The organism is Pseudomonas sp. PLMAX, assembly GCF_046042685.1.
GTDB classification, from domain to species: domain Bacteria; phylum Pseudomonadota; class Gammaproteobacteria; order Pseudomonadales; family Pseudomonadaceae; genus Aquipseudomonas; species Aquipseudomonas putida_AE.
Genome location: NZ_CP064949.1, coordinates 55,987 through 113,657 on the forward strand (window position 1 = coordinate 55,987; position 57,671 = coordinate 113,657).

Here is a 57,671-nt window from a genome sequence, read left to right on the forward strand (position 1 = left end):
TCTTCGACTTTCAGCGTCGAGATCGGGTCGAGTGCCGAGCAGGGTTCGTCGAGCAACAGCACTTCCGGTTCCACGGCGATGGTGCGGGCGATCACCAAACGTTGTTGCTGACCACCGGACAGGCCCAGTGCCGACTCGTGCAGACGATCTTTGACTTCGTCCCACAAGGCCGCGCCTTTCAATGCCCACTCAACGGCTTCGTCCAGTACGCGCTTCTTGTTGATGCCCTGGATGCGCAGGCCGTAGACCACGTTTTCGTAGATGGTTTTCGGGAACGGGTTCGGCTTCTGGAACACCATGCCGACGCGACGACGCAGCTCGGCCACGTCTTCGCCCTTGCGGTAGATGTTGTTGCCGTACAGGTTGATCGCGCCTTCGACACGGCAACCGTCCACCAGGTCGTTCATGCGGTTGAAGGTGCGCAGCAGCGTCGACTTGCCGCAGCCGGACGGGCCGATGAAGGCGGTCACGCGCTGTTTCGGGATGTTCATGCTGACGTCGTACAGCGCTTGTTTGTCGCCGTAGAACAGGCTCAGGCCCGGCACTTCGATGGCTACGGTTTCCTGCTCGAGGCTCAGGCTCTGTTTGTCGCGACCCAGGGCCGACATGTTGATGCCGTGGGTATGTGCTTCGTGCTGCATGGGAGGCTCCCTGTGCTAACAAATTCGGTTCGGGGCCGCAGGCCGGGCCTGCGGGTTACTCAAATTCTGTGTGTTGCGCCGGTCCCCTGTAGGAGCTGGTTTGCCAGCGAAGGCGTACTCACTGACGCCAAAAGCTTCGCTGGCAAGCCAGCTCCTACGGGGCCGCGGTGATTAGCTATCCAGCGCCTTGTACTTCTCGCGCAGGTGGTTACGGATGTACACCGCCGACAGGTTCAACGTGGCGATCACCAGCACCAGCAGCAGCGCCGTGGCATACACCAGCGGCCGCGCGGCTTCGACGTTCGGGCTCTGGAAGCCGACGTCATAGATGTGGAAGCCCAGGTGCATGATCTTCTGGTCCAGGTGCAGGTACGGGTAGTTGCCATCCACCGGCAGCGACGGCGCCAGTTTCACCACACCCACCAGCATCAGCGGCGCCACTTCACCGGCGGCGCGGGCCACGGCGAGGATCATGCCGGTCATCATGGCCGGGCTGGCCATTGGCAGCACGATCTTCCACAAGGTTTCCGCCTTGGTCGCGCCGAGGGCCAACGAGCCTTCGCGCACGGTGCGAGGAATCCGCGCCAGGCCTTCTTCGGTGGCCACGATCACCACAGGCACCGCCAGCAGCGCCAGGGTCAACGAAGCCCACATCAAGCCCGGTGTACCGAAGGTCGGCGCCGGCAAGGCTTCAGGGAAGAACAACCGGTCGAGCGAGCCACCCAGCACATAGACGAAGAAGCCCAGGCCGAACACGCCGTAGACGATCGCCGGAACACCCGCCAGGTTGTTCACCGCGATGCGGATCACCCGGGTCAGCGTGTTCTGCTTGGCGTATTCGCGCAGGTACACCGCCGCCAGCACGCCGAACGGGGTCACGATCATCGCCATGATCAGGGTCATCATCACGGTGCCGAAGATCGCCGGGAAAATCCCGCCTTCGGTGTTGGCTTCACGGGGGTCGTCGCTCAGGAATTCCCAGACCTTGCTGAAGTAGAAACCGATCTTGGTGAAGGTGCCCATGGCGTTCGGCTGGTAGGCGTGAACCACTTTACCCAGGCCGATTTCGATTTCCTTGCCGTTGGCATCGCGGGCGGTGAGGCTGTCGCGGTTGAACTGCGCGTGCAGGTCACCCAGGCGTGCTTCGATGTCCTGATAACGGGCATTGAGTTCGGCGCGATCGGATTCCATGTCCGCTTGCGCGGCCGCGTCGAGCTTGCCGTCCAGCTCCAGTTTGCGACCGTGCAAGCGGATCCGCTCGAGACCGGCGTTGATCGCGCCGATATCGCTTTTTTCCAGGGTCTTGAGTTGCGCGGCCAGTTGATTCACGCGGTTGATCCGCGCCTGCAGCTCAGGCCATGCAGCCTCGCCCTCGGCAATGACCTTGCCGTCCTGCTTGACGTTGACCAGGTAGCCGTAGAAATTGCCCCACTCGCGACGCTCGATCGCCATCAGCTCTGGCGGTGTCTTCTGGTTGGTCAGCCACTCGCCGACGATCCACGTGAAGTCGTTGCCGTTCAGGTCACGGTTGCCGACCTTGATCAGCTCGCGGGTCATGAACTCCGGGCCATCCTCAGGCACCGGCAGGCCGGCGCTCTTCAGACGTGCACGCGGCACTTCTTCCTTCTGCACCACTTCGCCGACGACCAGGTGATTGGCCTGGCCCGGCACGTCGTAGCTGGCGTGGATCAGGTCCGCCGGCCAGAAGTGACCCAGGCCGCGCACGGCAATCACCGCCAGCAGGCCAATGGTCATGATGACCGCGATGGACACCGCGCCACCGCTGATCCAGACGCCCGGGGCGCCGCTCTTGAACCATCCTTTCAGGGAGTTCTGTTTCACAGACTTCTACCTTTCTTAAAGCGACGAGTATTTCTTGCGCAGACGCTGACGAATCAGTTCTGCGAGGGTGTTCATGACGAAGGTGAACAGCAACAGCACCAACGCCGAGAGGAACAGCACGCGGTAGTGGCTGCCGCCGACTTCCGACTCCGGCATTTCCACCGCGACGTTGGCGGCGAGGGTACGCAGGCCTTCGAACAGGTTCATTTCCATGACCGGGGTGTTACCGGTGGCCATCAACACGATCATGGTTTCACCGACCGCACGGCCCATGCCGATCATCAGTGCCGAGAAGATGCCCGGGCTGGCGGTGAGAATCACTACGCGGGTCATGGTCTGCCACGGCGTTGCACCAAGGGCCAGGGAGCCCAGGGTCAGGCCACGGGGCACGCTGAACACGGCGTCTTCGGCGATGGAGTAGATGTTCGGGATGACCGCGAAGCCCATGGCCAGGCCGACCACCAGTGCGTTGCGCTGGTCGTAGGTAATACCCAGGTCGTGGGAGATCCACATGCGCATGTCGCCGCCGAAGAACCAGTTCTCCATGAACGGGCTCATGTACAGCGACAACCAGCCCACGAACAGGATCACCGGAATCAGCAGCGCACTTTCCCAGCCATCCGGGACTTTCAGGCGGATCGACTCAGGCAGGCGGCTGAAGGTAAATCCGGCCACCAGGATGCCGATCGGTAGCAACATCAGCAGGCTGAAGATGCCCGGCAAGTGCCCTTCTACATATGGCGCGAGGAACAGGCCGGCGAAGAAACCGAGGATCACCGTCGGCATCGCTTCCATCAGCTCGATCACCGGCTTGACCTTGCGGCGCATGCCCGGGGCCATGAAGTACGCGGTGTAGATCGCAGCGGCGACGGCCAGTGGCGCGGCCAGCAGCATGGCGTAGAACGCGGCTTTGAGGGTACCGAAGGTCAGTGGCGACAGGCTCAGTTTCGGTTCGAAGTCGGTGTTGGCGGCGGTCGATTGCCAGACGTATTTAGGCTCGTCGTAGTTTTCGTACCAGACCTTGCTCCACAACGCGCTCCACGACACTTCCGGGTGCGGGTTGTCGAGCAGCAACGGTTGCAGCTTGCCGCCGGCTTCGACGATCACGCGGTTGGCCCGTGGCGACAGACCGAAAACGCCCTGGCCCTCGACCACCTGGTCGACCAGCAAGGTACGGTGCGCGGTGCTGTGGAACACGCCGAGCTTGCCGGCGGCATCGAGGGCAACGAAGCCCTTGCGGCGCTCTTCAGCGGTGATTTCAACGATAGGCGTGGTGCCCATCTGGAAGGTACGGATCTGCTTCAGGCGCTGCTCGCCATCCGGGTCGCGGGCCATGAACCACTGGGCCAGGCCACCCTTGGAATCGCCGAGGATCAGCGAGATGCCACCCACCAGTTGGGTACTGGCGGTGATTTGCGCTTCGCCGTCTTCCAGCAGTTTGTAGCGACCGTTGAGGCTCTTGTCGCGCAGGCTGAACACATCGGCCTGGGCGCGACCGTTGATCACGTACAACCATTGCTGGCGCGGGTCGACGAAGATGTTCTTCACCGGCTCGGTCATCTGCGGCAGGTCGATGCGCTTCTGCTCGCTGGTGATCTCGCCGGTCATCATGTTTTCTTCGCTGGTCAGCGACAGAACATTGAGTTGCGAACCGGTGGAACCGACCAGCATCAGGGTCGAATCGTTGGCGTTGAGGCTGACGTGCTCCAGGGCACCGCCGGCTTCATTCAGCGCGATTGGCGTTTCGCCGTAAGGATACTCGATGGCCGGCGTAATGGTTTTCTTGCCGTCCGGGTAGCTGACTTTGTAGGTGTGACGGAATACCAGTGCCTGGCCGTTGGAGAAACCCACCGCCACCAGCGGTTGACCTGGCTGGTCGTCACCAATCGACGTCACAGTGGCACCCACCGGGACCGGCAGATCGACGCGTTTGAGTTCAGCGCCATTGTCGATATCGAAAAACAGTGCCTGGCCCTTGTCGGAAACCCGCATGGCGACCTGGTTCTGCTCTTCCAGGGAGATCATCAACGGCTTGCCGGCGTCTTGCATCCACGCCGGCGTGATGGCGTCGCTGGAAGTCAGGCTGGCACCCTGGAACCGGGGCGCAACGACGTAGGCGAGGAAGAAAAAGATCAGGGTGATCGCACCGAGAACGGCAAGGCCGCCCACGAGGACGTACCAGCGAGTCAGGCGATCCTTGAGCGCGCGGATGCGGCGCTTGCGTTGCAGCTCAGGCGTATTGAAATCAATTCGCTTGGGGGGATTTGTAGTCATTGTGGAATTGGCCAGATCATTCATTCGCACACCCTAGCGATCCTGTATGACAGAAAGATGACAGTGCAGTGACGCAACAAATCCGCCGCCTGGTGAAACCGGCAGCGGAGCGAGAATTTGGGGGGTGTAGGAGCCGGCTTGCTGGCGAAAAATGGTACATCCGACACATTTTCTGCGGATGGATGACCATCGCCAGCAAGCCGGCTCCTACAGAGTCCGAGGTTACCTCGGGCTCAGGGTTTTACTTTTTTGCGACTTCTGCGCCGCCTTCCTGCAGACCCAGGTCAGCCAGTGCTTTTGCTGCAACCTTGGCTGGCAGCGGGATGTAGCCGTCTTTCACCACGACTTCCTGGCCCTGCTTGGACAGAACCAGCTTCACGAACTCGGCTTCCAGCGGGGCCAGAGGCTTGTTCGGGGCCTTGTTGACGTAGACGTACAGGAAGCGCGACAGCGGGTACTTGCCGTTCAGGGCGTTTTCTTCGGTGTCTTCGATGAACTCGCCGCCTTCTTTCTTGGACAGGGCAACGGTTTTCACGCTGGCAGTCTTGTAGCCGATGCCCGAGTAGCCGACGCCGTTAAGTGAGCTGCTGATCGACTGCACAACCGAAGCCGAACCTGGCTGTTCGTTGACGTTTGGCTTGAAGTCGCCTTTGCACAGGGCTTCTTCCTTGAAGTAGCCGTAAGTACCGGATACCGAGTTACGACCGAACAGTTGAAGGGGCTTGTTGGCCAGGTCACCGGTCACGCCCAGGTCACCCCAGGTCTTGACGTCGGTCTTGGCGCCGCACAGGCGAGTCGAGGAGAAAATCGCGTCGACCTGAGCCATGGTCAGGCCCTTGATCGGGTTGTCCTTGTGCACGAATACAGCCAAGGCGTCCACGGCAACCGGGATAGCGGTTGGCTTGTAGCCATACTTGGTTTCGAAGGCTTGCAGCTCGTTGTCCTTCATCTTGCGGCTCATCGGGCCCAGGTTAGCGGTGCCTTCGGTCAGCGCAGGTGGTGCGGTAGACGAACCGGCGGCCTGAATCTGGATGTTGACGTTCGGGTATTCTTTTTTGTAGTTCTCGGCCCAGAGGGTCATGAGGTTGGCCAGGGTATCGGAACCGACGCTGGACAGGTTGCCCGACACACCAGTGGTCTTGGTGTAGCTCGGGATAGCAGGGTCAACAGCGGCAACCGCGTTGGCAGTCGCAACGCCAGCAGCGACAAAAGTCATTGCCGCCATCAAACGCTTCAGTTTCATGCCTTACTCCTAGCAGATAGGGTGTGTTATTCGGGGCCAAGTATCAGCAGGCCGTGTGAACACTCTATGGCTGAAATATGACAATTGGATGAAAGGCCAGTATTCCGATTTTTCAGATGGACCGTGTCATCGTTCTTCGCGAGCAAGCCCGCTCCCACATTCGACCGCATTCCTCTGAGAGAACCCGGTTAAATGTGGGAGCGGGCTTGCTCCGGGCGGCGTTCCGTCGGTCGGCTTAGCGACCCTTCTTCCACAGATAAGCACCCACCAGAATCCCGACTCCACACAGCACCGCCACATAATAGGCAGGCCCCATCGGGCTTTCCTTGAGCAACAGGCTGACGATCATCGGCGTCAAGCCACCGAAAATCGCATAGGCCACGTTGTAGGAGAACGACAGGCCGCTGAAACGCACCACCGGCGGGAACGCCTTGACCATCACGTACGGCACCGCACCGATGGTGCCCACCAGCAGACCAGTCAGGGCGTACAGCGGGAACAACCAGTCAGGATGGTCGGCCAGGCTGTGGTAGAAGGTCCAGGAACTGGCCAGCAGTGCCGTGCAACCGACCACGAACACGCGCCCCGCGCCAAAGCGATCCGCCAGGGCACCGGCAATGATGCAGCCAATGCTCAGGAACACGATGGCCACACTGTTGGATTGCAACGAAATGGTCGGCGAGAAGTGGTAGACCGTCTGCAGCACGGTCGGGGTCATCAGGATCAACACCACGATGGCGGCGGACAACAGCCAGGTCAGCAGCATCGAAATGGCAATCGCGCCACGATGGTCACGCAGCACCGCACGCAATGGCACTTCTTCGGCCAGGGCCTTGCGCTGTTGCAGCTCTGCAAACACCGGAGTTTCGTGCAGCCAGCGGCGCAGGTACACCGAGAACAGGCCAAACACGCCACCCAACAGGAACGGGATCCGCCAGGCGTAATCCGCCACTTCAACCGGGGTATAGACGCTGTTGATCGCCGTGGCGACCAGCGAACCCAGGAGGATGCCCGCCGTCAGGCCGCTGGTCAGGGTGCCGCAGGCATAACCGACATGCCGCTGCGGTACGTGTTCAGACACGAAAACCCAGGCACCCGGCACCTCACCGCCAATCGCCGCGCCCTGGATCACCCGCATCAGCAGCAACAGGATCGGGGCCCACATGCCGATCTGCGCATAAGTCGGCAGCAGGCCCATGATCAGGGTCGGCACCGCCATCATGAAGATGCTAAGGGTGAACATCTTCTTGCGCCCCAGCAGGTCGCCGAAGTGCGCCATCACGATGCCGCCCAGCGGTCGCGCCAGGTAACCGGCGGCGAAGATGCCGAAGGTCTGCATCAGGCGCAGCCACTCGGGCATGTCCGCCGGGAAGAACAGCTTGCCCACCACCGTGGCGAAGAACACGAAGATGATGAAATCGTAGAATTCCAGCGCGCCGCCCAAGGCCGACAGCGATAGCGTCTTGTAATCGTTGCGGGTCAGCGGACGTGCGGATTGGGAAGGCTGCGCGATACTCGAGGGCGCTGTGGTCATGGCAAGGGCTTCTCTTATAGTCAGGTCTGCCGCCCCAACAACGCTGGCAAGGGCTCGGGCAGGACCGGCACGATAGCAAATTGTTCGAAAAAGCACATAGAGGCGCGTATTTGATGGTCAAAATGAGAACCCGACGGTCGTATCGGAGTCTACCGACCGATATACTCGCAAGTGAGCGATAGCTAACAAGGGTTGCTGTGCGAAAACGCCTCAGGTTCACAGGCGATTTCGCAGAGTTTCCCTTTAGGCGCCTTACGAAAAACGTGACGAACGCAGTATGTTCGGGGATGAATCGTTTTTCCGAGACGGCTATTCACCCGCTATACCTACGAAGAGTCACGGGTCAGAGGCACCCCCGGCATGATAGAGCTCGAACAAGAAGATCCGATCCCGCAAGGCGACCTGGCCCTGCAAATCACCGCGCTTCCTCGCGAAACCAACGGCTTTGGCGATATTTTCGGCGGCTGGCTGGTGGCGCAGATGGATTTGGCCGGTACCGCGATGGCCAGCAAGGTGGCAGGCGGTCGCGTGGCCACTGTCGCGATCGACCGCATGGCCTTCCTGGTTCCGGTCGCCGTGGGCGCTCAGCTCTCCTTTTATACCCAGGCCCTGGAAATCGGCCGCAGCTCGATCCAGATGATGGTCGAGGTCTGGAGCGACGATCCACTGTCCAGCGAATGGCGCAAAGTCACTGAAGCGGTGTTCGTGTTTGTCGCCATCGATGGCAGCGGCCGTACCCGTTCTGTTCCGCCCCGGGCTCGTTAAACCCGGCTGCGTTAAACCCGCCAGGCGTTTTGCGGTCCATTGCAGTCATTGTTACTGATCGAGAGCTGTCCCATGAGCACGCCCAACGTTGAAGCCGTCAAACTGGATGAACTGAACTGCTGGCGCATCCGCCACGGTCAGGCCGAATTGCTGGTGGCCCAGCAAGGTGCGCACATCCTCAGCTATCAATTGGCTGGGCAACCGCCGCTGATCTGGCTCAACGACGAGGCCGTGTTCAAGGCCGGCAAAAGCATCCGCGCCGGCGTGCCGGTGTGCTGGCCGTGGTTCGGCAACCTGGCGCGCAACCCGCAGAGCGTCCAGGCGATGCGCGTCAGCAACGAACCCGCCACTGCCCATGGGCTGGTGCGGACGATGGACTGGGAGTTGGGCGGCATCGAGTCCGAGGGTGAAAGCCTGAAGATCGAATTCCTCTTGCCCTGCCCCGAAGACGGCTTGCCAGGCTGGCCGCACCAGGTCGACCTGAAGTTGAGCATTCGTCTGGATGAGCAGCTGCATATCAGCCTGACCAGCCACAACCAGGGCTCCGACACCGTAACGATCAGCCAGGCGCTGCACAGCTATTTCGCGGTCAGCGATGTGCGCGAAGTGCATGTCGAAGGGCTGGACGGCTTGAGCTATATCGAGACCCTGGACGACTGGAAAACCGTGACCCAGTCCGGTGACTTGCGCTTTACCGGCGAAACCGATCGCATCTACCTCGATACACCGAGCCGGCTGAGCATTGTCGACCCGGCCTGGGAGCGGCGAATCGAGCTGACCAGTACCGGCTCACGTTCAGCAGTAATCTGGAACCCGTGGACCGAACGCGCCGCGGCATTCAGCGACATGGCCGACGATGGCTGGCAGCGCATGCTGTGCATTGAAACGGCGAATGTCTTGGGGGATGTGGTGACTTTGGCACCGGGTGCCAGCCACACCTTGGGCGTAAGCATCGGTAGCAAATCTCTGTAACACTACAAAACCAATGTGGGAGCGGGCTTGCTCGCGAAGAGGGAGTGTCAGTTGACATAAATGTTGCCTGACACATCGCCTTCGCGAGCAAGCCCGCTCCCACATTTGGTTGTGCCATGCCAACCGGCGAGTTACAAATCCGCCTCCTGCACCACCCTCACCTTCGCCGCATCCAGCGCATAAGCCGCGTCCGCCAGGTCATTGCTGACCTTCTCGATCTTCAGCGTGCCGGTCACCCACAGCGGCGTGTAGATATCATCGAGCTTCAAGCCCTTGGGATAACGCACCAGCACCAGTTGATTGGGTGGCGGAGGTGGAACGTGGATGCAGGCGCCCGGGTAAGGCACCAGGAAAAACAAGGTGCTACGTCCCTTGGCGTCAGACTCCAGCGGTACCGGGTAACCACCGATACGGATGTCCTTGTCATTCATCGACGCTACGGTCCTGGTCGAATACATCACCGCGGGCAAACCCTTGCTCTGCTTCATGCCACCTTTTTCAGTGAAGGTGCCATTGGCTTCCGGGGAGTCGTGGTCGATTTCGGGCATGGCCTCGAGGGCTTTCTGGTCCGACTTGGGCATCAGTTCGAGCCAGTCGGTTTCCGGCAGCTCGCCGGCATGGGCAAGGCCCGTACTCAGTAAAACAAGAGTCAGCAGAAGACGGCGCATGAAAATGCTCGGTAGGGATAAGGAAATCGCCGGGCATTCTAGTCCTCCCGGGCTGCGCCGCCGAGAGGACTTTGTCGCTTGAATCAGTTCTTTTTGATCAGGCCGTAGATCACCAGCAAGATCACAGCGCCCACCAGCGCCCCGAGGAAGCCTGCACCTTCGCCCGCCTGGTAGAAACCCAGGGCCTGGCCGCCATAAGTAGCCGCCAGCGAACCGCCAATACCGAGCAGGATGGTCATGATCCAGCCCATGCTGTCATCGCCCGGTTTGAGGAACCGTGCCAGCAGGCCGACGATCAAGCCGATAAAGATGGTTCCGATAATTCCCATGGCATTTCCCTCTGATTTGGTTGGTTATGCGAAAGCCTAGTCAGACTTTGGCATCCTGCCATGAGAGAACGGCGGCCCCTGAATGGTTCCGCCGCTGCCACATGAAACTGTTTTACTCGGCGATGAGCGCTTCGACCTTGAGGATCTGCGCGGCGAGGGTTTCGCGATCTGCACAACGCAGGTTGGCGTGACCGACCTTGCGGCCGACCTTGAACGCCTTGCCGTAGTGGTGCAGATGGCAATCAGCAATGGCCAGGACTTTTTCAGTCTCCGGCACTTTACCGATGAAGTTGAGCATCGCGCTTTCGCCGACCTTGGCGGTCGAACCCAGCGGCAGGCCGGCGACCGCCCGCAGGTGGTTTTCGAACTGGCTGCACTCGGCGCCTTCAGTGGTCCAGTGCCCGGAGTTGTGCACGCGCGGGGCGATTTCGTTGGCTTTCAGGCCGCCGTCGACTTCAAAGAACTCGAACGCCATCACGCCCACATAATTCAGCTGCTTGAGCACTCGGCTGGAGTAATCCTCGGCCAAGGCCTGCAACGGGTGGTCGGTGCTGGCCACGGACAGCTTGAGGATGCCGCTGTCGTGGGTGTTGTGCACCAGCGGGTAGAACCTGGTTTCGCCATCGCGGGCACGCACGGCGATCAGCGAGACTTCGCCGGTGAAGGGTACGAAGCCTTCCAGCAGGCAGGCCACACTGCCCAGTTCGGCGAAGGTACCCACGACATCTTCCGGTGTGCGCAGGACCTTCTGGCCCTTGCCGTCGTAACCCAGGGTGCGGGTTTTCAGTACGGCGGGCAGGCCGATGGAGGCCACGGCGGCGTCGAGGTCAGCCTGAGACTGGATGTCGGCAAATGCCGGGGTCGGAATCCCCAGGTCCTTGAACATGCTCTTTTCGAACCAGCGATCACGGGCGATGCGCAGGGCTTCGGCGCTCGGGTAAACCGGCACGAACTGCGACAGGAACGCCACGGTTTCCGCCGGGACGCTCTCGAATTCGAAGGTCACCAGATCGACCTCATCAGCCAGCTGACGCAGGTGATCCTGATCGCCGTAATCGGCCCGCAGGTGTTCGCCCAACGCGGCGGCGCAAGCGTCCGGCGCCGGGTCGAGGAAAGCGAAGTTCATGCCCAGCGGAGTGCCCGCCAGCGCCAACATGCGACCCAACTGGCCGCCACCGATTACACCGATCTTCATCGTCAACAACCTCAGGCGATGCGTGGGTCTGGATTTTCCAGGACGCTGTCTGTCTGCTCAGCACGGAAGGTTTTCAGTACTTCGTGGAACTGCGGGTGCTTGGCGCCCAGGATACTCGCCGACAGCAGGGCTGCGTTGATCGCACCGGCCTTGCCGATGGCCAGGGTGGCGACCGGAATACCTGCTGGCATCTGCACGATCGAGAGCAGCGAATCGACGCCCGAGAGCATCGCCGACTGCACCGGCACGCCCAGCACCGGAAGGTGGGTCTTGGCCGCACACATGCCAGGCAAGTGGGCTGCGCCACCGGCACCGGCGATGATCACCTCGATGCCACGCGCCTCGGCTTCTTCAGCGTACTGGAAGAGCAGGTCCGGGGTGCGGTGGGCAGAGACCACTTTCACCTCGTAGGGGATGCCGAGCTTTTCCAGCATATCGGCGGTGTGGCTAAGGGTGGACCAATCGGACTTGGAGCCCATGATCACGCCAACCAATGCACTCATCGTCGTGCCTCTTCTCTCTGGGCGCCCGCAGGCGCATCAAAAAACAACAAGCCACGCAAAATGCGTGGCTTGATTGTACGAATTATGGCCGGTCGTAACCGGCCGAAGGCCGCGCAGTATACCTCAATACAGCAGATAAACAGCCCCTGTTGCGACCATCTGTCATACGGCGCAAAGTCCCGGTTTTATTGACTCCCAGGTCAATGGAATACAGCACAAATCTCCTGTGGGAGCGGGCTTGCTCGCGAAAGCGGTGGGTCAGTCAACATCAATGCTGCCTGACATACCGCATTCGCGAGCAAACCCGCTCCCACATTTGAGTTTCCGCGGTCTCAGGTACTTTGGGCAGCGCCACCTTCCAGCTTGCGCCACAACAACCGCACATTCGCCTTGCGCACCAACGCGCAGCGGTACAAACGGATCTCCAACGGCACATGCCATTGCGGGCCACCGCACACCACCAGTTCACCGCGCGCCAGCTCGGCGCGCACACTCAGTTGCGGCACCCAGGCAATCCCCAGCCCTTCCAGCGCCATGCTCTTGAGGCTATCGGCCATGGCGGTTTCATACACCGTGGTAAAGCGCAGCGCGCGTTGGCGCAGCAAGCCATTGACCGAACGCCCGAGAAACGCTCCCGCGCTGTAGGCCAGCAACGGCACGCTGGCCTCGCCCTCCAGATCGAACAGGGGCTTGCCCTGCTCATCTGCCGCGCACACCGGGAGCATTTCGGTATGCCCAAGGTGCAGGGAAGGAAAGATCTCAGGGTCCATCTGCATGGCGGCATCCGGATCGTAGAACGCCAGCATCAGGTCGCATCCACCTTCCCGCAGCGCGTGCACGGCGTCGCCGACGTTGGTCGCCACCAGCCGTGTAGCGATGTTCAACCCTTCATTGCGCAGTTGCGCGATCCAGCGCGGGAAAAAACCCAGTGCCAATGAGTGCGCCGCCGCGACCTGCATCACTTCGCCCTGGCCGCCTTCCAGATGATGCAGGTGTCGCAGCACTTCACCGAGCTGCTCGACCACGGTGCGCGCGGTGACCAGAAACAGCTGGCCCGCCGCCGTCAGCTCCACCGGCGTGCGCGAGCGGTTGACCAAGGTGAGCCCCAGCGCGGCTTCAAGGCTACGGATCCGGCGGCTAAAGGCCGGTTGAGTCACGAAACGGCGTTCCGCTGCCTGGGAGAAACTGCGGGTGGCGGCCAGGGCACTGAAGTCCTCCAGCCATTTACTTTCCAGATTCATCACGTCCTCCCGGAACGCACCAATTTAGGTCACACGCTCACCGCGAACACGGCGTCACATCGACATTATGCCGAATATGCATAGGCCAGTGTTTAATAGCATTGGCCCAAAATTCTCCACAAGCCTAGCATTTGCAGTGTTCCGGCACAGCCCGGGTCCATATTGAGATGATTTCTATCATGTCCTCCGCTGCATCATTCCGCACAGAAAAAGACCTGCTTGGCGTACTCGAAGTACCGGCTCAAGCATATTACGGCATCCAGACCCTGCGAGCGGTGAACAACTTCCGTCTCTCGGGCGTTCCGATTTCGCATTACCCGAAGCTGGTAGTCGGCCTGGCCATGGTCAAGCAAGCTGCCGCTGACGCCAACCGCGAGCTGGGTCACCTGAGCGAAGCCAAGCACGCTGCCATCAGCGAAGCCTGTGCCCGTCTGATCCGCGGCGATTTCCACGAAGAATTCGTGGTGGACATGATTCAAGGCGGCGCCGGTACTTCCACCAACATGAACGCCAACGAAGTGATTGCCAACATTGCTCTCGAAGCAATGGGTCACGAGAAAGGCGAGTACCAGTACCTGCACCCGAACAACGACGTGAACATGGCGCAGTCGACCAACGACGCCTACCCGACGGCAATTCGCCTGGGTCTGCTCTTGGGTCACGACGCGCTGCTGGCCAGCCTCGACAGCCTGATCCAGTCGTTCGCCGCCAAAGGTGAAGAATTCAGCCACGTCCTGAAGATGGGTCGTACCCAGCTGCAAGACGCCGTGCCGATGACCCTTGGCCAGGAATTCCGCGCCTTCGCCACCACCTTGGGCGAAGACCTGGCACGCCTGAAGACGCTGGCACCCGAACTGCTGACCGAAGTGAACCTGGGCGGCACCGCGATCGGCACCGGCATCAACGCCGACCCGCGTTACCAGCACCTGGCCGTTCAGCGCCTGGCCACCATCAGCGGTCACCCGCTGGTACCGGCGGCCGACCTGATCGAAGCCACCTCGGACATGGGCGCCTTCGTGCTGTTCTCCGGCATGCTCAAGCGTACCGCGGTCAAGCTGTCGAAGATCTGCAACGACCTGCGCCTGCTGTCCAGCGGCCCACGCACCGGCATCAACGAAATCAACCTGCCAGCGCGTCAGCCAGGCAGCTCGATCATGCCAGGCAAGGTCAACCCGGTTATCCCGGAAGCCGTGAACCAGGTGGCATTCCAGATCATCGGCAACGACCTGGCCCTGACCATCGCGGCCGAAGGCGGCCAGCTGCAATTGAACGTGATGGAGCCGCTGATCGCCTTCAAGATCTTCGACTCGATCCGCCTGCTGCAACGCGCCATGGACATGCTGCGCGAGCATTGCATCACCGGCATCACCGCCAACGAAGAACGCTGCCGTGAACTGGTCGAGCACTCGATCGGCCTGGTCACCGCGCTGAACCCGTACATCGGTTATGAAAACGCCACCCGCATCGCCCGTATCGCCCTCGAAAGCGGCCGCGGCGTGCTGGAACTGGTGCGTGAAGAAGGCCTGCTCGACGACGCCATGCTCGCCGACATCCTGCGCCCGGAAAACATGATTGCCCCGCGTCTGGTCCCGCTTAAAGCCTGACCATCGTTGTAATACCGCTCACCAGGTCGAGGGACTAGACACCTCTCACCTTTTGAGGGCTTGGAGATCATTCTCCAGGCCCTTTTTTTTACTCGGAACTTGTGGTGCTTTTGCTGGCCTTTTCGCTGGCAAGCCAGCGCCTACAAGGACAGGGTGAACACCAACCACCTGTAGGAGCTGGCTTGCCAGCGAAGAGGCCCTCAAGACCCTTCGAAATCCCCTTCGTTTCACCGCATGCACCACAACCGTGCAGACGGACGGCACTCTCATCGGTATAGTGCCGCCCCTCTTCGCGTAGGCGGTCGTCGGTAGCGAGACCACAACCCATGCGAAACCCGAACTAATAACAAACCCGCGATATGAAACCGGGACGAACATCGACCCACCTGTTGTGCCGTGCGCCCGCGGGTGTAACGCGATGTTTCTGTCCGGCCAGCATCTGCCCCCACAAAAAACAGCGAGGAATATCCATGCTCGAAGTCATCAACGACTTCCTCTCCGGCAAAGTACTGATCGTGCTCATTGTCGGGCTCGGTAGCTACTTCACGATCCGCTCGCGTTTCGTTCAATTGCGTCACTTCTTCCATATGTTCGCGGTCTTCCGCGACAGCCTCAAAAGCAGTGCCGGTCAACTCAGTTCCTTCCAGGCCTTGATGCTCAGCCTGGCCGGGCGTGTCGGTGCAGGCAACATTGCCGGTGTCGGCATTGCCGTGACACTGGGTGGCCCCGGTGCCGTGTTCTGGATGTGGGTGACCGCACTGGTCGGCATGTCGAGCAGCTTCTTCGAATGCTCCCTCGGCCAGCTCTACAAGCGCTGCGACAGCGAAGGCCAGTTCCGCGGCGGCCCTTCCTACTACATCCAGCACGGCCTGCAAAAGCGCTGGCTGGGGATGATCATGGCGTTCCTGCTGCTGGTTACCTTCGGCTTCGCCTTCAACGGCCTGCAATCCCATGCCGTGACCCACTCTCTGAACAACGCGTTCGGCCTCGACACCACCTGGACCGGCCTTGGCCTGGCCGTGCTGCTGGGCCTGGTGTTCATCGGCGGGATCAAGCGCATCGCCAAGGTCGCTGACCTGCTGGTTCCGGTGAAGACCCTGGTGTACATCGGCGTGACCATCTACGTGATCGTGCTGCAGTTTGATCAGGTGCCGGGCATGCTGATGACCATCGTCAAGAGCGCCTTCGGCCTGGACCAGGCATTTGGCGGCCTGATCGGCAGCGCCATCATCATGGGAGTCAAGCGCGGCGTGTTCGCCAACGAGGCCGGCCTTGGCAGCGCGCCGAACGTGGCCGCGGTGGCTGCGGTCGAGCATCCGGTCGCACAAGGGGTGGTCCAGGCGTTCAGTGTGTTCCTTGACACCTTCGTGATCTGCACCTGCACGGCCTTGCTGATCCTGCTCTCGGGCTTCTATACCCCGGGTTTCGAAGGCGACGGCATAGCCCTGACCCAGAACTCCCTCGCCGCCGTGGTCGGTGACTGGGGCCGGATGTTCATTTCCGTGGCGCTGGCGTTGTTCGTGTTCACCTCGATCCTCTACAACTACTACCTGGGCGAGAGCAACCTGCGCTTCCTGATCGGTGAAAACCGCAAGGCACTGATGGGCTACCGTGCGCTGGTGCTGGTCCTGATTTTCTGGGGCGCCATCGAAAACCTCGGGACCGTGTTCGCCTTTGCCGACATCACCATGACGATGCTGGCGTTCGTCAACCTGATCGCGCTGTTCCTGCTGTTCAAGGTCGGCATGCGCATCCTGCGTGACTACGATGACCAGCGCGCGGCCGGGATCAAGACCCCGGTGTTCGACTCGAGCAAGTTCCCCGACCTGGACCTGGATCGCCAAGCCTGGCCAGCCAATCCGCCAGCCGCCATCACCAAGGCTGAAGCCGAGTCACAGGGCGTGCCCGCAGCGCAACGCTGATCGGTTAAAGTGCGTTATCCCTTGTGGGAGCGGGCTTGCTCGCGAAAGCGGTGTGTCAGGCAACATCAATGTTGACTGACACTCCCTCTTCGCGAGCAAGCCCGCTCCCACACAGGAACTCATCGTTATCGGAGCACCCCCATGAATTCCTCGACCTACCCTGCCGCCCAGCACGTCATGGTGCTCTACACCGGCGGCACCATTGGCATGCAAGCCAGCGAACACGGCCTGGCGCCGGCATCCGGTTTCGAAGCGCGGATGCGCGAATACCTGCACAGCCAGCCTGATCTGGTGGTTCCGCAATGGCGCTTTCGCGAGATGTCGCCGCTGATCGACAGCGCCAACATGACCCCGGCGTATTGGCAGCAATTGCGTGAAGCGGTGGTCGACGCCGTGGACGTGCAGGGTTGCGACAGCGTTCTGATCCTGCACGGCACCGACACTCTGGCCTACAGTGCCGCCGCCATGAGTTTTCAATTGCTCGGCCTGCACGCCCGCGTGTGCTTTACCGGCTCGATGCTGCCGGCCGGCGTAACCGACAGCGATGCCTGGGAAAACCTGGGCGGCGCGCTGGTTGCTTTGGGCCAAGGCTTGGCGCCGGGCGTGCACCTGTACTTCCACGGCGAACTGCTGGACCCGACCCGTTGCGCCAAGGTGCGCAGTTTTGGCCGGCATCCGTTCAAGCGCCTGGAACGTCAGGGTGGTGGTGTGAAGGTCGACTCCCTGCCGCCACAGCTGAATTACAACCAGGGCAGACAACTGGCGAAAGTCGGCGTGCTGCCGTTGTTTCCCGGCATCGACGCCGAAATTCTGGATGGCCTGATCGACAGCGGCATTCAGGGCCTGGTGCTGGAGTGCTATGGCAGCGGTACCGGTCCGAGCGACAACCCGGGTTTTCTCGCCAGCCTGGAACGGGCACGGGACGCGGGCGTCGTGGTGGTGGCAGTCACGCAATGCCACGAAGGCGGCGTAGAGCTGGACGTTTATGAGGCGGGTAGTCGTTTGCGGGTGGCCGGTGTGCTTTCAGGTGGCGGCATGACCCGTGAAGCAGCGTTCGGCAAACTGCATGGCTTGCTAGGTGCAGGACTTGAACCTTCCGAGGTTCGGCGACTGGTCGAATGGGACCTGTGTGGCGAGCTGGCTTGATATATACATCCCTCACAATGAGTGCGCTCAAGTTCTTTTCGAGAACTTGAGCCGCCACTTCGAACATACAACTTTACAAATACGATGCAATTATAACTCCCACAACAAAGTCAAGTTAGATACCTTTGCTCAGGCAGGACGCACCTAAACTTGATTACAGGAGTTACATATAATGAGCATTTCATCCAAAGGCTGGACCGCACAAATAGACCGGATGCCGGGCGCTGCTTCTTTCCGCACCTACGGCACCGTAACGGTCGCCAATAGTGGCGTTACACCAACGCTGGTCCTGAGTGCACGGCAAGACAAGACCACTAATATACGCCTGGACCTGCTACTCGAAGAATCAAGCGACATGTCGCTGCAGGTTCTAACAGACAAGTTTGTCGAGTACAAAGAAATGGGCAACTCAAACGTCACCGGCGTCAGCATCTTCCATGATGGAAAATTACTGCACCATATAAGTGAAGTAATGATTACCCATTAAGAGCAGTGTATTTCCCACGCTATAGAATTTCCCGCCAGACACGCCAGGTGCCTGGCGGGAAACTTCGTCGCTAACTTACGCCTTGCGCTCGTAGCAAATCCGCCAGAGCCTGCGCCTCAACCGGCCGGCTGATCAGATAGCCCTGCACTTCATCACAGCGTTCAGCCTGCAAAAACTCCAGCTGCTCCAGTCGCTCCACGCCTTCAGCCACCACTTTCAATTTCAAGCCGTGGGCCATGGCAATAATCGCCCGGGTAATCGCCGCATCCTCCGTGCCCTCTCCCAGGCCGCGAATAAACGCCTGATCGATCTTCACGTAATCCACGGGGATGCGCTTGAGGTAGCTCAGGGACGAATAGCCGGTGCCAAAATCATCGATCGCCAGCTTCACCCCCAGATCACGCAGTTGCTGGAACGTCGCGATAATGTGCTCGACGCTGTCGAGCAACTGGCTTTCGGTCAGTTCCAGCTCCAGGTAATGCGGCGCCAGTCCGGTTTCTTCCAGGACCTGACGTACCAGGCTGACCAGCTTGCCCTGGCGCAATTGATGCACCGACAGATTGACCGACACCCGAATCGCCTCGAGTCCCAGGCGTTGCCACTCACAGGCTTGCCAGCAGGCCTGGCGCAAGACGAACTCGCCGATCGGGCCGATCAACCCGGTCTCCTCCGCCAGACCGATGAAATCCCCCGGCGGCACCCGCCCCATGGTCGGGTGGTCCCAGCGCACAAGGGCCTCGGCGGCATTGAGCCTGCCCGTGGCGAGGCACAGTTTTGGTTGGTAGAACACCTTCAGCTGTTTCTCTTCAACCGCTTTACGCAGATGGTTTTCCAGCTGCAAGCGCTCAAGGGTGCTGGTTTGCAAGCTATCGGTGTAGAACTGGAAATTGTTACCGCCCAAATGCTTGGCGTGCTGCATGGCCATGTTCGACTGACTGACCAATGCGGATATTTCCCGGGCGTTATCCGGCAACAGGCTGATGCCCATGGAAGCACTGACCACCAGCTCATGACCCTCGACAGTCACCGGCAGACGCAATTTGGCCGCCAGGCGTGTCGCCACCCGCGCCAGACTGGAGAGGTTGCCGTAGGCATTGAACAGCACGGCGAATTCATCGCCGGACAAGCGCGCGATGGTGTCTGCCTCAGGTAATGCATTGACCAGGCGCCGGGCCATCTTCTGCAACAGCTGATCGGCCACTTCGTGCCCCAGGCTGTCGTTGAGCTGCTTGAAACGATCCAGATTGATGTGCAACAACGCCAGGCTGCGATAACCGCCCTGACGCACCCGCTGATGCGCCTCGCCCAGCCGTTCGCGGAACATCGAGCGATTGGCCAGCCCCGTGAGTTCGTCGTAATGGGTCAGGTAGCGCATGCGCTCTTCGGATTCTCGCCGTGCCGAGAGATCGGCGAAGAAGCCCACGATATGACTGACATTGCCCCGCACATCGCGTACTGCATTCAATTGCAGAAATTGTGGATACATCTCGCCGTTCTTGCGGGTTTCCACCAGTTCACCCTGCCAACTGCCGTGCTGCTCCAGCGCTTGATGGATCGCACCGTAATGCCGTCGCGCATCACGACTGCAGGGCAACTCGACCACGTTGCGCCCAAGCATCTCCTCGATTTTATAGCCAGTGACCCGGCTGAAGGCTTGATTGACCGCAAGCAGGGCATAACCCGGATCGAAAATCACGATACCTTCGCTGGCGGCCTCGAACACCGTCGCCGCCAACTGCCGTTGCTCCTCCTGGGCCTTGCTGGCACTGATATCGCGCCGCGTGCCCACCATGCGAATCACCCGCCCGTTGTCGGCACGTTCGACCGCCCGCCCACGGTCTTCGATCCACACCCAGTGGCCAGCGCCATGCCGCACGCGATACTCGATCTGGTAGTCCTCGGTGCGGCCCTTCAAATGCTCGACCAACGCCCTTTTCAATGCAGGCAGATCGTCGGGGTGCAGGCGGGGCTTGAGGTGGCGCAGGATAGCCGTCACCTGTTCCGGCTCAAGACCGAACAATTCCTGGATCTGCGTGTGATGGACCTCGTCGGTTTGCAGGTTCCAGTCCCACAGCCCCAGTTCGCTGGCCTTCAATGCCAGCGCCAGGCGCGCCTCACTCTTGCTCAGCGCCTGGTTGGCCGCGTCCAGCTCCAGACTGCGCTGGGCGACACGGCTTTCCAGATCGACCTGGATCTCGCGCAATTCGTCTTCGGCACGCCGACGCTGGTCGATTTCCCGGGTCAGCTTCTGATTGAGCTGGTCGCTGCAGTTCTGCACTTGCTGCAGATGCTCGATCAGCGCCTGATTCTGAAAGCGGCGCAACATCCCACGATCGATCAACCGATTCACTTGCCAGGCGACCACACTCAAAGCGCCCAGCAAAATCAGGCCGAACCAGCCCCAACCGTGTTGCTGGTCGTCCCCGCCCCAGAACATATAGGCGATGGCCGGCAACAGGCAGGGCAAGGTGAAGGACAGGAACGCCGGCAAACTCACCGCGTAGGCCACGCTGGCCGACAGCGCCGCGGCACCGATCAGGCCGAAGACCCACGCTTGTTGAATGAAGTTATCGCCGGGAACCAGGGCAATACCGGCACCGGCCAGGGTCAGGCCAGTGAGACCCGAGCCCAGCAGAAACATGCGTCGCCAGATCGGATGCGCCTGGCGGTTGGGAATCGCCGAATCGAAGGCCGCCACCTGGATCACCCGCAATGCCACCAGCGACAGCAACCACACCAGCCAGACACTGACCAGGAAGTAACGCTGCGGACTCCAGAGCAAACCGGCGCACACCAGGCCATTGATCAACATGAACAGTGTGGGCAGCAAGGAACCCTGGTACAGCAGACGCGTGCGTTCGACCGCCATTTCCATGGCGTATCGTTTACGAATAACCCGGGGCTCCACAGTAGGGCCCGACAGGTCGAAGCTGAGGGTCATAGGCAGTGTTCTTGTTCTTATAATGATGAGCATGAGCCCGAAACGTCGACGGAGCATACACAACGCAATGCCCGGACCAAACCGCTACCGATCAAAAAACAGACAAAAATTGTCGACTGCCAGACGTGGCAGAATGCCTTCAAGCGGGGCTGGCCAACGCTTGCAGCCGATGACCGACCGGTCGTCCATGGGTAACTTTCATCGGCTAAAGCAAAGCGGGGTTTGCCCGAGCTGACGCGGCCCCCTAGAATGCCCCGATGCGCGATGATCTCTCCCTTCTGCTGAACTCCCTCAACGATGCCCAACGCCAGGCCGTAGCTGCCCCCGTGGGTCGTCAGTTGGTCCTGGCCGGTGCTGGTTCCGGTAAAACCCGAGTGCTGGTGCACCGTATCGCCTGGTTGATCCAGGTCGAAAACGCCTCGCCCCACTCCATCCTGTCGGTGACCTTTACCAACAAGGCTGCTGCCGAGATGCGCCATCGCATCGAGCAGCTGATGGGTATCAACCCGGCCGGTATGTGGGTCGGCACCTTCCACGGCCTGGCGCACCGCTTGCTGCGGGCGCACTGGCAGGAAGCGGGCTTGAGCCAGACCTTTCAGATTCTCGACAGCGACGACCAGCAACGCCTGGTCAAGCGGGTGATCCGCGAGCTCGGCCTGGACGAACAACGCTGGCCCGCCCGTCAGGCCCAGTGGTTCATCAACGGACAGAAAGACGAAGGCCTGCGCCCACAACACATTCAAGCCAGCGGCGATCTGTTCCTGGCGACCATGCGCGGCATCTATGAGGCCTACGAGGCCGCTTGCCTGCGCGCCGGTGTGATCGACTTCTCCGAATTGCTGCTGCGCGCCCTCGACCTGTGGCGTGATCACCCTGGCCTGCTGGCGCATTATCAGAAGCGCTTCCGGCACATTCTGGTGGACGAGTTCCAGGACACCAACGCCGTGCAGTACGCCTGGTTGCGCCTGCTGGCCAAGGGTGGCGACAGCCTGATGGTGGTCGGCGACGACGACCAGTCGATCTATGGCTGGCGTGGCGCGAAAATCGAGAACATCTACCAGTACTCCGAAGATTTCCCGGACGCTGAAACCATTCGCCTGGAACAGAACTACCGCTCCACCGCCGGCATCCTCAAGGCCGCCAACGCCTTGATCGCCAACAACACCGGGCGCTTGGGCAAAGAGCTGTGGACCGATGGCGGCGACGGCGAAGCCATCAACCTGTACGCCGCGTTCAACGAACACGATGAAGCTCGCTACGTTGTCGAAACCATCGAAAGTGCGCTGAAAACCGGCTTGGCTCGCAGCGATATCGCGATCCTGTACCGTTCTAACGCCCAATCGCGCGTGTTGGAAGAAGCCTTGCTGCGCGAGCGCATTCCGTACCGCATCTATGGCGGCCAGCGTTTCTTCGAACGCGCTGAAATCAAGAACGCCATGGCCTACCTTCGCCTGCTCGAAGGCCGTGGCAACGATGCCGCGCTGGAGCGGGTGATCAACGTGCCGGCCCGGGGCATCGGCGAAAAAACCGTCGAAGCGATCCGCGACCATGCCCGCCACAGCGATGTGTCGATGTGGGAAGCGATGCGTCAGCTGGTGGCCAACAAAGGCGTTACCGGCCGCGCAGCCAGCGCGCTGGGGGCGTTTGTCGAGTTGATCGAGAACCTCGCCGCCAAGTGCATGGACATGCCGTTGCACCTGATGACCCAGACCGTCATCGAGCAGTCGGGACTGATCGCCTACCACGAAGCGGAAAAAGGCGAGAAAGGCCAGGCGCGGGTAGAAAACCTTGAGGAACTGGTCAGCGCCGCGCGCAACTTCGAAAACAGCGAAGAGGACGAGGACCTGACGCCACTGGCGGCTTTCCTCGGTCACGCCTCGCTGGAAGCCGGCGATACCCAGGCCGACGAACACGAAGACAGCATTCAGCTGATGACCCTGCACAGTGCCAAGGGCCTGGAATTCCCCTATGTGTTCCTGGTGGGCATGGAAGAAGGCCTGTTCCCGCACAAGATGAGCCTGGAAGAACCCGGCCGTCTTGAGGAAGAGCGTCGCCTGGCCTATGTCGGCATCACTCGGGCCATGCAGAACCTTGTGATGACTTATGCTGAAACCCGACGCCTGTACGGCAGCGAGACCTACAACAAGGTGTCGCGCTTCGTACGCGAAGTGCCCAAGGGCCTGATCCAGGAGGTGCGGCTGTCCAACAGCGTCAGCCGTCCGTTCGGTGGCAACCAGTCGATGAGCGGCAGCAACCTGTTCAGCGGCAGCGAGATTCCGCAGACCGGCTTCAGCCTGGGCCAGACTGTGCGCCACTCGATCTTCGGTGACGGCGTGATCCTCAACTTCGAAGGCGCAGGCGCGGCGGCTCGGGTCCAGGTGAACTTCAGCGAAGGCAGCAAGTGGTTGATGCTGGGGTACGCGAAGCTGGAAGCGATCTAAGGAACGCCTGAGAACCCATGTGGGAGCGGGCTTGCTCGCGAAGGTCGCACCGCGGTTCGTCAGGAACACCGCGTTATCGTTCTTCGCGAGCAAGCCCGCTCCCACAAGGTTACGCGGCGCTGGCATAGGCATGATCACGGCGGGCGTCATCCTGCTCGCGCTGCGACGCTAGGTATCCTTTCCTACAGAACTTATTTACTTATCCTACAGACCAAAGTTAACAGGCCCTATTGCGCTGATTGAAGCTGAATGCAACCTGTCAGGCAAAAGCCCGAAACACTCTGCCGCTAGCCAGTAACACTTCAGCTGTGCAACATGGCGCGCGTGCCTTCCACAAATGGGAATTCCCTATATGAAACGTTTTCTTAGCATCGCCATGGCGTTGTGCATCGGCCTGACGATGAGCCTCGACGCCAATGCCGCCAAGCGCTTTGGTGGTGGCAAAAGCGCAGGCGCTGCGCCGACACATCAAACCAGCCAGATGGCTCCTTCTTCTCCAGGCATGGGCGGCGCAGCAGCGACCGCTGGTGCAGCCGGTGCCGCTGGCGCCGCCGCCAAGGCCGGTGGCGCTTCGCGCTGGCTCGGCCCTCTGGCCGGTATCGCCGCCGGTGGCCTGCTGGCTTCCATGTTCATGGGCGACGGTTTCCAGGGCATGCAGATCTTCGACATCCTGATCATGGCGGTCATCGCGTTCCTGGTCTTCCGCTTCATCGCCGCTCGTCGTCGCAAGCAGCAGGCGCACATGGCTCCGGCTGGCTATGCCCCGCCGATGCAGCGTGAAGCCTTCGAACAGAAACCTGCTGGTGGTTCGATCTTCGGCGGTTCGGCTGCACCGGTTGCCGCTCGTCCGGTAATCAATGCGCCAGCCTGGTTCAATGAGAAGAACTTCATTGAAGCGGCCCGTAACCACTTCCAGTCCCTGCAGCAGCACTGGGACGCCAACGAAATGGACAAGATCTCCGAGTTCGTGACCCCGCAGATGCTGGAGTTCCTCAAGCGCGAACGCGCCGACCTGGGTGACGGCTTCCAGTCCACCTACATCGATAACCTCGTTGTGCAACTGGACGGTGTGGATGATCGCGCCGACAAGACCATCGCCACCCTGACCTTCAGCGGCGTGTCGAAAACCTCGCGTTTCGACCAGGGCGAAGTGTTCAGCGAAAGCTGGAACATGGAACGTGCACAGGGCGAAAACCAGCCTTGGCTGGTGGCCGGTATCCGCCAGAACGGCTGATTCTCCTCCGCGCTTCACTTGCTGTAATAAAAACCCCAGCCTCGGCTGGGGTTTTCTATTTCGCGGTTGCATCTATAGCGAGCTACTGTATAAACCGCCCCATATAAACCGCGCCATACATGCAAGAGGATCCCGGACGTGGAAGAAATCATCGAACAACTGCGTGAAGCCAACGAACCGGTACCGGTCCCCTTGGAGTTGCCCGACGAAGATCTGCTGGTCGAGATCGAAGAACAACTGTTCATCGACATTCCATTCGTCTTCAGAGAGTTCCTGCTGACCGTCAGCGACGTGGTCTATGGCAGCCTGGAACCAGTCACCGTGACTGACCCGCAATCCCACACCTACCTGCCGGACGTTGCCGCCAACGCCTGGGATGCAGGCGTCGATCGCAGCCTGATCCCGATCTGCCAGGATGGCGACGACTACTACTGCGTCGAAGAAGACGGCACCGTGGTGCTTTGGCAGGCCGAAGAAGAGCTGATCGCCGAAGAAACCTGGGAATCGGTATGGCACTGGGCGCGGGACGTCTGGCTGGAAAGCTGAGTCCTTCGCCCCACCTGGTCAATGCCCCGGCGAATCCTTGTGGTTTTCCAGGGTATCGAGCAAGGCCACCTGCATCCGTGTGTGCACGCGGATGAACCAGCGCCACAGCAGCGCCGCTACGGCGGCCGCGACCACGGCGATCAGGACCAGCAACTTGTTGGTCGGCAGAATACTGGCCGACAAGGCTGCCAACAGCAGGAAAATCACCAGCAGCGAGAGGATCGGGATCACTTCGGAGATCACCCGGCGCACTCGCTGCGTGTGACGGCCCGCCATCTCCGGTTTGACGCCCATTTCCGCCAGCAACATCGACAATGCCTTGAGCTTGCGATACGCGGCAATCAGGAATGGCAGCGACAGCAGCAGTGCCCCGCCCCAGATCAACGCTTTCTGCCAGCTCGGGTCGCCGATCCAGCCTTGCAGGTAAGTGGATATGCCTTCGGCGAAGTACGCGCCGGAAAAGAAGATCGCGATGACCAGCGCGAGGTTGACCCCCACCTGCAGCAAGATCCGCCGAATCATCGAGGCCAGCAATGCCCCCTGGCCTTGCGGCTGGATGCTGCGCAGCCATTCGCCATACATGCCCAATACGCGGCCCAGGCGCTGCGGCATCACGGCCGCCAGCTTGATCGACAGCGGGTCTGCTGCGCGGATCAGGTACGGCGTCATTAACGTCGTGAGCACTGAAACCGCCACGGCCACCGGATAGAGGAAGTTACTGGTGACCTGCAGGGTCATGCCCAGCGAAGCGATGATGAAAGAAAATTCGCCAATCTGTGACAGACCCATGCCGACGCGCAGTGAGGTCCGTCCGTCGTTGCCGGCGATAAAGGCGCCAATGCCGCAGGACAGCATCTTGCCGAGCACCACCGCCAGGGTGATCACGGCAATGGGCCAGGCGTATTGCAGCAGGATCTTCGGGTCGAGCATCAGGCCGATGGCGACGAAAAAAATCGCACTGAACAGGTCGCGAACCGGTTCGATCAGGCGCTCGATTTTCAGCAACTGCCGCGACTCAGCCATGATCGCGCCAATCAGGAACGCACCGAGCACCATGCTGTACTCAAGCTTGACCACCAGCAGGCAGAAGCCAAAACACAGGCCCAGCACGGTGATCAGCAGCATTTCATTGCTTTCGAATTTGGCCACATAGGCCAGCAGGCGCGGCACCAGCAGGATGCCGATGACCAGCGCGACGATCATGAACAGCGACAGCTTGCCGACGGTGGAGAACACCTCGCCCGAGCTGACCGTGCCGCTGACCGCGATACTCGAAAGCAAGGCGATGATGCCGATGCCCAGGATGTCTTCGACGATCAGTACGCCGAATATCAACTGCGCAAAACGCTGGTTTTTCATCTTCAGGTCATTGAGCGCCTTGACGATGATGGTGGTCGAGGAAATGGCCAGGATCGCCCCGAGGAACAGCGAGTCCATGGTGCTCCAATCGAACCAGCGGCCGATTTCGTAGCCGATCCAGATCATCAGGACGATTTCCAGGAACGCCGCGATAAACGCCGTGGCACCGACCTTGAACAGCTTGCGCAGGCTGAACTCCAGGCCCAGGCAGAACATCAGGAAAATCACCCCCAGCTCAGCCAGGGTCTTGATGGTTTCTTCGTCGTGGATCAGGCCGAACGGCGGCGTGTGCGGGCCAATGATGAAGCCCGCCACGATGTATCCCAGCACCACCGGTTGCTTGAAACGATGGAAAAGCACGGTCACCACGCCCGCAACCAACATGATCACTGCCAGGTCCTGAATAAAACTGATGGCATGCATGGCGTGGGGCTCCTTGGGTGACATGGCGCTTTTCGTGTAGGACTTTTCCCTTTGGTCTGGGCTTTTGCAGGGTAACACCGCGACTACGGGCGCAAAGGCGGTGCAATATATGGAAACAGATCGATTGGGCGTGACGACGGTCGCCCGCGCGGCGTCCCGATATCTGTTGGTTTGAAAAAACCGCTGAAGCGCCCGCAGAGGTGCGTCCCTCAAACCTTGCCTTGACCCGTGAGAACGCTATGGAACCCGGAAACGCCCAACTGTCGATGACAGTATTGATGACCCCCGACATGGCCAATTTCTCTGGCAACGTGCACGGCGGCACCCTGCTCAAGTACCTCGACGAAGTGGCCTACGCCTGCGCCAGCCGTTATGCCGGCCGCTACGTGGTGACACTGTCGGTGGACCAGGTGATTTTCCGTGAGCCGATCCATGTCGGTGAACTGGTGACCTTCCTTGCATCGGTCAACTACACCGGCAATACCTCCATGGAGGTGGGTATCAAGGTGGTGACCGAGAATATCCGTGAGCGCTCGGTACGCCATACCAACAGCTGCTTCTTCACCATGGTCGCGGTGGATGACCAGCGCAAGCCCGCCCCGGTGCCACCGCTGCAACCCGTCAACAGTGAAGACAAGCGCCGTTACATGCAGGCCCAGCAACGTCGGCAGATTCGTCAGGAGCTGGAAAAGCGTTATCAGGAAATCAAGGGCGACGCCTGAAGCAACAAAGATCGCAGGCAGCGATCTTTTTGCCGCAACGCGGTTACAAACTGATCGGAGTCGCCTCGAACCGCACCCGCGGATGGGCGATCCGGTCCTGCGCCCGAACCAGCTCCAGTTCATAACTGGCGCTGGCCTGGGTTTCCAGCAACACCTCATGCACCGCCGACGCGGCGAATTCAAACGCCGTCACCAGGCTGTCGCCCAACAGGACGCGAGCCAGGAACAATCCGGACGTCAGGTCGCCAACACCCACCGGCTGACGCGGAAACGCCAGCAGCGGACGCTGCAGATGCCAGCTGCCTTCGGCCGTCACCAGCAACATCTCGAAGACATCGGCCTTTTTGCCCGGGTAGTCCAGGTGCTTGACCAGTACCGCCTTCGGCCCACGTGCCAGCAGCGCACGCGCCATCGCCAGGCAGTCGAACAGTGACTGCGGCTTGCGCCCCGAGAAACTGTCGAGCTCCAGTTGATTGGGGCACATGAAGTCGGCCACGCTGGCGGCCTCCTCCAGCAGGAAATCGCTGACTTCCGCCGGCACGCTGCAGCCCTTCTCCGGATGACCCATCACCGGGTCACACAGGTACAGCGCCTTGGGGTTGATCGATTTGATTCGCTCCAGCCCCGTCAGTATCGCCCTGCCCTGGGCCGCACTGCCGAGATAACCGGACAGCACCGCATCGCAATTACCCAGCTCGCCAATGGCCGCGATACCTTCGACCAGATCGGGAATCTGGTGCGGCGCCAGCACGTCACCGGCCCACTGGCCATATTGGGTGTGATTGGAGAACTGCACGGTATTGAGCGGCCAGACATTCACCCCGACCCGCTGCATCGGGAAAACCGCGGCACTGTTGCCGGCGTGACCGAACACCACGTGGGACTGGATAGCGAGCAGATGGGGCGTACGTTTCATGCGGTGAGTTATCCGTAAAACGATTGAAATTCAAGCCGCGCAGTATGCGACTAAACGCAGCCTGTACGACAGACCGGCGACACAGTTAAGCTGACACTATCTTGTTGGAGCACCCTGTTGATGCTGACCCTTGGAAATATTTTAGTGCTGATGCTGTTCGCCACCGCGGGGGCCTGGCTGTGGCACAACCATGGCTTGCGCGAACACGCACTGGAGCGGGTCAAGCAGCATTGCGCCAAGCTCGGGATCGAGCTGCTGGATGGCAACGTGGCCTTGAAAAAAATCGCGTTCATCAAGGATGCCAATGGTCGGCGACGATTGGCCCGCGTTTACAACTTCGAATTCACCGTCACCGGTGAAACCCGTCACAACGGTACCATCACCCAGTTCGGCCCACACAGCGCACAGATCGAGCTGGCGCCTTATCCCGTGCCGTTCGACGACACCCCCACGGTGGTGGACGTGGTCAAGCCACGTGCCGAGGTGATCGAGCTGAGCCAGTGGCGTCAGGAACACACCAAGTGGCGGCCTTGAATCAACAGATCCCACGATCCCTGTAGGAGCTGCCGCAGGCTGCGATCTTTTGATCTTCACCCCAACCGACACCCGTCCAGACCTTTTTGCAGCACCTCAACATCCTGCGACTCACTGAAAATAAGCTCAATCCGCGAATCCTGCCGCCATTCACTCATTCTCCATTCCAGCACCGCATTATCCAACGCATTCGCCGACACCCACCCCCCGGCGCTGTGGATAACCAACTTGGCCCGCCGCCATTCAAGGCCAACGAGCCACCGAGAGATCCTGTCAGTGTCGAACGCCTGGCTCGGATGCCAGCGCCAGCCAATGCTCCACCCGCCCTCCTGCTCCTGGCTCAGGCAAATCGGCAGCGCCGGATCTGTCCAGATCGCTGGCAACTGTGCCAGCCCCTTGGGCGTCACGAAGTTATCCACACCCGCCACCGCCCGAGCGACCAGCCCCGGCAATTGGCTCAAAGGCATGGCCGCCTGGTGCGTCCAGTACAACGGGCGCCTCGGCAATTGCGCGGCGAGTTGCTGACGAACGATTTCATCGAGGTGTTCCGACTTGTTCATCAGCAACAGGCCGGCGCTCTCCAGCGCTTCCTGTTGCGCCGCCGGTAGCGGCTTGCCCGCGGCAAGCGCCTGGGCGTCCAGTACCAGGACACAGGGCTGGACGTTCAGGACGCCTTGCCACGGCGCTTCGCGCAACTGCCTGAGCAACTGCGCCGGGTGCCCCAGCCCGGACGGCTCGATGAACAGTCGATCCGGTCGCGCCTTGCGCAGCAAACGGCCGAGACCGACCTGAAACGGCGCACCGTTGACGCAACATAAACAGCCCCCGGCCACTTCACCCAGTGCGATACCATCGGCATCACGGGTCAACAACGCGGCATCGATACCGATCTGACCGAACTCGTTGATCAACACCGCCCAGCGCTCGCCAGCGGGACGTTGTGCCAGCAGGTGCTTGATCAGGCTGGTCTTGCCGGCGCCCAATGGCCCGGCGATGACATGGGTGGGTATGTTCTGCAACATGGTCGAAGGTGTCTGAGGAGGTCAGGATGCGGTGGATAGGATGGTCGTTGCTGCTGGCGCTCAATGGCAGCGAGGCGCTGGCCCAGGCGTGCGTGGTCCACAGTCAGGCGGAACGGCTCGACGTGAAAGTCTGCCAGCAGAACCGCAATATTCCAGAAAAACTCTTCGCCGACGGATTCTGCCAGCCAAACCTTGCAGGGCAGAAAGTCGAGGTGCAGTACGTCGACCAATGCCCTGGTGGGGCGTTCGGTGTGTGCAGCAACGCCCAAGTCGCCAATATGCCCTACCGGCAGGATATTCACTATTACGGTGTTGCCACGGATGCGGCGTACTTGAAGCCGTTTTGCGAAACCCAGAGCCAGGGAACCTGGCTCAAGCCTTGAGGATCAGGCGGCGTCTTCATGCCAAGGGCCGAACGGATCAGGCAACAAGCCCCAACCCTCTGCGTCCAGCAGCATTTCCTCATCGTTCAGCAGGCAGTCGTCGAGCTCTGCGTTGAGTAGTACGAAATCGATGTTCTGGCCGATGAACACCAGTTCCTGCCGGCAATCGCCGCTGGCAGCTTCCCAGTTCTTCAGGATGGCGGCGCTGCTTTCCGGGTCCTGTGGCCACTGCTCCTTCGGCACGAAACGCCACCAACGCCCGGCAAATCCATAACGCATCATCCCGCCGGCCTGGGACCAGCTGCCGGCCTCCATGTGTTTGCTTGCCAGCCAGAAGAAGCCCTTGGAGCGCAGCAGCCGGCCATTGAGCCATGGGCCGTTGATGAAGTTGAAGAACCGCTGCGGATGGAAGGGACGACGCGAGCGATAGGCAAAGGACGCGATGCCGTATTCGTCGGTTTCAGGCACATGTTCGCCGCGCAACTCCTGCAACCAGCCCGGCGCTTGCGCCGCCCTCTCGAAGTTGAAGCGACCGGTATCGAGGATCTTCTCCAAGGGCACTTCGCCCATGACCATGGGGATGATCTGTGCCTGCGCGTTGAGCCGTTCGAGGATTGCCATCAACTCCTCGCGTTCACGGCGGCTGATCAAGTCGATCTTGCTGATCAGGATGACGTCGGCGAACTCGACCTGCTCGATCAACAGATCGGTGATCGCGCGCTCATCCCCCTCGCCCAGCGTCTCGCCACGGGAAGCCAGGCTTTCGGCGGCCTGGAAGTCGAGCAGGAAATTCATGCCATCGACCACGGTGACCATGGTGTCGAGCCGGGCGATGTCGGAGAGGCTCTGGCCGTTTTCGTCACGGAAAGTGAAGGTCTCCGCCACGGGCAGCGGTTCTGAAATGCCGGTGGATTCGATCAACAGGTAATCGAAACGACCGTCTCTGGCGAGTGCGCCAACCTCCTCCAGCAAGTCTTCGCGCAACGTGCAACAGATGCAGCCGTTGCTCATTTCCACGAGCTTCTCTTCTGCACGATTGAGACTGACATCGCGCTGGACCTCGCTACCGTCTATGTTGATTTCACTCATGTCGTTGACGATAACGGCGACTCTCAGGCCATCTCTATTACGTAATATGTAATTTAGAAGTGTACTTTTTCCAGCACCTAAAAAGCCCGACAGGACTGTCACGGGAAGGCGATTGGGCATCAGGTGTTCCTCACAGGCCATTCATAAAAAATCTATCGCTGCTCGAATGTTATCATATAACATTACAATAACACTTCAACGATGGATCGACCCCATGAACGCGCTGACTTTGCCGGACATCGCCGCGCAGGCCTCACGCCAAGCCCTGCCACTGGAGTGGGTGGGCATGTGTGGCATTGCTCTTCCTGTTTTACTCGATGGCAAACTATTGTCTGCAACGGCTGATGCTGGAGTGAGCCTCGATAATGGCGAGGCCCGGGGTATTCACATGTCGCGGCTGTACCTGGCGCTGGAAATGCTTGAGCACGAAACGCTCTCGCCGGATCTGCTGCGGCGAGTTTTGCGCAGCTTCCTGAACAGTCACGAAGGTCTGTCCAACAGCGCTTACCTGAACATTCACACCGATCTGCTGTTGAAAAGACCGGCACTCATCAGTCCATTGGCTGGCTGGAAAAGCTATCCCGTGAGCATAGAAGCACGTTTGAAAAACGCGATGTTCCACGTGGAACTAAAAATAGCCCTGCCTTATTCCTCAACATGCCCTTGTTCAGCCGCGCTATCCCGACAACTGATTCAACAGCAATTCGTCGATGACTTTGCTGGTCGGGCTTTGCATCGCACCGAGGTACTGGCTTGGCTCGGCTCCGCCGAAGGCATCGTCGCGACACCCCACAGCCAACGCAGCACGGCGCAATTGAGTCTGCGTCTGCACGAGTATCTGGATGAGCTGCCACTGATCGCAGTCATCAACGACGCCGAAGCAGCCCTCGGCACCGCCGTACAAACCGCCGTCAAGCGCGCTGATGAACAGGCATTCGCCTTGGCAAACGGACAGAACCTGATGTTCTGCGAAGATGCCGCTCGGCGCTTGAACCTGGCCCTGAAACGCTCACCCGGCATCCGCGGCTTCCAGATACGGGTCATCCACGCTGAAAGTCTGCATGCCCACGATGCCGTCGCCGAAAGCCGCTGGAACTGGGAGGCCGCCTGATGCGTTCAGGGGCGTTTCTTTAAGGTATTTACCGTGAACGTGGTGTATACCCATTTCGGTCTGGTACGCGACTACAAGGGCCCTGCAGCACGAGTTTCGAATGGACACGACAAACGTCTAGATGACAGCGACCGGGGATGGATCTAAGGTTTATCCGCTACGCATGTGATCGAAGCATTCGAGAACAACAATCATGATCCAGATCACTTTGCCCGATGGTTCAATGCGTGAATACGATCAACCGCTGTCCGTGCATGAGGTTGCCGCAAGTATTGGCCCCGGGCTGGCCAACGCTGCGGTAGCGGGCCGGGTGGACGGCCTGTTGGTGGACTGTGAATTCATGATCCGGGCCAGTGCCCGGGTGAGCATCGTGACGCCGCAGGAACCCGATGGTCTGGAGATCCTCCGGCGCTCCTGTTCGCTGATGCTGGCAATGGCGGTCAAGCAACTGCACGCCCATGCTCAATTGCGCACCGGCTCGGCGCTGGGTGACGGGTTCTTTTGCGAGTTCAGTGTCGAGCGCCCAATGATGAGCACTGATCTGCCGCTGATCGAAGCGCGCATGCAATCATTGGCAGCGACCAACCATTCGATCCGCCGCAGTCAGAGCCACTCCCCGTCTTCCCCCAATCTGTCGCTGTACCGCCTCGGCGACTCCGACTATTTGACCAGCGGGCCGCATGTCCCGACCACCAGGGTCTTGCAGGCCTTTGCCCTCGATCACATCAACGGCACCTTGCAGCAACGTATCTATGGCACCTGTTGGTCCAGTCACCAGGAGTTGCAGCATTGGCGCCTGCCGGCCCATGTGGTGGTGGTCAGCATGGATGATCGTCAGACAAGCTATGCCCACACAGTGACTGAACGTTTGCGCCGCAGTGGCGTGCGTGCCCTGGCGGATCTGCGTAACGAAAAGGTGCGCCACAAGATTCGCCATCACAGTCAGACGGTGCCGTACCTGGTGGTGGTCGGTGAAAAGGAAAGGGCTGGCGGGTATGTCAGCGTGCGCAATCGCAACGGGGAGGATTTTGGCAGGATGAAGGTTGAGGCAGTGTGTGAGTGGCTGGGTCAGCCGGGAATTGCTGGTGCCTGAACGAACGTCTTCGCGGGCAAGCCTCGCTCCTACAAGGCCAGGCTTGCCCGATAACGTTTAGGCTCGTGGCTTCACAGTCCCGCAATCCTGCCCCAACCAGACCGCACGGGTATCGAGGCTACCCTTCTGCTGGATGCCGGTGGCGTTGAACGTACCATTGACCTTGGTGGTGAACTCGCGATCGCTGAGGAACGTGGCAACACCCGTGCCCTGGGCTTTCGGGCAGCTGAAACGGAACTTCCACTGGTTACCGGTGCGCTCGGTGATTTGCTGGGTGCAGCCCGATTGCGGGTCGGTCAGTGGAATGTTGTCGCTCTTGACCTGCTCTGGCGTCAGGCACGCCCGAATCCCTTTGCCGCCCATGGTGATGCCCTGTTTTTCCAGCTGCGCGCGTTGTTCAGGGGTCATCTGGCTTTGAATCTGGCCAAGGATCAGTTGCAGATCCGGCAGGTTCTGGTCATCGACTTTCATGTTGCTCGAGGTCAATTCCCACAAACCTGGCTGCAGCATCTGCGCCTGAGCCGCCACAGGAAGTACCAAACCAAATGCCATGGCCAAACCCAGCAGACGAACGTTCATCGAGTAACTCCTGATCAGTAGTGGCCGTTAGACGTCGCCGGCGGGCTTCGGTTCATGGGCCAATTAAATAGCGACATTCTGCACGGAACATGGTCTGTTAAGCATTGAATCTTCAGGAGCAAGGCTGCCCCCATGGATTATTTTGGACCGCATGTTTTTGGCTACGTCATCGCCCTGTTGCACTCATTGGGCTTGATAGCGGCAATCCACGCCGTATTGACCGTCCGCACCGCCCAAGGCTCGATTGCCTGGGCCTTGTCATTGTTGTTCATGCCCTACCTGACACTCATCCCCTATCTGGTATTCGGCCGCAGCTCCTTCGACGCTTATATCAAGGCACGGCGCCAAGCCAACGAGGAGATGCGCAAGGCTGTCTCTGAACTCAACTGGCGGCCATGGGTGGAGGAAGCCCTCACCGCCCGCGCTTCCAGCGCCTACGCATCGCTAAGGGCGATGCCGAAGCTGGGACGCATGCCCTGCCTGGCAAACAATGAAGTGCACTTGCTGATCAATGGCCAGGCGACCTTCGAGGCGATTTTCCACGCCATCAGCCAGGCCAGAGAAGCTGTTCTGGTCCAGTTCTTCATCATCCACGATGACCGCCTGGGCCGACGACTGCGCGACCTGCTGCTGCAAAAAGCCAGCGAAGGCGTGGCGATTTACCTGCTCTACGACCGCATCGGCAGCCACTCCCTGCCCCATGGTTATGTCCAGTCGCTGCGCGATGGCGGCGTTGCGGTCAAAGCCTTCGCCACCCGCAGCGGCTGGCTCAATCGCTTCCAGGTCAACTTTCGCAACCACCGCAAGATCGTGGTCGTCGACGGCATTCTTGGCTTTGTCGGTGGCCACAACGTAGGCGACGAATACATGGGCGAGAAACCACCCCTGGCACCGTGGCGCGATACCCATGTGCAGGTACGGGGACCGGTGGTGGCCTGCATGCAGGAGTCCTTCGCCGAAGACTGGTTCTGGGCGGCCCGGGAATTACCACAGCTGATTCTCCCGGAGGTGTATCCGGACGATGGAGTGCTTTGCCAAATGCTCGCCAGCGGCCCGGCGGACGCCTACGAAACCTGTTCGCTGTTCTTCGTCGAAGCGATCCATGCGGCGACCGAACGCGTATGGATCACCAGCCCTTATTTCATCCCCGACGAAGCGGTCCTCGCGGCGTTGCGCCTGGCGGTCTTGCGCGGCGTCGATGTGCGGATACTGCTGCCGTCGCGGCCCGACCACCGCATCGTCTACGCCGCTTCCAGCCTCTATGCCTTCGAAGCCGTGCGCGCGGGTGTGCGGGTGTTCCGCTACGAACCCGGGTTCCTGCATCAGAAAGTGGTGTTGATCGACAGTGAAATCAGCGCCATTGGCAGCGCCAACATGGACAACCGTTCGTTTCGCTTGAATTTCGAAGTGATGCTGCTGACGGTCGACAGGGCGTTTGCCGCACAGGTGGAGCAGATGCTCAATGACGACTTCGACCTGGCACACGAAATCGCCAAGGATGAAGGCCGGGAGACCCGCCGCTTGCAGCAGGTCGGCATGCGGGTCGCCCGGCTTATTTCACCCATCCTCTAGGGATTGTAGATATCGTCTCGCGTCCACGGCAGCTCATGGCTGCCATCGGCGTGGGCCTTCACCGCGAGAATCTGGTGCAGGTTGATCCACCCACGGGCGAAGGCGTAGGCACAGCCGGCCAGGTATAGGCGCCAGATACGCAAGGCTTGATCAGGCACCAGTTTCGAAGCGGCCTCAAGGTTGTCTTCCAGGTGTTCGCTCCAGTGATCCAGGGTCCGCGCGTAATGCAGGCGCAAACTCTCGACGTCGACGATTTCCAGCCCTGCTTCACTGATCTCGGCAGAGATCATCGACAGGTGCGGCAGCTCGCCGTTGGGGAACACGTATTTCTCGATGAACTCACCCGCACCGCGCCCAACGGGACGCCCATCGGTGTGCTTGGCGGTGATCCCGTGGTTCATCACCAGGCCGCCCTCTTTCACCGCGCCGAACAGGGTTTTGCAATACTCGGCCAGGTTCGCGTGACCGACGTGTTCGAACATGCCGACGCTGACCACCTTGTCGAAGCGCCCGTCCTGAGGCAGGTCGCGGTAGTCGAGTAACTGCAGCTCGACCAGGTCCTCCAGGCCTTCCTCTTTAACACGCTCACGTGCCAGGTCCAGTTGCGCTTTACTGAGGGTAATCCCGAAAACTTTCGCACCGAATTCACGAGCCGCATACCGCGCCAACCCGCCCCACCCGCAACCGACATCCAGCAAATACTCGCCAGGTTGCAGCCGCAACTTGCGACACAGGTGGCGGAATTTTGCTTGTTGGGCTTGCTCAAGGGTTTCGCTGCCGGTCTCGAAATAGGCGCAGGAATAGGCCATGTCGCTGTCGAGCCACAGCTGATAAAACGCGTTGGACAGGTCGTAGTGGTAGGAAATCGCCTTGGCATCCGTCTCCTTGTCGTGGGCGGTGCGCACAGGCTGGCTGTCGAGATCACCGAGCAATGCATGACTCCACTCATCACAGACGCGGATCACGTCACTGATGGAACCTTCCAGCTCCAGTTTGCCCTCGACGAACGCCGCCCCGAGCGCGTCCAGGCTAGGGTGGGTGAACTGGGAAACCATTTGTGGGTCCTTGACCACAATTGTGACACTGGGCGTCGGCCCCAGATTGAATTCGTGGCCGTCCCAGAGTCGCAGGCGTAACGGTAACTGCAGATTCTGTAAGGCCGGTGGAAGTTGCGCGAGCATGGAAAATCCCCCTTGTTTCAGACGTCTGCTGTGAGATTAGTCCATCCTTGAAAAATAGCTGGCTATCGATTGGATAGCGATCCCCTATGAGTCCAAGACTGGCCTGAATTCACAGAAATGACCGCTCTCACCTAGAGTGACTGCAAATCCGGCGTACAGTTCTGAATTTCTCAGAACCCGTCCTTGAGCTTGAGTAAAGGCTCCTGAAAGCGCAGTAAACGCCCGGCATTACCCAACACCAACAACGTACTGAGGTTATGCAGCAACGCCGCGATCATCGCACCGGCTGCCCCGAGCCAGCCAAACGCCGCGAAAGCAACGATTGCCAAGGTCCAGCCCAGACCGATGATCACGTTGACCTGCAAGGTCTGACGACACTGACGACTCAAGCGCACGCAGGTGCCGAGGCGACGCAGGTCGCTGCCTATCAACACGATATCTGCGGAAGCCAGCGCGATGTCTGCCCCGCCCGCGCCCATCGCCACACCAACAACGCCAGCCTTGAGCGCCAGGGAATCGTTGATGCCATCGCCCACCACCATGGGACGAAAACCGTTACCGATTTCTTTCAGCACGCGATTCAGTTTGTCCTCGGGCAAGGCCTGCGACTCGACTTCACTGATGCCGACATCCCGGGCGAGCGCGTGAGCAACGCTGTGCCGGTCGCCGGTGAGTAACAGCTGGCGACCCAAGCCAAGGTCCCTGAGCTCGCCCAAGGCAAACTTCGCTTCGGGTTTGACGCTGTCGGCCAACAACAGCCAGGCGAGAAACTCACCGTTGAGCGCCAGCCCGGCAATGGGGCCGTCGTGCCCAGGGACGTCTGAGGTCGTTATACCCAACTGGGCGAACAACTCCGGCCGCCCAAGCGCGGCCTCGCCCTGCTCCGTCAAGGCCACCACCCCCAGCCCCTGACGCTCGTGAATATCCGCCAGCGGCAGAAAATGCTCTGGTGTCACCAGCCCGGACAGCGCCCGGCTGACCGGGTGACTGCTGGCGGAACCGAGGCTGGCGGCGAGTTTCAGGACGTGGTTGCGATCCGCCAACGGGCTGTCGATGGATTGCAGGCGCAAGGTGCCAAAGGTCAGTGTTCCGGTCTTGTCGACCACCAGCGATGTCAGATCTGCCAGCTCCTCGAGAAACGCCGAGCTGCGAATCAGAATGCCGTGTCGCGCTGCCACCGCTACCCCGGCAATGGCCGTTGCGGGTGCCGACAACACCAACGCACAAGGACAGGCAGCCACCAACACTGCGAGCATGGCCTGGGCATCGTGGGTGATGAACCAGGTAACAGCGGCCAACAGCAACACCAGCACCAGATAGCTGCCAGCGTAACGCTCCAGCAACCGGGTGATCGGCGGCTTGGAACGCTCGGCGTTCTGCATCAGCGCGATCACTTTGCCGAGGGTCGACTCGTCGCCGGTTCGAGTCACTTCAATTCGCAGCAGGCCGTCGAGATTGATCGCCCCACCAAATACCGCCATGCCGATGCCCGCCTCCATCGGCACTGACTCGCCGGTAATGGATGCGGTGTCCAGGCTCGCCTGACCGGACAACACCCGGCCATCCGCCGGTACCCGATCACCCGCTCGGACTTCCACCCGATCGCCAGCCCTCAGCGTAGCGTTGTCGACCTCGACGACGCAGCCGTCAGCCTGAACCTTGCGCGCGTGGCTGCGTGTCAGTTTGCCGAGGGCATGAATGGCTTCCTGGGAACCGATCACGCTGCGCTCTTCCAGCACATGGCCGAAGATCATGATGATCGGCAGCAATGCTGCAGTCAGCAAATCGCCTGTCGCCCACGCGCCGAGCATGGCCAAGGCGATCAATTGATCGGTGATGCCGTGCAGACTCGGATACCGCAAGCTGTACCAGGCCGAACGCATCACGGGCACGGCCACCAGCACGGAAGCAAAACCCAGCAGCAATTGACTGACCCCGGTCTGTTCCGGCGACAGCCAGCGCCATACGAGGCCCAGCGTGAGCAAGCCGAGTGCGAGCATGGCCAGGGTCAGTTGGCGCGCGGCGCTGCGCTGTTCGGCCGAGGACAACAGGCTCGGTGCAGCGGCGGATTGACCGGTCATCGTGCAGCTCCCTGGATGATCAGGCGGGAATCGTCTTTCGGATCAACTGTGGTGACTGAGCCGGCCTGACCGAGAATTTTCGGCATCCGCTCGCGGTAGATTCGCAGCAACATTTGCGGGTCCACACCCGTTTGTTGCGTGCTGGCCAGACTCGTCACCGTGGCGGTATCGGCAGACGCTTTCGCCAGCCGTTCACTCGCCTGGGCGTGGGCGACTTGCAGTGTGCGATCGGCTTGTTCGTTGGCGGCCTGTATCAGCTTCTCGGCTTCAGTGCGCGCGTTGGCCACGGCTTTGTCGGCTTGCTGGCTGGCGGTCAGAACGGCATTGAAGGCGTTGACTGCAGGACCCGGCAGACTCGATTGCACATCGACCCGCGCCACTTCGATCCCCAGCCCCTGCCCCGTCGCTGCCAATTGCGCGAGGCGTTGGTTGATGCCTTGTACCAAGTCACCCCGCAAACGCTCGCGCCTTTCGGCTGCCTGATTATCAGCACCGATCAACTCCGGTCGTGCGACCAGGATAGTGTCCAGATCTCTTGCTGCGGTGAGTGCCACGGCGCAGCGGGTCACCAAACGATCCAGGGCCGGCAGCACATGCTCGCCTTGAAGCACGAAGGCATAGGGCTGAGTGACTTTGTAGAAAACCCGTACATCCAGTTGCACCACACCGGCATCCCCCGTCAGCAAATAACCGGAACCTGCCAGTGCATCACTGATCGGCGTGGCAAAACTGGCCACGCGATCCGCCTGCAAGGCGGCGTCAGTGCGCAGCAGGTTTTCCACCCGACGCTCGATTACCCGATCCGCCGCCGGCAACAAAACCACCTGTTCAAACGGTTGCGGCCAAGCCAAAAGCAAACCGGCATTCTGGATGCGATCCAGCGCGCCGAAGTGCAAAACCACCGCGCGATTCTGTGGATCAATCTGCCGCACATTGGAGAACGCCCACACCAAAGCGGCCAACACCGTTACCGCATACAGGGCGAGAAACGCCAAGCGTCCGGCCTGAATCCACGGGCTGCTCACCTCAATTGTTCCACGTGGAACCAAATTCATGGCTTCGATCCGGGTCTGTTTTCGAGCGTAGGCGGACCTTCAACCAACGCGCGGAAAGGCGCGGCATCGGTACGCAGGATCAACTTCGTCCCCGGCGTGACCACGGTGCCGAGGGTGTCGAGCGAGCGCAGCAGGTTGTAAAGCTCTGGTGAGCTGGCGTAGGCGCGACCATAAATCTGCGCGGCTTCGACCCGGGATTGCGCCTCGATGTCAGCCGCTTTCACCGTGGCATCGGCCTGGACAATTCGCGCATCACGCTCGGCGGCCGAGCGAATTTGCGCCGCTTCACGCTTGCCAATGGCGGTACGTTCAGTGGCGATGGTTTCACGCTCGGCACGCATGCGATCGACCGTCGCCGTGAGCGTGACCGACGGCAAGGTCAAGCGCTCGATGCCCACTTGCAGCACTCGCACGCCATAGGTGGCCAGCAACTGCTGATCAATCTGCTTACGCAACTGCGCTTCGAAATCGGCGATGTGCACCTGATTGGCGTCGGTGTTCACAAGGTTAGCCAGATCGAAACTGCTGGCCGTCGTTTCCAGGGCCGAGCCAACGAAGGTGCGGATCTGCCGTGCCGCTTCGTCCGGCTGGTTTTGCACGGCGCGCATGAAGCGCTGCACATTGTCCGGATCACCTTGCACCTGCCAGGCCACGTAAGCCTGAACGATGATGCGCAAACCATCGCGCGTACCCACATCCTGTAAACCACTGGATGTCGTGCGCAACCGAAGATCCACAGGGATCGCTGCTTCGAACGGCGCCGGCCAGCGCCAGCCAAGGCCCGGTTCCAACAACACTCGCGAGGGGTTGCCGAAACGCGTTATGACCGTGGCTTCCCCCGATCGCACCTGCACCAGGCTCGCGGCCGCCACGGCAAACGCCACCAATAAAACTGCCCAGCCCATGCGTCGCCAAGGGAATGGGCCGGCTTCCTGTTGATCGCCGTGGTGGTGATGGTGATGACCGTGGTGATGTCCGCCATGGCCGTGATCGTGGCCACTGTGGTCGTGATCATGAGTAGGTACCTGGCTCAATGGGCGGCTCCTGGCTGAGCAGTTTTCCGCGCCGGCGCAGGGTCTGCCGGCAACGTGAACGTACGGAGATCGATGGTCGGCGCATTGTTGTTGCCGCCCAGGCGGTGATCGAGGACCAACAGCCTGGCATTGGTCAGGCCCTGGGAAAGTTGACTGAGGTATTGCTCCAGCACGAAGGCCTGGCCGGCATTCGCATAGGCCTTTTGTTCGGCGGTAAATTTCAGGTCGGCGGCTTTGGCCGTCGCGTTGATTTCATGGGCAGTCGCCATGGCCTGGTCTCGGGCAATGCTCGCTTGCAACTGCGCCTGGTGGGTGGCCTCGGCGGCAGCTCCACGTTCACGGGCGATCAAGGCCTGCGCGCCGATCTGCGCTGCTTGCACACCGTGATAGGCATTGGCGGCCCCCGCAGGGGGATGTATGGCTTCGACTACCGTGGCGAGAATTTCCACACCGCTGTCGAGTTTTTCCAGGTCGGCCTGAACGGCACGGCCAATCTCTTCGGCCAGCCCTACCCGATCCTCACCGAGCAAACCGTCGAGGGTTCGTGAGGCAAAGTCGTGGACCAGAATGCGGCTGGCGGTACTGCGAATAAGGGTCGGCACATCGGCGCTGTTGTAGGTCGCCGCCAATGCCGCCTGATCGCTCAAACCGATGCGATAAACAAAACGCAAGTCCATGTTGACGATCTGGAAGCTCTGCTTGTCGGCACGGCTGCTGGCAATCACCTGGGATTTGTCATTCACATGGCTGGCGTCCCACAACCGGTTGGCGGTCATTGGTGCCGGGCCGTCGGCGGGGTCTGCCTGCACCGGTACCGACGTTTCGCCGACACTGGTGGCCAACTCGTGAACCACTCCGTTTTCGACAGCCAACATCCGGCCCAACGGCCACGGTAAACCTGCGTGCAAACCAGGCCCCAACACGGTTACCGGTTTGCCGAAGCGCTCGTAGATACCCCGCCCTTGCAGCGGTATTTCGTGGACACCGGTCAGTGACCAACCGACGAAGGCCACGACGCCCAGCACAGGTATAAATGCCCGGCGCATGTAAGTGAAAGCCCAGAACTGCCGAAGGTCGATGCCGAAGCGATTGTGCAATTCGTGTTGCAGCGCCAGCAACGGCTGCGGCGGCCAGCGCAACAAGTCGGCGCCAAAACTACGCGCCAGCAAAGGAGGTTCCAATTGTTCGCGGTGAGGGCTGAACAGTGACAGCACGGCACGCAGCAGTAACTCGAAGGCAACGAACCCCGGCAGCAGGCCGATCAGTACCACCAGGCGCACCGGCCAAACCGACGTTTCCTTCACGAAAAACAGGCATGCCGCGCCCAATACCAGGCTGATGATGACCATGCGAGTCAGTTGCGCCAAGGTGCCTGCCTCGGGCCATTGAGCGCTGTTTTCCTGAGCCAGCTGACGCTCCAGAACCAGCAAACCAAAGGCCAGCATTAACGCCACGGTCGCACCGATAGTGGCCGACACTCCCAGCGTCGCGGGCGGCAAATCAAGGTTCCATGCCTGTTCGACGCACAGCAATGCCAGCAACGCCCAACCGCCCAGCCACAGCGTCGGGGCACCGATTTTCCTGAGTAGCATCAGCCAACGCTGACTGAAATCCTCCAGCAGCCGTTCGTACCAGCCCTCAGGAACTTCAGCCTCATCAGCGTCGGCCACCGGTGCCAAGGGATTCATCGCGCGCGCACGCCATTGCGTTACCCACCAGGCGGATTGCAAACCAGCGACTAACACCAGCAACGCGGCGCACTGATTGAACAACAGAGCAGGCCAAAGGGATAACGGCGCAAACAACCCGATAAAAAAACCCAGCACCAGGCCCAGAGCCGCGAGCGCACCCAGGCCGATGGCGAATCGGCGCAATCGTTGCCCTTGAAAAACCGCCTGCTGAAAGCGCGGCAGCCTGGCTACCTGCGCTCCATCATCACCCTCTTCGAGATCGACTTGCATACCACCCCAGTGTTTAGCTTTGCCCACGCGGCATCTAGTTACGATATAACAGTACTGGTGAAATTTTCGTACTCAATCGCCCTATCTAAAGATGCATTACCTGTCGCTAGGCTGAAGCCTTGACCGAAATGCATCGGAAGGCTCATATTACGCTCGTAATATTATTCAAAGACTACTTTTATCCCTCCCCAAACCGCTTTTAATCCAGGAGTACATCCATGAGCACTTATGACGTCGTGATACTCGGTGGTGGTCCCGGTGGCTACAACGCAGCGATCCGTGCGGGCCAACTGGGATTGAAGGCAGCCTGCGTAGAAGGACGCGCCACGCTCGGCGGCACCTGCCTGAACGTCGGTTGCATGCCCTCCAAGGCTTTGCTGCACGCGTCTGAACTCTACGATGCGGCCATGGGTGCGGAATTCGCCAACCTGGGTATCGAGGTCAAACCCACGCTCAATCTCGCCCAGATGATGAAACAGAAAGATGAAAGCGTGACCGGGCTGACCAAGGGCATCGAGTTTCTCTTTCGCAAAAACAAGGTCGACTGGATCAAGGGCTGGGGGCACATCGACGGGCCCGGCAAAGTCACCGTGACGGATAACGCCGGGGGCAAGACCGAACTGAGCTGCAAAGACATCATCATCGCCACCGGCTCCGAACCCACTCCCCTGCCCGGCGTGGACATCGATAACCAACACATCCTCGATTCCACCGGCGCACTGTCACTGACGCAAGTACCGAAACACCTGGTGGTGATCGGCGCCGGGGTGATCGGCCTGGAGCTGGGTTCGGTCTGGCGGCGCCTGGGGGCGCAAGTGACCGTGGTCGAATACCTTGATCGGATCTGCCCGGGGGTGGACGGCGAAGCAGGCAAGACCCTGCAACGTTCATTGAGCAAACAAGGCATCAGTTTCAAGTTGAGTTCAAAAGTAACCAGCGCCACAGCCTCTGCCACCGGTGTTCAGCTCAGCATCGAGCCAGCCGCGGGCGGCACCGCCGAGTCGCTGGAAGCCGATTACGTCCTGGTGGCGATCGGACGCCGGCCTTATACACAAGGCCTGGGGCTGGAGAACGTCGGTCTCGCCACGGACAAACGCGGCATGCTCGCCAACAAGGGGCATCGTACTGAAGCGGCGGGAGTCTGGGTGATTGGCGACGTGACGTCCGGCCCGATGCTCGCGCACAAGGCCGAAGACGAAGCCATGGCCTGCGTCGAGCAGATCGTCGGCAAGGCCGGTGAGGTCAATTACGACTTGATCCCCAACGTGATCTACACCAAACCCGAGCTGGCCAGCGTCGGCAAGACCGAAGAGCAACTGAAGGCCGAAGGCCGTGCCTTCAAGGTCGGCAAGTTTCCCTTTACCGCCAATAGCCGGGCGAAGATCAATCACGAAACCGAAGGCTTCGCCAAAGTTTTGGCCGATGAGCGTACCGACGAAGTGCTCGGTGTGCACCTTGTGGGGCCGAGCGTCAGTGAAATGATTGGCGAATATTGCGTGGCCATGGAGTTCAGCGCGTCCGCCGAAGACATTGCCCTGACCTGTCATCCACACCCAACCCGGTCCGAAGCCTTGCGTCAGGCGGCGATGAATGTAGAGGGGATGGCGACGCAGATGTAAGCCTGGAGATTGGCGGCGATCGATCTATCGCCATCGTCGGAACGCCGCCCGGAGCAAGCTCACTCCTACAGGGGATTTGTGATCGCCACAGATCCAACGTGGGAGCGGGCTTGCTCGCGAAGAGGTCGCTCCGATCTAAAGCGGTAAGTGTCCCAAGGGCAACGCCCCCGGCGTCTTGACCGTATGGATCGCAAAGTTGCTGCGGATATCGCTCACACCCGGCAGCTTCAACAAACACCCGGTGAGAAATCGGTCGTAGGCGCGTAGATCCGGTACCACCACCTGCAGAAGAAAATCCGATTCCCCCGACACCAGAAACGCCGAAACAACTTCCGGCAACGCGGTCACCGCCAGGCGAAAGGCTTCCGCCTGCTCGTCGTTATGTCGCTCGACTTTCACCCCGACGAACACGGTCAGCCCGAGCCCGACTTCATCCCGATCCAGACTGGCCTGGTAGCCACGAATCACGCCGGCCTCTTCCAGCATCCGCACCCGTCGCAAACAGGGTGAGGCAGACAGACCGATTTCTTCAGCCAGTTGCACATTGCTCAGGCGCCCGTCCCGTTGCAGCGCGGCGAGAATCTTGCGGTCGTAGGCGTCCAGTTTCATCGTTTGGCAGATCCTGCTGGTTGAGCTGTGATTTATTGGCAGGTTATGCCAAGACTGGCCGCGTTAGAAGCGAACTACGCAAGCACATGCCCTGCCCTCCACCTCTAGACTGGCGCTACTGAATCGACAACGAACAGGGGTGCAACATGGCGGGACTGTGGCTGTTTTTCATGGCGCTGGCAGTGGTCTATCTGTTGCCGGGACCGGACATGATCCTGCTGCTGCAAACAGGTGCCCGTCAGGGCAAAGGTGCCGCGTTGGCCACGGCGGTCGGCCTGGGTATCGCCCGCGGTTGTCATGTGGTGCTGGCGGCGTTGGGGTTGGCGGCATTGTTCAAGGCTGCTCCCTGGACCTTTGACCTGGTGCGCCTGCTCGGTGCGGCGTATCTGCTGTGGATCGGTATCCAATGTCTGCGCACGACGATGTTGCCTAGCCTGAACGGTCCAGGTGCGACGGATGAAAAACCACGCTGGGGCGAAGCGATCCGTCGCGGCCTGCTGACCAATCTGCTCAACCCCAAGGCGTTGCTGTTTTGCTCGGTGTTGTTGCCGCAGTTCATCGATCCACTCAACGGGCCGGTACTCGCACAATTTGCGGTACTGGGTCTGGTGTTGGTCGGTGTCGGTTTGCTGTTCGACAGTGCCTACGCATTGACCGGTGCCGCGCTGGGTCGTTGGCTGCAACGCAACCCCGGCGCCCAGCGCCTGCAACAATGGCTGTTCGGTAGCCTGTTGATCGGTTTCGCCGTGCGGCTGACCTTTGTTCAACAGGCTTGAACCTTATTGCGCCTTGCGACGGCGGATGATCAGCAGCAGCGCCACTGCCGTTACTCCAATTACGCCAACGTATTGCAAAGGTTTTTTGTAGGGACGCAGCACCGCACGCACGGAATCTGTCGCTTGGGTGACATAGCGCTTGTCAGCGTTCGGGAAGTCGGGATAAGGGCAATGATGTCCAAAGCCAGCCGCCCAGCTCACATAGGGACCTTCCTTCACATAGCGTTGATAGAAAGCCCTCTGCTCTTCAGGGCTGGAATTCCACGACGACGCGGCACACAGCACGGCTGCAAAAGCCTGACTGGTATGAGGCAGGTGGTCGGCGGCGCGACTGGCCAATGCGGTGGCAACAAATCGATAGTGGTAGCGTTGATCGGGCTGTGCAGCGCTCGCTTGCTGGCGACGGACTTCATCCTCGGTCACCACAGGCCCAACCTTCAGCTCACTAACGGCAAGACTGTAGTTGCCGTCGAAGGTCGCATAATCAGGCGCCATCTCGTAGCCCAGCAGTGCCATGCCATCGTAGCGAGCCACTGTTGCTGCGTGGAAGTAGGCGAACGCCCTTTTACTCGGCCACCATTTGGATTCGGCATCGTTGCGTAGCTGCCCGTACCATGTGGCCTTCTGTTGCAACTCGACGCTGTCGAAGTATCGCGTTGCTTCGTCATAACGCTCTTCGCGCAACAATCGCCGCCCAAGCAGATTGCGCAGCTTCGCCGCCACCGGCAATGGCGCATAGTTATCGCGGTCCTGCTGGCTCAGCGCTGGCGGCGCCGGTACCTGGGTATCGACGTATTGCTTGAGCTCATCCACCGTCAGCACTCGCTCGGCAACGGTGGCCGCGTCCAGCCAATAGATGTCCTGGCTGCGATACAACTGATCGAACGCTTGCAGATAATCCCCGCGTTGCAGCGCAAGAATCGCGCTTTCGCCCTCGACGCGGCACTTGGGCTGGAGTGTTTCGTAATCGTAGTCCGGCGTTCTGCGATCGCCCCAGGTTTCATTCTGCGGGAAGGCCTGGGCGGCCTTGGCATAGGCAGCGGCTGCAGCGGCTTTATCGCCTGCGCGCACCGCCAGTTTTGCCCGCAGCCACCAAGCCAGCCCGCCCTCCCCGGCATGTTCAAGGAAGGCCTGGGCGCTGGCGTAATCACCTTGTTGATAGTTCATTGCCGCCAGGCGATCGGCGTTATCGAGGCTACCGCGCGTGCTGTTTTGCAGCAGTTTGATCAGTTTCAGCTCGTTCGGCGGTTGATCACCGAATGACCATCCGAGTCGGCTGATCAACGACGCCGTCACCAGCTGTTGCACCGGTTTGCCCTTGAGCAATCCGACCAGTTGATCCTCCGGCATCGCCGCCAGATCAGCCATCAACAGCTTCAACGAGGTGTAACCCACTGCCGAACCCAGAAGGTTTTGCGTGGCATAGAGTTCGATGGCGCGATTCCAGTCACCGACCGTGCGAGCCACTCGGGCCTCTTCGCCGAGGCTGGCGACGCCTAGTTCGAGGGGGTCGCTGAAGCCATCGATGCTCAGCTGACGCGTTTGCTCAAAGGCTTTTCGGGATTGATCCAGCAGGTCCGGAGCAGCATCAGCCTGCGAACTCATGGCAAACAACGCGCGACCTAATGAGTAGGCAGCCCAGGTACTGCGCAAGGCCCGTTGATCTGCGGGCAGCGCCAGCACCTGACGGAAGTATTCGGCGGCCAGCGTATGATCGCCGGCATTGAAGGCCACCGCGCCCGCCAGATAGAAGCTGAGTTCGGCGGGCAGGCTCGCGCCCTGTGCTTCAACCTGACGGGCATCGGCCAGACCACGCAATTGTTTCACCAGCGCCTGCTGTTCATTCGTCAAACTCGTCTGCTCAGCCTGATCACGCTGCTCGGCATGTTCGGAGACTTCACCATAAGACTGGCCCGGGACAAGGGTGGCTACCGTGACAGGCTTGAGACCGGCAATCGCATGACCGAGGCGACTCACCTCGAAACGGAAATTGCCTTCCGGCAACTCCGCCAGGGATTGACCTCGATTGTCCAGCAGCCGCATGGGGAAATCCGGCCCGCACGCCATGGCCGCCAATGGCAGGCTGAGGCTCAGACTGAGCAGATGACGGGGCCAGTTACGGGTGAACATTCGAAGCTCCTTGATCAATTTTTTCGCAGCGTGCCCAACCAATGGCGCGCTGTCCGCCAGCCGCAATCCGACCTTCGCGCAGGCGGGTGAAGGTAAGCAGATTCGGGTCTTGTTGCAACGTATACCCGGCTAGCGCATCGGCCCCCTCGCAACCCTCTACCGCCAGGGTCACGCGCTCGGGCCAGGCGCTGTCGAGGTTGCCCTCACTGCTGATAGCGATATCAAAGAGGCGTTCGTGCTGCGTGAGGTTGAGCGCCAGATGACTGCTAAGGACCTCGCCACGGGACACCGCGCGCAAGGTTGTCAGGCTCCAGGCTCGACGGTCGTTGGCCAAAGGCAGGCGGAACCAGATCAGACCGGCCAGATGCGCCGGCGGATCCGCGCGCAACAGGGCAGCAAGTTTGCTCAATTGCAGTGGATCAGCCAACAACTCCTGCCGCTGGCCGTTGCTTTCAATTGTTACTTCGCTTTCCACGACGGGCGCACCATCCACACTCGGCAACAACGCTACCCCGTAAGCCGGCAGGGCCAGAAAAAAAGGTTTCGAGGTGATGCGGCTCCAGGCCATTGCCCATTGTCGAGCGCGGTCGGGATCAAACAAGCCGCGGCGGGGATCGCTCACGGCATGTACCTGCAACACACTGCTATCGACGGTGGATAACAAGCCCGGCAACTCTGGACTGTCGAGCCACGCTGGCAATGCAGTGATGCTCAAGGCCATGGACGGAGGTAGAACAGAATGCAGGTGCACAAGAAATTCACGATAGTCAGCTAGCCGGGCATTACCCGCATCGTGGTCGATTTCCACGCCGGCGAGGGCCAACCCCTGCTCTTGCCAATCGCTGATCAGTTGCTGGATCTGTTGCGTGACCTCGTCCTGGTTCAGCGACTGGAGCTGGCCATCAAGGCGAATTACTGCAATCAACGACCGGCCATCACGCTTGAGCAGTGCCGGATCGATCCGCGCCCGAGTCCAGCCTGCCTGAGGGAATGCCTGTAATGCCAACACCCGCAAGGTGGAAAAATCGGCGTGACTGTCCCGCAACGCCGCTTCGTGCGCGGGGGTCCATTGTCGTTGCCAGACATAGAGTTGTTGATCGAGTGGCGGTGCGTCCTGCTGTTCGCAACCACCGAGCAGCGCCAGCGTCATCAGTGAGACGATCACGCGAGTGAGGAAAACCATGAGAAAACGCCTGTCCCTGAAATGCACAAAGGGCCTTCTCGGCCCTTTTCGTTCTGCCCCTACCCTACTCAGCCATCGATCTGCAGGCAATGGTTTCCGTGATGATCCCTCAGAGGTCCAGGACCAAAGGCTGCGTGCCCTGAGCCGGCACTGCGCAACAGATCAGCACCTCACCTTCATCCGGGACCTCCGCTGGGGGCTGTGGATAGTTGACCTGGCCACTGATCAACCGGGTCTTGCAGGTCCCGCAAGAGCCGCCACGGCAACTGAATTCCGGATGCAATCCGCGGCTTTCCGCCAGCTCCAGCAGACTGCCACTGTCCGGTTGCCAGCGAGCCTCCTTGGCCGAGCGCTGGAACACCACTGGCACCGAGGTGGTGGCCGCTGGCGGTTGTTCGATGACTACGGCGTCAGGGTCGGGCCGACGGCGTAACGTTGAAGGACCGAAGGTTTCGGCATGAATTCTGGCGTCGCGAATATCCAGTTCGCGCAGGGCGTCATACATCGCCTGGGTAAAACTGCCGGGGCCGCAGAGGACAAAATCCAGCTGATCGTAGTCCTCGACCTCAAGCAATTCCGAGAGCCGTGGAACATCGATACGTCCCGTCAAATCGAAATCTTCGCCCTCCCGAGCCTCCGGCTCCGGTTGACTGAGCAGGCGCACTACCCTGACCGCGTCGCCGGCATCCTCGAGCAAGCGGTTCACCTCTGGACGAAACGGTTGATCGGCCAGCGTGCGCGAACTCTGGAAGAACCAGGTCGGGCGGATACGGCGGGTGCGCAAGCCTTGGTAGACCACCTCACGCAACATCGACAGCAGCGGCGTAATTCCCACACCGGCAGCCAACAGCACCAGCGGCCGACGTTCATGGGGCGCCACGGTGAAATGTCCCTGGGGTGCGCGGGCCTCCAACAGATCGCCAACGCGAACCTGTTCATGCAGGTGTGAAGACACCCGACCGTCACGCTTCACACTGATACGGAAAAAGTCATCCGAAGGTGCACTCGACAGGCTGTAGGTGCGGATATGCGTTTCGCCATCGATGTCGAAGCGCAACGGTAAATGCTGCCCGGCGTGGAACAACGGCAATCCGGCGCCGTCGGCTGGCTCCATGTAGATCGAGCGGATGTGCTGGCTTTCCGCCTCGATCCGCACCACCCGCAGCGGTCGCCATTGATCACCCAGAGCCTTGGCTTGCAGGCGTGCTGCGGCTTGCACCCAAGTTCCCGTCAGCAGGCTGGTGGGTGAAACACCGTCAAAGCGCCAACGCAAAGTAAGGGCGGCGGGACGACGAACAACCTGTTCCACGTGGAACATCCACAAACGTTCGGCACCCTGAAACGCTTCAACCTGTGGGCCTTCAAGAATGATTTCGGTGCGCCCGCTGAGGTGCAACAGCTCACCGGAATTAAAATCAATGAACAACAAACCGGCCTTGGGATTGACCAGCAGGTTGCCCAAAGTATTGAAAAAAAGGTTACCGGCGAAGTCGGGGATGGTCAGGCGATTGCCTTCCACCTGAACGAAACCCGACTGGCCGCCACGGTGGGAAACATCCACCGAACGCACGCCATCGACATCCACATAACTGGCGACAAAGAAGGTGTCCGCCTCGGCGATCATGGCCTTGGCCGCATCATCCAGTTCATTGAGGCGCTGGGCAGGACGTGTCGCCGGATCCTCCAGGGGCACCGTTTGATACTGCCTCAGTTGGATGTATTGCGGGCAGTTGCCATAGGACTGATCCACTGTCACGGCAAATCCGCTCGCGGTCATCGCGCCGATATGCCCATTGATGCGATTGCGCCGGCGGGTATGCAGCTCAATGCCCAGCAGACCGATCGCCGCACCCGCGCTCAACTGCGCAGGATCATCGCCCGCCGGCAAGCTGCTGAACTGCAACAATCCCGGTTCAGGTGAATGGGCGAAGCCCGGTTCACCTTCAAGCACGCTGGCCCAGGGATGACCGTGGGCATCGACCGCGCCGTACACCATGAACGGAAGCTGCTGATAGAAGCTGCGATGTTGATCCGGCATATGGTCGCGAATCACCCTGCGACCGAGAACGTCCATTCGCTCGCTGACGCCAATATGCGCCTGCAACTCTTTTTCGCCAGCATGCCAAGGTGAATGGTCCATTGCGGCGTCTCCCCTGCGCCATCGGCACAGCGTGAAGGCCCGACAAGGTCGGGCGAAAAATATCAGGCAGTTTTTTGCAGGCCGGCGACAGTGCGTGGCATGCCGACAAAACCGGGCAAGGCTTCGACCCGTGCCAGCCAGGCGCGGATGTTGGCGTAGTCGTCCAGCGACACATTGCCCTCCGGTGCATGGGCGATGTAGCTGTAGGCAGCCACGTCGGCGATGGTCGGCTCGCTGCCGGTCAGGAAAGGCGTGTTGGCCAGTTCGTGATCGATCACCTTGAGCACGCTGTGGGCGTATGGAATCACTTCATCGGGGTTGTACGGCGCCCCAAACACCGTGATCAGTCGAGCCCGGGCGGGGCCAAAAGCAATGGGCCCGGCGGCGACCGACAACCAGCGCTGCACTTTGGCGGCACCGACCGGATCGGCTGGCAGCCAATGACCATTACCGTATTTTTGCGCCAGGTACACCAGAATGGCATTGGAGTCCGCCAGCACCACACCCTGATCGTCCAGCACCGGAACCTGTCCAAAGGCGTTGAGCGCCAGGTACTCCGGTTTTTTGTGCTCGCCCTTGGCCAGGTCGACGAAGATCAGCTCAGTCGGCAGTTGCAGCAGCGACAGCATCAGTTCCACACGATGAGCGTGGCCGGAACGTGGGAAGTTGTAGAGCTTGATAGCTTGCATGGTCGACTCCGCGGGTCAGTGGCGCTGTCAGGAGAGATCAGCACCGATGGCGGTCATCTTCTATCAGCCACCAAAACAACAGAATAACCAGAAAATGCAATCCATTATTTCACCCAGTGAAACAACCATCACTTCTGCAGTGCCGGATGCTCTCGAAGTGTTTTCACCGTAAAGTCGACAAAACTGCGAACTCGCGCCGCGGCCTTGCGCCCGCCCTGGTAGAGCACATGAATGGGCAATGGCGGCATTTCGAACTCCGCCAGAACGATCTCAAGCTCCCCGGCCGCCACTTTACTCGCCGACTGATAGGACAGCACCCGGGTGAAGCCCAGCCCGAGCGCGGCGGCATTAATGGCCGCCTGATTCGCCGTCACTGTCAGGCGCGGCTCTGCTCGGACACTCAATGGCTCACCACGCTCGAGGAACGGCCAGTGTTTTAACTGGCCAATGGCGGAAGTCGCAATAATCGGCGCCTGAGCCAGCTCTTGCGGGTGTGTTGGCCGACCATAGGTGGCTAGAAGTTGTGGCGATGCACAGATCACGCGCCGCACTTCGCCCACTCGAATCGCGTGCTGGTTGCTGTCAGGCAACTCACCAATGCGGATGGCTACATCGACGCCCTCCTCCACCACACTCACTATCCGGTCTACCAGCAGCGCATTGATCGTCACGTCAGGAAATTGCGTGAGAAAACTCACCATCAGCGGAGTGACGAACAACTCACCGAACAAAACCGGCGCCGTGATCGTCAGTTGCCCACGGGGCTGGGCGTGACTGCCCGCCGCCGAGTCCTCAGCTTCCTGCACCTCGGCGAGAATTCTCCGACAGTCCTCCAGATAACGCTGACCCGCCTCGGTCAAATACACAGTGCGCGTAGTGCGCGTGAACAGCTGTGTGCCGATACGCTTCTCCAGCGCCGCCACTGCCCGGGTGACACTGGCGGCGGACATGCCCAAACGCCGGGCCGCTGCGGAGAAGCCCTGGTCCTGGGCGACGGCGGCGAAGACCTGCATTTCCTGGAAGCGGTCCATGGGCGAGTCCTCAATTCAGATAAAAAAATCGCAACCAGATGACTGCGATTTTTAAGGTGTGACGAAACAATAAAGATTGTCACAGTACCCCGTGTATTTAGCGGCCTGCACGGCACTATACCGCTCGCTCATTGGAAACAAAGTCTGTCACAAAACTTCAAATTTCAAAAAAAAGGGTCTACTGCAAACAATAAAGATTGTCACAAGGTAATTTACCATTGGAAATGGTCAAATCTTTCGCAAGGGCTTTTCCACGCAGCGCTAAATCCTATGGACAAAGGCTCCTCGCTTCACTTGGCTGACCAGCTTCAATATTTGAGCTCAGAACTTCCTGCGCTGCTACTCGCACAGCTCCAGCATTTCTTCGAAAATTACAAGGCATTGGAGCAAAGGAAGTGGGTGAAGAAGAGCTGATGAAGCGAGGGAGGAGATTCGTAAGTCAGTGGATGCTTATGTCCCAAAATAGCCTTTCGGGCCTGACTAATTCACCATGAAGCAACAAGCTCATTAGACCACTACACTCTGCCTCCAAGGCGAGTGGAGGGTGGGCAAAGCCGCGAAGGTTGGAGTACCGGCAACTAGTACCGGCCACCCTTTCGGGTGCCCGACGCGACCCCGCCCATAACGCAGACAACGCGATAATCTGGTCACAAAGCCCTAAGCAATCCCTTTGGATTCACCGATGGGCTTCTGGGGTATCAATCCTAGGCTAATCGATATCGAGTCTTTGTCGAGAAAGAATATGATTCAAAAAATATCAACAAAGCCCCGCTCGGAGTAGTGCTCCATGGTCGGCTACGGGCAATGTTCAATCAAAGCCTTTCCAGACCACCTTTCTTTGATAATCCAGTTATGGGGCCGTGGTGCTATTAAGCAATTCACGATCTCTTATTTGACTAAGGTGATTGGTATATCTGAGAGCTGAATCACCTTAGCCGCGACAGAGCCCAGAAAGATCCCCGCCAGAAACCCGTTACCATGTGAACCCAGGATGATGCTGTCACATCCTAGAGATTGGGAGCACTCCACGATTCTGCTGGCAGCATCGCCTTGCAACGTATGGAATGTGAACGCAATGCCTTCTTGCTTAAGTAGAGCGACTGCCTGTTGTGACTCTTCAGCACTTTTGTCTTCGTAGTAACTATCAAGCTCATCCTCACCCATGTCATGTGCGATTCGAGTTGGTAAAAGTGGCTGCACATTCACCAAATACACCTCAACACTTCCGCCAAGTAATCCACCATCTTGGATCAGTCCGATGAGGTAAAGCACCGCGCGCTCTGAATGTTCGGAACCATCGACAGCAACAAGTATTTTATGCATTTTCTAAATCCTCTTTTCATTGGCTTGAAGATGCGTGTTGAGCTACGTGCGTTTAGGATCTGACTAGCTTGCAACCAGGACTACTCGGACAAACGGATTCGAATCTGTTTTTCAATCTCAATGATCGCAAAGAGCGCAACGCCAACCCCGATGATCAGTAGACCATCAAGGAAGGGGATCGCTTCAGTGCCAAACACCCTTTGCAGCGGTGGTGCATACGTGATGGAGAACTGAGCGACTGTAACCACTGCGACGGTCATCCACACGACCTTGGTGCCACGAATGCCCTTCCAGGTAATCGATGTGCTGTAGAGATTGCGAATGAAGAACAAATGGAATATTTCCATCACGACTAGCGTGTTCACCGCGATGGTTCGTGCCAACTCCACGGAGTAGCCACGGTCGAGCGCATACGAAAAAATGCCGTAAACGCCGCAGAGAAACAGAATAGAGACAAGCACCATGTGCCAGACTAATGCGCCACCAATGAGTGGCTCTTTGCGTGAACGGGGCGGTCTGCGCATAGTGTTTTCTTCGGTAGGCTCGAACGCCAGTGCAATGCCAAGTGTCACTGCAGTAATCAGATTGATCCACAGAATCTGTATCGGCGTCACCGGCAGTGTAAGGCCGAGTAGCAGGGCCACGATGATGGTCATGGTCTCGCCCGCGTTGGTAGGCAGCGTCCAGCTCAGTACTTTCTTGATGTTGTCGTAGACTGTCCGGCCTTCGCGCACCGCTGCCACGATGGACGCGAAGTTGTCATCTGCCAGTACCAGGTCTGCTGCTTCCTTGGCAGCTTCGCTGCCTTTTCCGCCCATGGCGATACCGGCATCGGCGCGCTTTAGCGCTGGTGCGTCGTTAACGCCATCACCCGTCATGGCCACTGTCATGCCGTTCGCTTGCAGCAGCATTACCAGCCTCAGCTTATGTTCAGGGCTGGTGCGCGCAAAGATATTGACGTCCTTTACCGCCTCCTTGAGGGCGGCATCGTTCATGGCGTCCAGGTCTACGCCAGTTAGCACCTTGTCGGGATTTTGCAGGCCAATCTGGCGACCGATAGCGGCGGCGGTGCCGCCATGATCGCCAGTGATCATTTTTACGACAATACCCGCCGCCTGGCATTGGTGAACTGCCTTTATCGTCTCGAGTCTAGGGGGGTCAATCAGCCCGACCATGCCCAGCAGGGTTAACCTTCCTTGCACGTCCTCAAACTCCAAAACAGTGTGCTCGGGCGGAACTGATCTAACTGCGAACGCCAATACACGCTGCCCCTTGGTAGCAATGGCGTTTGCCTGTGCGTGCCAGTAGTCCGCATTGAGCGGTTCAGTCCCGCCAGCGTTTACGAACTGCTGCGTGCTCATGGCCAGTATTTGCTCTGGCGCGCCTTTCACATAGATGGAGGCATGGCGATCGTGGTTGTGATGAAGCGTCGCCATAAAGCGGTGTTTCGCGTCAAACGGAATGGCATCGGTGCGGGGCCAGACGCGATGATCTTCATCGCTATCAATTCCGGTCTTTCCGGAAAATGCTAGCAAGGCACCCTCCATCGGGTCTCCCTCTACCTTCCATAAGTCATCATGCAGGCGCAGCACAGCATCGTTGCACAGGCAAGCTGCTCGCCCCAGTTCTGCCAACGCAGGATAAGTCGATATATCGACTAGCTGATCTGCCAGACTGATGCTTCCTGCAGGCTGATAACCTGCGCCATCGACTTTGAAGATAAGATCGTTCGTGACGACCGATGCCACCATCATTTCGTTGCGGGTGAGTGTGCCGGTCTTGTCAGTGCAGATGACGGATACCGAACCTAGCGTTTCGATGGCTGGCAGGCGACGCACGATGGCGTTGCGGCGAGCCATCGCCCGTACCCCGACAGCCAGCGTTATAGTAAGGACGGCTGGCAGCCCTTCAGGTATCGCCGCTACCGACATCCCCACCACGACCATGAAGATCTCGGTGAATGCGTAGTGGCCGACATAATGGCCATACACAAGCAAAAGGCCGCCGACTAACAAGATCAAGATCGTCAGCCATCGCGCAAATACGTTCATTTGCTGCACCAGCGGGGTCGTCAGCGTTTCTACTCCTGCAAGCAGCGTACTGATGCGTCCGATTTCAGCAGCTGCTGCGGTCGCAACTACAACCCCTTTTGCTTGCCCGCAAGTCACGAGGGTGCCGCTGAACGCCATGCATGTACGATCACCCAGGGCGGCTTCAAGAAACACTGGTTCGGTATGTTTTTCTACTGGTAGGGATTCACCGGTGAGAATTGCTTCTTGAATTTGTAGTCTGTTCGCGTGCAGCAGGCGTAAATCAGCAGGTACTTTGTCTCCGGCCTCCAGCAATACGATATCGCCCGGTACTAGCTCCTCGCCTACAACACTCAAGCGTTCGCCTGCACGAACTACTGCGGCGTGCGGTGCCAGCATCTGCCGGATAGCGTCCATGGCTTTTTCCGCTTTGCCTTCCTGGACGTAGCCAATGATTGCGTTTGCAATTACCACCGCCAGAATCACCACCGTGTCCCA

At 59.8% G+C, this 57,671-nt stretch carries 46 protein-coding genes and 1 pseudogene (2 of these 47 only partly in view); 18 read left to right on the forward strand and 29 right to left on the reverse strand.

All coding sequences use genetic code 11. The annotated features are described in order from the left end of the window. The 5 genes from pstB to DKB71_RS00305 all read right to left on the reverse strand — a co-directional run. Positions 1–641, reverse strand: the 5' portion of a protein-coding gene (gene pstB, locus DKB71_RS00285; RefSeq protein WP_008064516.1) for a phosphate ABC transporter ATP-binding protein PstB. Its footprint begins 193 nt before the window's first position; the window shows 641 of its 834 coding nt (coding positions 1–641); its start codon is at positions 639–641; the stop codon falls past the left edge of the window. Positions 642–812: 171 nt separating this feature from the next. Then, positions 813–2,483, reverse strand: a complete 1,671-nt coding sequence (gene pstA / locus DKB71_RS00290) for a phosphate ABC transporter permease PstA (RefSeq protein WP_408599328.1) — start codon at positions 2,481–2,483, stop codon at positions 813–815. Between the two features lie 15 nt (positions 2,484–2,498). Then, entirely contained in the window at positions 2,499–4,532 is a 2,034-nt protein-coding gene (locus tag DKB71_RS00295; protein WP_408601181.1) for an ABC transporter permease subunit, read from the reverse strand. A gap of 466 nt (positions 4,533–4,998) precedes the next feature. Continuing rightward, entirely contained in the window at positions 4,999–6,000 is a 1,002-nt protein-coding gene (locus DKB71_RS00300; protein WP_274073741.1) for a phosphate ABC transporter substrate-binding protein PstS, read from the reverse strand. A gap of 235 nt (positions 6,001–6,235) precedes the next feature. Beyond that, positions 6,236–7,534, reverse strand: a complete 1,299-nt coding sequence (locus tag DKB71_RS00305; RefSeq protein ID WP_274073742.1) for an MFS transporter — start codon at positions 7,532–7,534, stop codon at positions 6,236–6,238. 360 nt (positions 7,535–7,894) lie between these two features. Between DKB71_RS00305 and DKB71_RS00310 the strand changes: the two genes are divergently transcribed. Continuing rightward, entirely contained in the window at positions 7,895–8,299 is a 405-nt protein-coding gene (locus tag DKB71_RS00310; RefSeq protein WP_007896491.1) for an acyl-CoA thioesterase, read from the forward strand. A 72-nt stretch (positions 8,300–8,371) separates the two neighbouring features. Continuing rightward, positions 8,372–9,271, forward strand: coding sequence for a D-hexose-6-phosphate mutarotase (locus tag DKB71_RS00315; RefSeq protein WP_406591874.1), 900 nt, complete (start codon positions 8,372–8,374; stop codon positions 9,269–9,271). 131 nt (positions 9,272–9,402) lie between these two features. Here DKB71_RS00315 and DKB71_RS00320 read toward each other — a convergent pair whose 3' ends face one another. The 5 genes from DKB71_RS00320 to DKB71_RS00340 form a co-directional block, all read right to left on the reverse strand. Next, positions 9,403–9,939, reverse strand: coding sequence for a DUF3299 domain-containing protein (locus DKB71_RS00320; protein WP_408599329.1), 537 nt, complete (start codon positions 9,937–9,939; stop codon positions 9,403–9,405). Positions 9,940–10,022: 83 nt separating this feature from the next. Then, entirely contained in the window at positions 10,023–10,268 is a 246-nt protein-coding gene (locus DKB71_RS00325; protein WP_045057799.1) for a GlsB/YeaQ/YmgE family stress response membrane protein, read from the reverse strand. Between the two features lie 112 nt (positions 10,269–10,380). Further along, positions 10,381–11,463, reverse strand: coding sequence for a 5-(carboxyamino)imidazole ribonucleotide synthase (locus DKB71_RS00330; RefSeq protein WP_180202118.1), 1,083 nt, complete (start codon positions 11,461–11,463; stop codon positions 10,381–10,383). 11 nt (positions 11,464–11,474) lie between these two features. After that, a complete protein-coding gene (purE, locus tag DKB71_RS00335; protein WP_034149342.1) occupies positions 11,475–11,966 on the reverse strand; it encodes a 5-(carboxyamino)imidazole ribonucleotide mutase in 492 nt (163 codons plus the stop codon). Positions 11,967–12,298: 332 nt separating this feature from the next. After that, entirely contained in the window at positions 12,299–13,207 is a 909-nt protein-coding gene (locus tag DKB71_RS00340) for a LysR substrate-binding domain-containing protein (RefSeq protein ID WP_046818579.1), read from the reverse strand. Positions 13,208–13,386: 179 nt separating this feature from the next. On the opposite strand from DKB71_RS00340, the gene aspA reads away from it, so the two are divergent. From aspA to DKB71_RS00360, 4 genes are all read left to right on the forward strand, one after another. Continuing rightward, positions 13,387–14,811, forward strand: coding sequence for an aspartate ammonia-lyase (gene aspA, locus DKB71_RS00345; protein ID WP_274073745.1), 1,425 nt, complete (start codon positions 13,387–13,389; stop codon positions 14,809–14,811). 470 nt (positions 14,812–15,281) lie between these two features. Beyond that, the gene (locus tag DKB71_RS00350) at positions 15,282–16,733 is read left to right on the forward strand and encodes an alanine/glycine:cation symporter family protein (RefSeq protein ID WP_323607390.1); all 1,452 of its coding nucleotides are present in this window, start codon (positions 15,282–15,284) and stop codon (positions 16,731–16,733) included. A 141-nt stretch (positions 16,734–16,874) separates the two neighbouring features. Beyond that, the gene (locus DKB71_RS00355; protein WP_408599330.1) at positions 16,875–17,879 is read left to right on the forward strand and encodes an asparaginase; all 1,005 of its coding nucleotides are present in this window, start codon (positions 16,875–16,877) and stop codon (positions 17,877–17,879) included. 172 nt (positions 17,880–18,051) lie between these two features. Next, complete coding sequence (locus DKB71_RS00360; protein WP_408599331.1) at positions 18,052–18,366, forward strand: hypothetical protein; 315 nt, start codon at positions 18,052–18,054, stop codon at positions 18,364–18,366. Positions 18,367–18,436: 70 nt separating this feature from the next. On the opposite strand, the gene DKB71_RS00365 is transcribed toward DKB71_RS00360, so the two are convergent. Then, the gene (locus tag DKB71_RS00365) at positions 18,437–21,307 is read right to left on the reverse strand and encodes an EAL domain-containing protein (RefSeq protein WP_408599332.1); all 2,871 of its coding nucleotides are present in this window, start codon (positions 21,305–21,307) and stop codon (positions 18,437–18,439) included. 257 nt (positions 21,308–21,564) lie between these two features. On the opposite strand from DKB71_RS00365, the gene uvrD reads away from it, so the two are divergent. The 3 genes from uvrD to DKB71_RS00380 all read left to right on the forward strand — a co-directional run bounded on the left by uvrD (position 21,565) and on the right by DKB71_RS00380 (position 25,528). Then, the gene (gene uvrD / locus DKB71_RS00370; RefSeq protein WP_274073750.1) at positions 21,565–23,748 is read left to right on the forward strand and encodes a DNA helicase II; all 2,184 of its coding nucleotides are present in this window, start codon (positions 21,565–21,567) and stop codon (positions 23,746–23,748) included. A 352-nt stretch (positions 23,749–24,100) separates the two neighbouring features. Further along, the gene (locus tag DKB71_RS00375) at positions 24,101–24,982 is read left to right on the forward strand and encodes a Tim44 domain-containing protein (RefSeq protein WP_274073751.1); all 882 of its coding nucleotides are present in this window, start codon (positions 24,101–24,103) and stop codon (positions 24,980–24,982) included. Positions 24,983–25,120: 138 nt separating this feature from the next. Further along, the gene (locus tag DKB71_RS00380) at positions 25,121–25,528 is read left to right on the forward strand and encodes an SMI1/KNR4 family protein (protein WP_003187120.1); all 408 of its coding nucleotides are present in this window, start codon (positions 25,121–25,123) and stop codon (positions 25,526–25,528) included. A gap of 18 nt (positions 25,529–25,546) precedes the next feature. Here DKB71_RS00380 and DKB71_RS00385 read toward each other — a convergent pair whose 3' ends face one another. Then, on the reverse strand, positions 25,547–27,310 hold the full coding sequence (locus DKB71_RS00385; protein ID WP_408599333.1) for a cation:proton antiporter: 1,764 nt from the start codon (positions 27,308–27,310) through the stop codon (positions 25,547–25,549). Between the two features lie 239 nt (positions 27,311–27,549). Between DKB71_RS00385 and DKB71_RS00390 the strand changes: the two genes are divergently transcribed. Further along, positions 27,550–28,032: an acyl-CoA thioesterase gene (locus tag DKB71_RS00390; protein WP_020797950.1), complete on the forward strand. Its 483-nt coding sequence runs from the start codon at positions 27,550–27,552 to the stop codon at positions 28,030–28,032. A gap of 43 nt (positions 28,033–28,075) precedes the next feature. Here DKB71_RS00390 and pdxY read toward each other — a convergent pair whose 3' ends face one another. Next, positions 28,076–28,948 (reverse strand): pyridoxal kinase PdxY, encoded by an 873-nt coding sequence (pdxY, locus tag DKB71_RS00395; RefSeq protein ID WP_408599334.1) that lies wholly within the window; start codon positions 28,946–28,948, stop codon positions 28,076–28,078. 120 nt (positions 28,949–29,068) lie between these two features. On the opposite strand from pdxY, the gene DKB71_RS00400 reads away from it, so the two are divergent. After that, positions 29,069–29,482, forward strand: a complete 414-nt coding sequence (locus DKB71_RS00400; protein ID WP_274073754.1) for a DUF3301 domain-containing protein — start codon at positions 29,069–29,071, stop codon at positions 29,480–29,482. Positions 29,483–29,538: 56 nt separating this feature from the next. On the opposite strand, the gene DKB71_RS00405 is transcribed toward DKB71_RS00400, so the two are convergent. Then, positions 29,539–30,504: a CobW family GTP-binding protein gene (locus tag DKB71_RS00405; RefSeq protein ID WP_408599335.1), complete on the reverse strand. Its 966-nt coding sequence runs from the start codon at positions 30,502–30,504 to the stop codon at positions 29,539–29,541. A 26-nt stretch (positions 30,505–30,530) separates the two neighbouring features. Here DKB71_RS00405 and DKB71_RS00410 point away from each other — a divergent pair, with 26 nt between their 5' ends. Further along, positions 30,531–30,887, forward strand: a complete 357-nt coding sequence (locus tag DKB71_RS00410) for an NADH:ubiquinone oxidoreductase (protein ID WP_408599336.1) — start codon at positions 30,531–30,533, stop codon at positions 30,885–30,887. 3 nt (positions 30,888–30,890) lie between these two features. Here the strand turns inward: DKB71_RS00410 and zigA are convergent, their stop codons facing one another. Then, positions 30,891–32,096 carry a zinc metallochaperone GTPase ZigA gene (gene zigA / locus DKB71_RS00415; protein WP_408599337.1) on the reverse strand — a complete coding sequence of 402 codons (1,206 nt, stop codon included), beginning with the start codon at positions 32,094–32,096 and terminating at the stop codon, positions 30,891–30,893. 94 nt (positions 32,097–32,190) lie between these two features. Here zigA and folE2 point away from each other — a divergent pair, with 94 nt between their 5' ends. Then, positions 32,191–33,087 (forward strand): GTP cyclohydrolase FolE2, encoded by an 897-nt coding sequence (folE2, locus tag DKB71_RS00420; protein ID WP_323607407.1) that lies wholly within the window; start codon positions 32,191–32,193, stop codon positions 33,085–33,087. A 193-nt stretch (positions 33,088–33,280) separates the two neighbouring features. Continuing rightward, a complete protein-coding gene (locus tag DKB71_RS00425) occupies positions 33,281–34,180 on the forward strand; it encodes a His/Gly/Thr/Pro-type tRNA ligase C-terminal domain-containing protein (RefSeq protein ID WP_408599338.1) in 900 nt (299 codons plus the stop codon). Positions 34,181–34,237: 57 nt separating this feature from the next. On the opposite strand, the gene DKB71_RS00430 is transcribed toward DKB71_RS00425, so the two are convergent. Then, positions 34,238–34,759 carry a DUF3617 domain-containing protein gene (locus DKB71_RS00430; RefSeq protein WP_323607383.1) on the reverse strand — a complete coding sequence of 174 codons (522 nt, stop codon included), beginning with the start codon at positions 34,757–34,759 and terminating at the stop codon, positions 34,238–34,240. Positions 34,760–34,891: 132 nt separating this feature from the next. Here DKB71_RS00430 and cls point away from each other — a divergent pair, with 132 nt between their 5' ends. Further along, complete coding sequence (gene cls, locus DKB71_RS00435) at positions 34,892–36,331, forward strand: cardiolipin synthase (protein WP_323625742.1); 1,440 nt, start codon at positions 34,892–34,894, stop codon at positions 36,329–36,331. On the opposite strand, the gene cfaB is transcribed toward cls, so the two are convergent. From cfaB to hflK (DKB71_RS00460), 5 genes are all read right to left on the reverse strand, one after another. Next, positions 36,328–37,512, reverse strand: a complete 1,185-nt coding sequence (gene cfaB / locus DKB71_RS00440) for a C17 cyclopropane fatty acid synthase CfaB (protein ID WP_274073761.1) — start codon at positions 37,510–37,512, stop codon at positions 36,328–36,330. The genes cls and cfaB overlap by 4 nt on opposite strands. A gap of 170 nt (positions 37,513–37,682) precedes the next feature. Further along, positions 37,683–39,593, reverse strand: coding sequence for a heavy metal translocating P-type ATPase (locus tag DKB71_RS00445; RefSeq protein WP_408599339.1), 1,911 nt, complete (start codon positions 39,591–39,593; stop codon positions 37,683–37,685). Next, positions 39,590–40,648: a protease modulator HflK gene (gene hflK, locus DKB71_RS00450; protein WP_408599340.1), complete on the reverse strand. Its 1,059-nt coding sequence runs from the start codon at positions 40,646–40,648 to the stop codon at positions 39,590–39,592. Before hflK (DKB71_RS00450) ends, DKB71_RS00445 begins: the two co-directional genes overlap by 4 nt. Further along, complete coding sequence (gene hflC, locus DKB71_RS00455) at positions 40,645–41,682, reverse strand: protease modulator HflC (protein ID WP_408599341.1); 1,038 nt, start codon at positions 41,680–41,682, stop codon at positions 40,645–40,647. Before hflC ends, hflK (DKB71_RS00450) begins: the two co-directional genes overlap by 4 nt. Further along, positions 41,679–43,643, reverse strand: coding sequence for a protease modulator HflK (gene hflK, locus DKB71_RS00460; protein WP_408599342.1), 1,965 nt, complete (start codon positions 43,641–43,643; stop codon positions 41,679–41,681). Before hflK (DKB71_RS00460) ends, hflC begins: the two co-directional genes overlap by 4 nt. Positions 43,644–43,861: 218 nt before the next feature. Between hflK (DKB71_RS00460) and lpdA the strand changes: the two genes are divergently transcribed. Then, entirely contained in the window at positions 43,862–45,262 is a 1,401-nt protein-coding gene (lpdA, locus tag DKB71_RS00465; protein WP_408599343.1) for a dihydrolipoyl dehydrogenase, read from the forward strand. Between the two features lie 135 nt (positions 45,263–45,397). Here the strand turns inward: lpdA and DKB71_RS00470 are convergent, their stop codons facing one another. After that, on the reverse strand, positions 45,398–45,871 hold the full coding sequence (locus tag DKB71_RS00470) for an Lrp/AsnC family transcriptional regulator (protein ID WP_248686030.1): 474 nt from the start codon (positions 45,869–45,871) through the stop codon (positions 45,398–45,400). 146 nt (positions 45,872–46,017) lie between these two features. Here DKB71_RS00470 and DKB71_RS00475 point away from each other — a divergent pair, with 146 nt between their 5' ends. After that, on the forward strand, positions 46,018–46,647 hold the full coding sequence (locus DKB71_RS00475) for a LysE family translocator (protein ID WP_408599344.1): 630 nt from the start codon (positions 46,018–46,020) through the stop codon (positions 46,645–46,647). 3 nt (positions 46,648–46,650) lie between these two features. Here the strand turns inward: DKB71_RS00475 and DKB71_RS00480 are convergent, their stop codons facing one another. From DKB71_RS00480 to DKB71_RS00500, 5 genes are all read right to left on the reverse strand, one after another. After that, entirely contained in the window at positions 46,651–48,777 is a 2,127-nt protein-coding gene (locus DKB71_RS00480) for a hypothetical protein (RefSeq protein ID WP_408599345.1), read from the reverse strand. Then, on the reverse strand, positions 48,764–49,960 hold the full coding sequence (locus tag DKB71_RS00485) for a DUF3142 domain-containing protein (RefSeq protein WP_408599346.1): 1,197 nt from the start codon (positions 49,958–49,960) through the stop codon (positions 48,764–48,766). The genes DKB71_RS00480 and DKB71_RS00485 overlap by 14 nt, the downstream gene beginning before the upstream one ends. A gap of 109 nt (positions 49,961–50,069) precedes the next feature. Continuing rightward, positions 50,070–52,100 carry a pyridoxamine 5'-phosphate oxidase family protein gene (locus DKB71_RS00490; RefSeq protein WP_408599347.1) on the reverse strand — a complete coding sequence of 677 codons (2,031 nt, stop codon included), beginning with the start codon at positions 52,098–52,100 and terminating at the stop codon, positions 50,070–50,072. Between the two features lie 62 nt (positions 52,101–52,162). Next, the gene (locus tag DKB71_RS00495; RefSeq protein ID WP_408599348.1) at positions 52,163–52,789 is read right to left on the reverse strand and encodes a glutathione S-transferase family protein; all 627 of its coding nucleotides are present in this window, start codon (positions 52,787–52,789) and stop codon (positions 52,163–52,165) included. A gap of 128 nt (positions 52,790–52,917) precedes the next feature. Then, entirely contained in the window at positions 52,918–53,820 is a 903-nt protein-coding gene (locus tag DKB71_RS00500) for a LysR family transcriptional regulator (protein WP_408599349.1), read from the reverse strand. A gap of 321 nt (positions 53,821–54,141) precedes the next feature. Between DKB71_RS00500 and DKB71_RS00505 the strand changes: the two are divergent. Next, positions 54,142–54,286, forward strand: a pseudogene (locus tag DKB71_RS00505) (inorganic diphosphatase); the annotation flags it as partial. A 422-nt stretch (positions 54,287–54,708) separates the two neighbouring features. Here the strand turns inward: DKB71_RS00505 and DKB71_RS00510 are convergent. Both DKB71_RS00510 and DKB71_RS00515 read right to left on the reverse strand, forming a co-directional pair. Next, complete coding sequence (locus DKB71_RS00510) at positions 54,709–55,143, reverse strand: universal stress protein (RefSeq protein WP_408599350.1); 435 nt, start codon at positions 55,141–55,143, stop codon at positions 54,709–54,711. 80 nt (positions 55,144–55,223) lie between these two features. Further along, a protein-coding gene (locus DKB71_RS00515; RefSeq protein ID WP_408601182.1) for a cation-transporting P-type ATPase crosses the window boundary here: on the reverse strand, positions 55,224–57,671 show its 3' portion. Its footprint extends 231 nt past the window's final position; 2,448 of the gene's 2,679 nt are visible here — the last part of the coding sequence; the start codon falls outside the window, past its right edge; the stop codon is at positions 55,224–55,226.

What these genes read in the sequence shown, in the direction of transcription:
- DKB71_RS00295 (WP_408601181.1), bottom strand. Translation starts at nt 4,532, where the DNA reads ATGCAAGACGCCGGCAAGCCGTTGATGATCTCCCTGGAAGAGCAGAAC.
- DKB71_RS00300 (WP_274073741.1), bottom strand. Translation starts at nt 6,000, where the DNA reads ATGAAACTGAAGCGTTTGATGGCGGCAATGACTTTTGTCGCTGCTGGC.
- DKB71_RS00305 (WP_274073742.1), bottom strand. Translation starts at nt 7,534, where the DNA reads ATGACCACAGCGCCCTCGAGTATCGCGCAGCCTTCCCAATCCGCACGT.
- DKB71_RS00310 (WP_007896491.1), top strand. Translation starts at nt 7,895, where the DNA reads ATGATAGAGCTCGAACAAGAAGATCCGATCCCGCAAGGCGACCTGGCC.
- DKB71_RS00315 (WP_406591874.1), top strand. Translation starts at nt 8,372, where the DNA reads ATGAGCACGCCCAACGTTGAAGCCGTCAAACTGGATGAACTGAACTGC.
- DKB71_RS00320 (WP_408599329.1), bottom strand. Translation starts at nt 9,939, where the DNA reads ATGCGCCGTCTTCTGCTGACTCTTGTTTTACTGAGTACGGGCCTTGCC.
- DKB71_RS00325 (WP_045057799.1), bottom strand. Translation starts at nt 10,268, where the DNA reads ATGGGAATTATCGGAACCATCTTTATCGGCTTGATCGTCGGCCTGCTG.
- DKB71_RS00330 (WP_180202118.1), bottom strand. Translation starts at nt 11,463, where the DNA reads ATGAAGATCGGTGTAATCGGTGGCGGCCAGTTGGGTCGCATGTTGGCG.
- purE (WP_034149342.1), bottom strand. Translation starts at nt 11,966, where the DNA reads ATGAGTGCATTGGTTGGCGTGATCATGGGCTCCAAGTCCGATTGGTCC.
- DKB71_RS00340 (WP_046818579.1), bottom strand. Translation starts at nt 13,207, where the DNA reads ATGAATCTGGAAAGTAAATGGCTGGAGGACTTCAGTGCCCTGGCCGCC.
- aspA (WP_274073745.1), top strand. Translation starts at nt 13,387, where the DNA reads ATGTCCTCCGCTGCATCATTCCGCACAGAAAAAGACCTGCTTGGCGTA.
- DKB71_RS00350 (WP_323607390.1), top strand. Translation starts at nt 15,282, where the DNA reads ATGCTCGAAGTCATCAACGACTTCCTCTCCGGCAAAGTACTGATCGTG.
- DKB71_RS00355 (WP_408599330.1), top strand. Translation starts at nt 16,875, where the DNA reads ATGAATTCCTCGACCTACCCTGCCGCCCAGCACGTCATGGTGCTCTAC.
- DKB71_RS00360 (WP_408599331.1), top strand. Translation starts at nt 18,052, where the DNA reads ATGAGCATTTCATCCAAAGGCTGGACCGCACAAATAGACCGGATGCCG.
- DKB71_RS00365 (WP_408599332.1), bottom strand. Translation starts at nt 21,307, where the DNA reads ATGACCCTCAGCTTCGACCTGTCGGGCCCTACTGTGGAGCCCCGGGTT.
- uvrD (WP_274073750.1), top strand. Translation starts at nt 21,565, where the DNA reads ATGCGCGATGATCTCTCCCTTCTGCTGAACTCCCTCAACGATGCCCAA.
- DKB71_RS00375 (WP_274073751.1), top strand. Translation starts at nt 24,101, where the DNA reads ATGAAACGTTTTCTTAGCATCGCCATGGCGTTGTGCATCGGCCTGACG.
- DKB71_RS00385 (WP_408599333.1), bottom strand. Translation starts at nt 27,310, where the DNA reads ATGCATGCCATCAGTTTTATTCAGGACCTGGCAGTGATCATGTTGGTT.
- DKB71_RS00390 (WP_020797950.1), top strand. Translation starts at nt 27,550, where the DNA reads ATGGAACCCGGAAACGCCCAACTGTCGATGACAGTATTGATGACCCCC.
- pdxY (WP_408599334.1), bottom strand. Translation starts at nt 28,948, where the DNA reads ATGAAACGTACGCCCCATCTGCTCGCTATCCAGTCCCACGTGGTGTTC.
- DKB71_RS00400 (WP_274073754.1), top strand. Translation starts at nt 29,069, where the DNA reads ATGCTGACCCTTGGAAATATTTTAGTGCTGATGCTGTTCGCCACCGCG.
- DKB71_RS00405 (WP_408599335.1), bottom strand. Translation starts at nt 30,504, where the DNA reads ATGTTGCAGAACATACCCACCCATGTCATCGCCGGGCCATTGGGCGCC.
- DKB71_RS00410 (WP_408599336.1), top strand. Translation starts at nt 30,531, where the DNA reads ATGCGGTGGATAGGATGGTCGTTGCTGCTGGCGCTCAATGGCAGCGAG.
- zigA (WP_408599337.1), bottom strand. Translation starts at nt 32,096, where the DNA reads ATGCCCAATCGCCTTCCCGTGACAGTCCTGTCGGGCTTTTTAGGTGCT.
- folE2 (WP_323607407.1), top strand. Translation starts at nt 32,191, where the DNA reads ATGAACGCGCTGACTTTGCCGGACATCGCCGCGCAGGCCTCACGCCAA.
- DKB71_RS00425 (WP_408599338.1), top strand. Translation starts at nt 33,281, where the DNA reads ATGATCCAGATCACTTTGCCCGATGGTTCAATGCGTGAATACGATCAA.
- DKB71_RS00430 (WP_323607383.1), bottom strand. Translation starts at nt 34,759, where the DNA reads ATGAACGTTCGTCTGCTGGGTTTGGCCATGGCATTTGGTTTGGTACTT.
- cls (WP_323625742.1), top strand. Translation starts at nt 34,892, where the DNA reads ATGGATTATTTTGGACCGCATGTTTTTGGCTACGTCATCGCCCTGTTG.
- cfaB (WP_274073761.1), bottom strand. Translation starts at nt 37,512, where the DNA reads ATGCTCGCGCAACTTCCACCGGCCTTACAGAATCTGCAGTTACCGTTA.
- DKB71_RS00445 (WP_408599339.1), bottom strand. Translation starts at nt 39,593, where the DNA reads ATGACCGGTCAATCCGCCGCTGCACCGAGCCTGTTGTCCTCGGCCGAA.
- hflK (WP_408599340.1), bottom strand. Translation starts at nt 40,648, where the DNA reads ATGAATTTGGTTCCACGTGGAACAATTGAGGTGAGCAGCCCGTGGATT.
- hflK (WP_408599342.1), bottom strand. Translation starts at nt 43,643, where the DNA reads ATGCAAGTCGATCTCGAAGAGGGTGATGATGGAGCGCAGGTAGCCAGG.
- lpdA (WP_408599343.1), top strand. Translation starts at nt 43,862, where the DNA reads ATGAGCACTTATGACGTCGTGATACTCGGTGGTGGTCCCGGTGGCTAC.
- DKB71_RS00470 (WP_248686030.1), bottom strand. Translation starts at nt 45,871, where the DNA reads ATGAAACTGGACGCCTACGACCGCAAGATTCTCGCCGCGCTGCAACGG.
- DKB71_RS00475 (WP_408599344.1), top strand. Translation starts at nt 46,018, where the DNA reads ATGGCGGGACTGTGGCTGTTTTTCATGGCGCTGGCAGTGGTCTATCTG.
- DKB71_RS00480 (WP_408599345.1), bottom strand. Translation starts at nt 48,777, where the DNA reads ATGTTCACCCGTAACTGGCCCCGTCATCTGCTCAGTCTGAGCCTCAGC.
- DKB71_RS00485 (WP_408599346.1), bottom strand. Translation starts at nt 49,960, where the DNA reads ATGGTTTTCCTCACTCGCGTGATCGTCTCACTGATGACGCTGGCGCTG.
- DKB71_RS00490 (WP_408599347.1), bottom strand. Translation starts at nt 52,100, where the DNA reads ATGGACCATTCACCTTGGCATGCTGGCGAAAAAGAGTTGCAGGCGCAT.
- DKB71_RS00495 (WP_408599348.1), bottom strand. Translation starts at nt 52,789, where the DNA reads ATGCAAGCTATCAAGCTCTACAACTTCCCACGTTCCGGCCACGCTCAT.
- DKB71_RS00500 (WP_408599349.1), bottom strand. Translation starts at nt 53,820, where the DNA reads ATGGACCGCTTCCAGGAAATGCAGGTCTTCGCCGCCGTCGCCCAGGAC.
- DKB71_RS00510 (WP_408599350.1), bottom strand. Translation starts at nt 55,143, where the DNA reads ATGCATAAAATACTTGTTGCTGTCGATGGTTCCGAACATTCAGAGCGC.